A 57,671-nucleotide genomic window follows, 5' to 3' on the forward strand; every position below is an offset into this window, starting at 1 on the left:
CGTACCGGTACGCAGCGCAGCGCCACGGGCAGTGCCATCGGGCACATAGTCGGCATCGATGCCAGCGAGTTCGGCGCGCTCTCCCCAGTAGCCGTCGTAACGCTCGAGGGTGGCACCCTGAATGCCGTTGATCTCGGTGAGTACGAAGGGCCCGGTGCCCGCACGGGTGGGATCGACGTGGCCCGCCTGGGCGTAGGCTCTCGCCGCCATGATCGCCAGCTGCGGGCTGGATAACCGGTTGGGCACCAGCGGGTCGGCATCCGCCGTACGCACGATGACGGCGTTCTCGCCGTCGGCCTCGATGTGCATCTCGACACCGTCGAGAATGCGCGGCTTGGGTACGGCCTGGGTAGCGGCGGTGAGCGAGGCCACTACCTGCCCGGCGGTCAGCGCGGTGCCGTCATGGAAGGTCACGTCCGGGCGGATAGTGAAGCGCCAGGTCTGGGGGTCGAGCTGCTGCCACTCGGTGGCCAGAAACGGCTGGGGGTCGCCATCGGCATCGAGTCGAATCAGCGTCTCGGCGGTGCTCCAGCGCGACAGCTTGAAGGCGTCGTCGGTGAGCGGATTGAGCCCGGAGCGCGGCGGCTGCAGCATGGCGACGCGGAGGCGCTGATCCTGCATCTGCGTCTTCTCGGAAGCCTCGTCGCGCGCCGCCGAGGTCTCCTCGTCCTGCCCGCAGCCGGCGAGAAGAGAGAACGACAGCACCATCAGCGGCAGCGTCAGGGCACGCCGCAGCAGGCTGACCGGGTGGCGTGTGGCCGAGGCGCGCCGGGGCGTCGCCAGCATCGAGGAAGCGCGCAGCGTCGCAGCGGTGCCGAAAGTCGCAGTGGCAGGGAAGGTCACGAGGGGATCTCCTGGGTCGTGGGGCGGCGCCCGGCAGCCTCCGAGGGCGGTACGGGCGTGGACAAGGCGGTAGAAAAAGTCGTGGCAGCGCGCAGCAGCGCTGCGGTATGCGCCTGGGCGGGCTGGCGGAACAGTGCCGCCGTGGGGCGATCTTCGATGATCGCACCGGCATCGAGGATCAGCGTGCGCTGGCACAGCCGACACACCACCGAAAGATCGTGGGAGATCAGCAGCAGGGCGATGCCAGCGTCATGATTGAGCGACTTGAGCACCTGGGTGACCTTGGCCTGGACCGGCAGGTCGAGCCCGCTCAGCGGCTCATCCGCCAACAGCAGCCGGGGCCGCACCGCGATCGCCCGGGCGATCGCCACGCGCTGCGCCTGCCCGCCCGAGAGCGACTCGGGGCGCCGCTCGAGAAAGCTGCCATCCAGCCCCACCTGCGCCAGCGCCTCGCTCACCCGCCGCTGGTGATCGCCATCGATACCCAGATGCACCAGCGGCTCGCGCACCAGTTCGCGGACCCGCATACGCGGATCGAGGGAGGCAGCAGGGTCCTGCGGGATGTACTGCACCACCCGGCGGTACCAACGCAGCGCGCGCACCGAGCCGGGCCGAATGCGCCGACCCTGGCACCAGATCTCGCCGCTGTCGGCACGTGCCAGCCCCAGCATCAGATTGAGCAGCGTCGACTTGCCCGCCCCGGAGACCCCGGCGAGACCGATCAGCTCCCCCGGGCGGATGGCTAAATCCACCGCCTTGAGGATCGGCTGCCGCTCGCGCCGCCAACCCCAGCGCCGTGGCCCGGCCAGCCAGCGGCTCAGCCCGCTGACGCGCAGAAGAGAGCCATCAGCGTTTAGAGAAGCGCCATCAGCGTTTAAACAAGAGCCATCAGCGCTAAGGAGAGAGCCGTCGGCGTTTGGAGAAAAGCCATCGGCGTCCGGGCGAACGCCCTCGCCGCGTCTCGCCGGGAGGCAATCGTCGAGGAGACTCATCGCGCCCCCACCACAGCATCGGCGGGGCAGACGTCCGCTGCCGCCAGCATCTCGGGCGATATTTCGGCACTGCGCATCGCAGCCACCAGCTCGCGGGTGAAGCGCTGCTGAGGTGACGCGACCAGATCCGCCAGCGGGCCACTCTCGATCATCCGCCCCTGCTCCAGGATCACCGCGCGCTGACACAGCCGGCTGGCCGCCCCCATGTCGTGGGAGATGAACAGCAGCGCGGGCTTCCCGGCGCCACCGGTGGTCTCGTGCAGCAGCGTCAGCACCTCCGCCTGGGTCAGCGCATCGAGCGCCGTGGTCGGCTCATCGGCCACGATCAGTGACGGCTTGCAGGCCAATGCCAGCGCCACACAGACCCGCTGGCGCTGGCCACCGGAGAGTTCAGCGGGCGAGCGCGTCAACAGCTCGGTGGCCGCCGTAAGGCGCATGCGCGTCAGCAGCTCAGCGGCAGCGGCCCGTGCCGCCCGGCGCGAAAGCCCGTGGAAGCGCACGAACGGCTCGCTCAACTGGGCGCCCACGCTCACCAGCGGGTTCAAGGCCGCCTGGGTGTTCTGGAACACCATGCCGATGCGCAGCGCTCGCGGGCGCCGGGTCGCCGCCACACCAGCGACCTCATGTGCGCCGAGGCGAATGCTGCCGCCGACGCTTGCCGTGGAGGGGGTGATACCGAGGATCGCCGCCGCGGTGAGCGACTTGCCCGAACCCGAGGGGCCGATCAGACAGACGCGCTCACCGGCACCGACGGTGAAGTCGAGACCATCCACCACGCGCTGCGCGCCGAGGCGCACCGACAGATTGTCCACCCGCAACACGGGCTCATTGGGCTCGGGCACCACGCCACGCTCCTGCAGGAAAGGCCTAGAAGCGCGAAGTTATAACATAACGATTTAGAGATGCGCTATGGCTGCGTAGGGCGATGGCAGCTGGCACGGATTCAGCGTTGAAACGGGGGAGGGAGCCGACGCCTTCTCACCTTGGTATCGGGCCTGGCGAAATGCGTACCGAACATTATCCGGGCCGCCGAGATGATTTTCGTGGCCAAGGCAAAGGGCATCGTTCAACGGCCCCCTGGGGACCAACTTATGTGGTGGCGACGGAAGTGGGATCGGTGGTATCACCCATGACTCCCTGGGTGACGGCGGCGACGGCCGCACCGCGCAGACTGTCTGCTTGACAAGATATCGCTAAAGGTATCACCCAAGTTGCTCAGACATAGGCCTATGAAACCTAGGATATCTGTGATGTAACGGTATCCACCTTCGCCAAAACCTTACCATCTCCATACAAAACGATATCGTTAAGAGCCCCATTCCACAGAGCATAGAAAGAACTTTGACTACAGTAATATCAAGATCATTACCTGCCCAACATCTCTAACGCTTTGTCTATCCATTCAGAAACAGACATACCTTCCGACTCTGGTTTAAAATTACCTCCCAGCTTATTTATTGTATCCTGTGGCAAGTCACCTCTATCTTGAAGCCCTTTGAGAGCCTCAACCAACTCAACTACAGACTCATCCGGCTCGGCATTTGCAAAATCTACAACAGCATCAAGGGATGTTTCATAATCATCACGCCAATCCTGATGAAAATAAGCCTCAAAGAAGTATTCAAATATTTCGCTCACTTAATTTCTCCTAATCATTGGGTTTCGGGAAAGACGTATGAACCCGGTAACCATTTGGAGCCAAGGAATCCTTTACCAAAAGCACAAATGATTTATTGGATGGTTGCGAGACTGTGGATCCTTGGGGAATAACGCGACCAATCTCGTAACCAAGAACTTCATTAAGCGGAAGCCTAGACCCTGGGCTATTTGTTAGCCAATTCTGTATACGGTCACTATTCCTCGACAATACATCTCCAACCGCTCTCTGAGCTGTCTCTAAGTTTGGATATGTTGATGAACCTAAAATATCCGACTCAGTCTCAAACCGTTGCAGCAACTGCTCATCAGTTTTACCAACATGCCGCCTAATAGTATGCCCATCCAAGTTTTCATGGAAAACAAGTGTTCCGCCAGTTGCATCTTTAATTAAAGAGCTAGTGTCTGAAACAACATCACCATCCTGCACCACCCCCCGAGAAAAGTCTCCTACTCCCGCTAAGCCTGATCGGCTTGTAACAACACTCTTTGCCATCCTCGGCAGGCTTGCCACCAGCCCACCTGCGCCCATCAGCATCGACTCGTTTTCTAGCGCGACGCGGACTCTCAGCTTGTCGGCTTCGTCCTGCTTACCGGCCTGCTCCAGCGCATCGGCTTGGGCCAGCTGCTCACGGTTTTTCTCGGTAATGTAGTTCACCGGGTTGGCAGCAAAGGCTTTTACGTCCTGGCCCATCGCTTGCAGTAGCGCTTGAGATTCTTCGTCACCCAGCAGCGCTTGCCCGACGATCTGGCCCATTATGATCGGCGCGCTAGCGGAATCCACCACCATCTCTGAAAGGGCTTCAGCACCAATGCGCTCCATGCGCTGCTGTTGGTGCTCACCATACTGCGTTGCCGTATGGGTGTACTCAGCAAGGACCGTATCGCGGTCATCTCGACCTAACTTAACGTCTTGCCAGCTATCCATGGCCACCTGCAACTGTGCCCGTTCGTAGCGGCAGGCTTGTGCCGAGCCGCCTTGGCCACAGGCTTGCTCCAACGCCAGGTCACGCGACTGGCTGAGGGTATGAATCGCAAGACGTTCTTCCTCCAGAGATTGACGCTGTGTTTCTGAGAGAGAGTCGTCATCTTCCAGTAGGCGATTGATTTCTTGCAGCCGCTTGGCTTCTGGGTGGGCCAGGTAGTTGTACGTTGTCGCGTTACCCGCAATCTCGGCACCCTGCTGTACGTCTCCGTCGGCCAGGCCGGCTGCGACGATGCCAGTGATCTGCGATGCCGCCGTCAGCAACTGCGGGTCGTTATCGACTAGTGTGGCCAACTGTTCGATCAGCGCTTCGTTGGCACCGGCCGCCAGGGCGCCGCTCTTGAAGTCGCCGCCGCTGGCCGCCGCGGCAAGCCCACCGGCTAGGGCGTGCAGGGCGACCTTTTCGCTGCCACCATCCGCTAGATCGTTGGCAAGCCCCAGGTTTCCGACCTGGTTGAACAGGGTGGCTTGCAGCACAGTGCTCGTGGCGTTTTGCAGGCGGGTGCGGAAATGATCGCCGAAGCTGCCGCCCTGCACGGCGGTATCGACACCGGCGTCTGCCAGTGCCTGCGAGGCACGTTGACCCGCGAAGCGGCCCCAGCCGGAGGCGCTGTCGAGATTCACGCCGACTGTCCGGCCGGTTACCGGATCAGTGCTGCCACCCCAAACGCTATCCAGGCCTTTGGCGACACCTGCGGATGCGGCAGCCGTGACCGCGCTCTTGAGACTATCGCTTGATAAGGTATCGCTGACAGTGGCACCGAGATTGCCACGATGATTGATGACGCCGACGGCGGCCGTACCGGCTAGCGAACCAGCAGCACCAGCGGCCATGGCAGCTGCCAGACCACCGCCACCGATGGCTGTCACGGCACCCGCAGCGGCCGGGCCCGCGATGGCGGCGGCCGCAATGCTGATGGCGAGTGCCGCTCCCTGACCCAGCCCCGATTGGCTGTAGTCCCAGCTATCGTGGATCTCTTTGACCGTGCGCCAGTCGATGTCACCGCGCGCCTCGGCCTGCTCGAGCCACGCGAGATCCGGATTAGCAGTGACCATGGCGTCGATGGCTTGACTGACCGTTTGCTGGTCGACTTGGCTGATATCGATGTTCAGGCCGTCGGCCGCCTGGATCAGCGTCTGCCCCTGGGCGATCAACTCACTCTGGCGCAGCGTCTGGTCGGTCTGACCCTTGCCCTTGGCCGATTGCCATGCCCAATTGCTCTTGCTCTTTTCATGGGATTCGGTGTGAGTATCCAGCGCCCCGGCAAAGGTGATACCGCCGCCAATGGTGAGGCTGAGATCCCCACCGCTATCCAGCCTGGCGGCCTCGTAGGTCTGGTCTCCGCCGCTGGCGATGGTGAGGTCACCGCCAGTCTCGACGGTCGTTCCGACGGCACGGGTATCGGTGACTTCGTCGCGCTTCATCGACTTACGACTGATCAACCCGCCACTCTTTTTCTTCTTGTAGTAGTAGTGGTAATCCTCATCGTTGGCAGCCACGAGCGATACGTCGTTACCACCGACCAGGTAGGCTTGATCACCTGCCTTCAGGCGGCTGGCCTGGGCCGTCAGATCGCTGCCCGCCATCAGGGAGAGATCGCCACCAGCGCTGAGTTCGCTACCCTGCTGGCGCGTATGGGTATCAATGACATCCTTGCGGGTTCCCGGAGATCGATAGTGGCGCTCATTGTGCTGTACGCTATCCACCGAGCGCACACGAAGATCGCGTCCCGCCAGTGCCGAAAGATCGTTTCGAGCATCGACACGGCTGGCAACGATATCAATGTCGCGTCCTGCCGCTAGATTGATATCACCTGACGATATCAAATGGCTAGCTTGAGCTCTGTTCTCTGAGCTCGACGAGCGCAGATAACTCCGCGTGAAGTTTTCCCCACGAGCGTCCTGCACGGCGGCCAGATTCAGATCACGCCCAGCGAATAGGCCAATGTCGCCGCCGCTAACGATATCTGCACGGTTGATTAGATCTCTTCCCGCCGATGCACTTAAACCATCAATGGCCGAGATCAAGCCGCCTTGATCCAAAATGGTTTCGTAACTTGATTGCGTACCAAATTTTACAGCCAGCCTATCGTTAACAATACTGCCCTTGAGCGCTTTGAGGTTGACGTTTCCACCTCGAATCTCGCCTGCGATATTGTTGTAGATATCGTCTTTAGCGGTCAGCGAGAGGTTATTACCCGCCGCCATTAGCCCCGCCTGCAGGATGCTGCCGCCGCTACTGGCATTAAGATCACGCGAAGCGCGAATCGTGCCGACGTTAGCGAGATCATCACCCGCGATCAGGTCGATATCACGGCCCTGAATCAAGCTGTTACCGCGTACGTTACGCTCTGCCACTTTGGCCAGATAGAGCACCGGCGCCAATACGGTTTCACCCGCTACCTGCTGGGGCTCCATCCACACGATATCGTGTGTTAGTGCAGCCGTCTGCGAGGGTGTGAGTGCGACCCCCGGCGTCAGATTCAATGAATCGCTCGCGGCGATAGCATTGTCCATCAGATAGCGGTACTGATCCGCATCATTGGTCAAGCGCGTATCAAGGAATCGGCTGCCTGTCTGCGTCTGAACGGCATCACGAATCAGCCGTGATTCATAACGTCCGTCACCGAGCAGTCGGTAGGCGCTGTCGTCGGTATACCCCAGCTTATCGAGTAGATAGTCCGACCCCTTGACTCGATCGACCGAGGTAAATTCGGGATTGGTCTCTATCAAGTAGTGGCTCTTGGGCGACGGATTCTGGATAAAAAGCCCGTAGTCGCCCTGAGGGAGTCTAAAAGTGGGGAGTTTGGCTGGGGTGACGCGCTCGAAATCCGCGTTGCTATAGTCGACTGGGGAGAAAGATGCCTCTACCGGGGTGTTGCGTCTTACAGTGATCGCCTCACTGCCGTTATCAACTCGCGGCAGGAGAGCCATACCCTGCTTGGTAGCACCTTTACTACCCTCTGAGCCCGCTTCGGAGGGAAGAGAGGTCTCTATGGGTATGTTGCGTTGTACAGTAATCGTCTCACTGCCGTTATCACCTCTTGGCAAGAGAGCCATATCCTGCTTGGCAACATCTTTGCCATCATATGAGCCCGTCATGGGCGATAGAGAGGTCTCTAGAGGTATGTTGCGCTGCACAGTGATCGTCTCACTGCCGTCACCACCGCGTGACAAGAGAACCGGATTGCGCTTGGCAATAGCTTTGCCATTACCCGATGCCGCTGCAGATGAGTGGTTCCTTTCGATGCTTGTGAGCACGTCATCGGCATCCGACCAAGAGTCGACACTCGATTCGATGGCCTTGACGTCGCGCGCTTGCACGGAGCGTGCCGTGTTTTGGCTATCCGCCTTGCGATATGCCTGGGTGACAATGTCGTTCGATATGCCAGCCATATCCGTCTTGGCATAAGTCCCCTGATGGCGTAGAGACGGCTGGTCAGTGACGCTCGTGCCGTCTACGCCACTCCTCGCGGCCGCAGCGCCAGAGCTGCTCTCGACAACTCGATAAACAATATTGTCGGAAGATCCCAAAGGCTTCTTACGTTGTGCCTTTTCCTTATCGATCATTGTTATTTCCGCGGCAGCTTCAGAGCGCCTTGCTATATCATAGCTAAATTTACGAACGGGAATAACTTCACTATCCCTGCCCAGACTTCCATTAATCTGCGCACGTTTTTGTGTTGAAATTTCGCCATTGTCGATACGTTCAGCTGCTTCAATGAAAACTTTGCCTCCCGCATACACAGTAGCTTTCAAAGAACTATCGAATTCCTCCTTGGTAGTAAACTCAGTTTCAATATCCCCGGAGGTCACCACATCAGGCAGCGGGGGTTTTTCTTCATCGTTATTGTTATTCCAGCTATCGACCGATTTCTTAATATTATAATCTATTTGTGGTGGCCGGCTTCCTGACTCGAACCTCTTTTTTAGTTTATATACGGTGTTTTTTGTCTCTATAAAGCCTCCAACACCTTGATTTACAAATCTCTTAGAAGACAGTTCAAGATCATTATTGGCAGACATATTGCTACCAACATTTAAAACATCGCCCCCTTGTATCTTTAAGTCAAATCCCGACGAAATAGACGCACGAGGGGCTAAACTAGAAACGTCATGCACAGCTTCTTTTTTTACAGTAAAGGTATAGTATTGATACCCTTTTCTTTTATATATCCTACTCTGACCACCGTGACTATAATAACTCCTATATACAGACGTAGCCATCCAATCATAATCTAGATCGATTCGACTCCCCGCATCCTTTTCCAGAAAACTGTAATCTTCTATTTTATTAACAAAATAAAAAGACTTAAAATATATGCTTTTATTGGCTTCAATGGTCCCAGAAAGATTCTCCATAGAATCTGCGTATTCACCATTGTCGTCACGCGCAAAATCGAGATTACCGGCACTGTAGATATCAGCATATCGGTTGAAGAGGGCGTTGCCTCGCAGCATCATATCCCCGCCGGAAAACAGCAGCGTGTCGGCCTGATTGTCGATGCTTCCCCGACTGACCAATCTCAGGTTCTGCTGGCTACCGAGTGTGCCGCGGTTGTCGATGTCTGCCGCTTCGATGTCAACACCGCCGGACCCGATAAGCCGCCCCCGATTGTCCAGTGTTCCCGTCAGGCGATAGGTGGCATTGCCACCGCTGGCGAGACGCCCACCCTGCTGAGAGAGGTCATCGCCGGCGATCCGCATGTCCCGCCGGGAAGAGACGAGACCCGAGTTGGTAATATCGCCATGGCTCGTCAACCTGAGATCGCCATTGGCGAGCAGCTCACCGGCGTTATCGAGACTGGCAGCTTCGAGGGTCAAATCGTTCGCGCTGGCGAGACGGTCATCGGCAGCCAGCGTCATGGCATCTTGGGTGACGAGTTCCAGCGGGCCGTTGGCTTGCCACTTGCCTATTCCCGCGATGTCGTCGACCCGCGCCTTCATGGCACCCGTTCCCTCGAGTTCTCCATTCGAGTTGTCGAGAGCGGCCAACGTCAGCTCGAACACGCCGCTACCCGCGTGAATCGCACTGCCGGCCGTATTGAGCAGTCTGGCCGCCTTCAGCGCCATGTCCCGGCTGGCGAGTTCGATTGTCCCCTGGCGATTGTCCAGCGCACCGCTGACGCTCACGACGCTCTGCGTCCCGCCCAGCGCCCGCAAGCTTCCCGACCGATTGTTCAACGTGCCGGCATCCAACGTCAGGCCCCGTTGGGCCTCGACGACCCCATTGCTGTTGTCGAGATCACCGGCCTCGAGGCGCACCAGATCGCCTGCCATCTGGCCGTTGTGGTTGTCGACCTTAGGCGGGTCGATATCCAGTGTCCCCTTGGCGATCATGCGCCCGCCATCATTGCCCAGGTAGCGCTGTAGTACGACCTTTAGCCGTCCCGCGAGGCTTGCCACCAGGCCGTCCTCGCCGTTGTCGAACGTCTCCCCGCTGAGGTCGACCTGGCTGCCCTGCATCACACCGCTGCGGTTATCGCCTTGCGCTGCCTTCACGACGAGGTCACCGCCACGCGACAATATCTGCCCATCACGGTTGTCCAGCGTGCGCGTCGCTACCGCAACCCCCTCGGAGTCGCCGACGAGCTGCCCCTGCTCGCGGTTATCGACTGAGGCCGTCGTGATTGTCAGCCGATTTCCTCGGATCGAGCCTGCGCGGTTATCGAGCTTGCCGGACCGCCCTTCGATCGCCACTTCACCGCCCTCGGCTTCGATCAGGCCGTTGCGGTTAGCGATGTCGCCGAGCAGGTCGAGTACGATACCGCCCTTGCCACTCAGCAGTGCGCCGCTGTCATTGCGCAGTACCCCTTGTTGCATCTGAATGGCATCCGCCACCACCGCGCCATGACGATTGTCGACATGGTCGATGGCTAGATCGATGACGCCTTCGGCTTGCACCTGGCCATTGCCATTGACCAGCGTATCGCCTCGAATCAGCGCTCCTGCCTTGCCTGCCGCGACCAGACCGCCCTCGCGGTTGTCCAATGTTTCGGCCTGGAGGTCGAGACGATCCGCCAGGATTTGTCCGGAGCGGTTGTCCAGTGACGTGGTGTCGGCCTTCAGATGGCTCGCCAACAGCGTGCCGCCTCGATTGGAAAGCGGGATGCCACCGGGGAGGGAGAGCTGTCCGTGACGTGCTTCTATACGTCCCGCATCGTTATCGAGCCCCCGCGATAGCTTCAGCGTAGCGTTTCCTCTGGCAGCGCTGATGACACCCTGGTCACCATTGTTCAGCGTGTCGGCCGACATCTGAACGTCGCGGCCTAGCAGGTGCCCGCCCTGATTGTCGACCTCGGCCGCTTCGAGCGTGAGCCCCTGTTTGGCTTGGATCTGACCGCCAGCATTAGCAAGCGCGTGGCGGACCTGCAGTTTTGCGGCAGCGGCCAGGGCCGCGATCAGCCCACCCCCATTGTCGATAGCGTTGACACTGACATCGAGCGCACGGCCGGCCAGTGTGCCGCGGGTGTTATCCAGCGCACCCTGGCCTCGTAGCCGTAGATTGCCTTGACCGGTAACGATCTTGCCGGCCTGGTTGGTCGTATTCCCTTGAACGTCGAGATCGATAGCACGCGCGGTGATCACGCCGTTGGTATTGGTCAGGGCTACAGAGTCCAGGCTGGCACTGCCCTGCAAAGCTTGCAGGTGACCTTGACCGTTATCGAGCACCTGCGAGATATCGATGTTCAGATCGCCCTGCTCGGCACTGACGATCCCCTGTCGATTGTTCAACGTGGTGGCACTGACCCCAACCCGGTCGGCCACCAGCGTGCCGCCCGTATTGTCGAAACCACCCTGGCTCTCAGCATGCAGCGAGTCCAGCGCCTGCAACTTACCGCCGGCGTTACTGAGGGACTCGGTCCCGACGAGTTTCAGATTGCCTGCGTCGGCGGAGACGAGCCCTCCTTTGGCGTTGAGGAAGTTGCCTGTCTTCAGGGTCACGCTGGCCGCACGCAGCGTGGCGGCCGTGTTATCCAGCAACTTGCCCAGAGTCACGTTCAGTGCACCAGCGGCGACTGCACTGCCAGCGCGGTTGTCCAGCGAGTTGTCGAGGGCCAGATCGACCCGTTGCCCCGCCAGAGTGCCGTGACCGTTGTGCATGTCGACGGCGGTGACATCTAGGCCGCCTTTCGCTGCACGCAGCATCCCTTCTGTGTTGTCGAGAACGCCCTGCGTGCGCAGATCGAGCGTGCCGCGCTCGGCGCTGATGATGCCGTCAGTGTTGCTCAAGCTCCTGTTGCTCAGCGCCACGTCATCGGCGACGACGACGCCTTTGTCGTTGCTGAGACTCCGCGAATCGACCTCGAGCGTCTTGCCTGCCTGGAGCCGGCCCTGGGTATTGTCGAGCGCACCGGTGACAGTAAGATCGGCCGAGGCGCCGGTGGCAGAGATCAGCCCCTCGCGATTGGACAGCGATGCCGCGTTCAGCGTTAGCCGATCGGCCAGGATGCTGCCGCGACGGCTGCTCAGATCAACGCCTCGATAACTCAGCGCACCCGTGGCCTGAAGGGCGCCATCGTCGTTGTTCAGGCGTTGCGACACGACGAGTTCAGCGTCTCCGCGCTCGGCGCTGACGATGCCGCCCGCTGCATTGTCCATCGCCCGGGCGTCGAGTGTGAGCGTATCGGCGATGAAGCGCCCCTGACGATTGGTCACATCGTCGGCTGTCACGGAGAGGTTCTTGGCGGCCTGGATCTGCCCGCCGGCGTTGTCGAAAGCGCTATCGGCGTGAAGATTCATATCACCGGTCAGCGCGGCGATCAGTCCGTTCACGTTCCCACCCAGCGCCCCGGTCAGAAGTGAGACGGCGTGACCCGACAGCGTGCCAGCGCTGTTATCGAGTTCATCGGACACATTCAGGATCAGATCGCCATTCTCCGCCACGACCAAACCACCAGCGTTGGTCATATCACCTGCCGCTTGGAGCGCGATCTCATTGGCTGCAATGACGCCTTCGCGATTGTCAGCGGAACCCAGCGAGATATCCGCGCGTCCCTCCCGCGCCTGAAGATGTCCGCTTTGGTTGTTCAGCAGGCCGGTGAGATTGAGAGCGATATCCCCCTGCTCGGCGCTGACGACACCCGCGTGGTTGTTCAAAGAATCGCTCTGGATATCGAGACGGTCGGCAATGACGGTGCCGGACTGGTTGTCGATAGCGTCCTTGGCGGCGAGCGTCAGCTGATGCAGCGCCTGCAGTTGGCCACCCGTGTTGTTCATGCCGCCGTGGGAGATAACTCGCAGATCACCGTCATCGGCCGATACCAACCCCTCGGCATTGGCCTCGAGCGATCCGATATCGAGCTGAACCGCATCTCCGCGCAGTACGCCACGCGTATTGTCCAGCGCCCCACCGGCGGTGATGGCCAGCCCCGCGCCTTCAGCAACGAGGCGGCCGTTGCCATTGTCGAGCGTGTGGGTTATGTCGGCCCGGACCTGCTGCCCGATCAGATTGCCGCTGTGGTTGGTAAAGCTATCGGCAACGAGCGAGACGGCGCCATTGATTGCTTGCAGAAGCCCGCCGCCGTTGTTGAACGCGCCGGAGACATCGATCTGGAGATCGTCCTGGTCGGCACTGATGGCGCCGCCCCGATTGACTATCTCTTCGGCGTCGAGTGCCACGCCATTGGCTACCAGCGTGCCATCCGTATTGTCCAGCGAGGCTGTATGAACACTCAGCAAATCCTGCGCCTGAATTTGCCCCTCGGTATTATCGAGGGCACCACTGACCTCGATGGCGGCAGCAGCGGCGTTGGCAGCGATCAGGCCGCCCGTATTGGCCAGCGAAGCTGAAGAGAACGCGAGCGCATCGGCGACAATGCGCCCTTGGCGATTGCTGAGTTCATCACCTTGGTACTGCAGTCGCCCGGATGCTTGGAGATGACCGCCGTCGTTATCGAGACGCTGGCTAAATGTCAGTGTCGCGTCTCCCTGATCGGCGCTGACGACTCCCCCGTCCCGGTTATCCAGCGCCGTGGCGGATAGCGTGATGTCGTGAGCGAGCAGACGGCCATCGCGATTTCTGATCTCACCCGCCTCGAGCGACAGCGATCGCGCGGCCTGAACGAGACCGCTGTCGTTGCCGAGCGCATGCTGTAAATGGGCTTCGAGGTCTCCGGCACGAGCACCGATCACTCCCTTCTGACCATTTGCCAGCGACGCCGCAACAAGATAGAGCGTATCGCCCAGCAACAAGCCGCCGCGGTTGAGCAGAGCGCCACGTGTCTTCAGTGCGAGATCTCCCGCCCCAGCGACGATACGGCCTTGGTCGTTGTCGATATCTTCCCGCGCATCGAGAGTGATGGCATCGGCAGACGCGACGCCATGGGTATTGGTGAAGGCACCGATATCGAAATTGGCGTCTCCGGCCAGTGCCTGCAGATGGCCGTCGCTATTGTCGAGCTTCCGGTCCAACTTGACCGACAGCTCACCCTGCTCAGCGCTGATCACGCCATGTCCGTTGTCGAGCGCCTCGCCGTGGATATCGATCTGATCCGCAACCATGCGTCCCGTCTGGTTGTCGATCGTACCGCCACTATTCAGCGCCAGCCGGTGCAGTGCCTGAAGCTGGCCACCGGCATTGTTCAGCACGCCCTTGGCGATGATGCCAAGCTCTCCCTTCTCGGCGGATATCAGTCCGGCTCGATTGCCGCTAAGCTCACCCACATCAAGATGAACGTTCTGGCCCAGTATCACACCCTGGATATTGTCGATTGCCCCAGGGGTCCCGATCCGTGCATCGCCCTGCTCGGACACGAGCCAGCCGCCCACATTATCGATGTCACCCGACGCCTGGAGACGCAGGTCCCCTTGGGTGGCCATCATCTGCCCTGCGGCATTACTGACGTCATCTTTGGCATCGATTGAGAGTGACGCCGCCGAGATATCGCCGCGCTCATTGGTGAGCGTGCCGGTCGCCAGTTGCATGGCACCCGACAGGGCCTGTATTCGCCCTTCGCTGTTGTCGAGCGCGTCATCGAGTTGGATGCCGAGCGCACCCTGATCGGCGCTGATACCACCCTTGCGGTTTTGAAGCGAGCGACCCTCGATAGCGATATCCTGAGCGATAAGAACACCCTCCCGGTTATCGATATCGCCGCCCGCCGTCAGCGCCAGATGACGTGCCGCCTGCAACTGGCCACCGCGGTTGTCGACCCCAGCCGCGACCTCGATGGCAAGAGCTTCCGCCTCGGCACTGAGGGTCCCGCCCTGGTTGCTCAAGCTATGACCTCGCACGTCGATGCGCTGCGCTATCAAGGTGGCAGCATCCGTGGAGATGTCGGACTCGCTGGTCAGCGTCAAGTCACCGGCTGCCTGCATCTGCCCACCCGCACCATCGAGGGTGCCCGGAGAGACGAGTTCGAGATCGCCCGTGTCTGCCGAGATCAGACCACCCCGATTACGCGCCAGTGAGCCGAACTCGAGATTGACCGCCCCCCCGCGCAATACGCCATCGGTGTTGTCGATCGCTCCCGCCGTGACCACATGAAGCGCTTCATCGCCGGCATCGATCGACCCGCCGACATTGCCGAGTAGACCCGCGCTATCGACGACAAGCTCGCCCTGCTCGGCGACGAGCCGGCCACTGCCGTTGTCGATGTTGCCCCGGGTAGAGATGTTCACCGACCGAGCGGAGACCACGCCGTGCTGATTGGAGAGTGACCCAAGAGCCAATTGGGCCTTGCCGGAAGCGGCTTGCAGATGGCCGTCGCTGTTGTCTAGCCGCTGCCCGAGCTTGACGTTCAGATCTCCTTTTTCGGCACTGATGACACCCTGCTGATTGCGCAGATCGATCCCGTCGATGTCGATCCGATCGGCAACAATATTGCCGCTGCTGTTATCGATACTGCGCCCGGCAACGAGTGTCAGATCCTGCTGCGCCTGTAACCGGCCAGCGGCACTGTTCAAATCCTCCCGGGTAGTCAGATCGAGGTCACCCACCTCCGCGGCGATCAGACCTTCTGCATTGGCACTCAGCTCACCCACGTCGAGATTGACGTTCTGACCCAGCATCACGCCGTGGGTATTGTCGATTGCCCCAGGGGTCCCGATCCGTGCGTCGCCCTGCTCGGACACGAGCCAGCCGCCCACACTATCGATGTCACCCGACGCCTGGAGACGCAGGTCCCCTTGGGTGGCCATCATCTGCCCTGCGGCATTACTGACGTCATCTTTGGCATCGATTGAGAGTGACGCCGCCGAGATATCGCCGCGCTCATTGGTGAGCGTGCCGGTCGCCAGTTGCATGGCACCCGACAGGGCCTGTATTCGCCCTTCGCTGTTGTCGAGCGCGTCATCGAGATGGATGCCGAGAGCGCCCTGTTCGGCACTGATAGCGCCCTTGCGGTTTTGCAGCGAGCGACCCTCGATAGCGATATCCTGGGCGATAAGAACACCCTCCCGGTTATCGATATCGCCGCCCGCCGTCAGCGCCAGGTGACGTGCTGCCTGCAACTGGCCACGGCGATTGTCGATCCCAGCGGCGACGTCGATGGCGAGAGCTTCCGCCTCGGCACTAAGAGTCCCGCCTTGGTTGCTCAAGCTATGACCACGCACGTCGATGCGTTGCGCTATCAAGGTGGCGGCATCCGTGGAGATGTCGGAACCACTGGTCAGCGTCAAGTCACCGGCTGCCTGAATCTGTCCGCCCGCGCTATCGAGGGTGCCCGGCGAGACGAGTTCGAGATCGCCCGTGTCTGCCGAGATCAGACCACCCCGATTACGCGCCAGTGAGCCGATATCGATATCGACCGCTCCTCCACGCACTACGCCATCGGTGTTATCGACCGTTCCCGCCGTGACCAAACGAAGTGCCTTTTCGCCGGCATCGATCGACCCGCCGACATTGCCAAGCGCACCCGCACTATCCAACACGAGCGCGCCCTGCTCAGCAGTGAGATGGCCGCTGCCGTTATCGATATCGCCACGGGTAGAGATAGTCACTGCACGGGCCGATACCACGCCGTGCTGGTTGAAGAGTGACCCAAGAGCCAGTTGGGCCTTGCCGGAAGCGGCCTGCAGATGGCCGTCGCTGTTGTCGAGCCGCTGCCCGAGCTTGACGCCCAGATCTCCTGTCTCGGCGCTGACGGCACCTTCCCGGTTGCTCAAGTTGCGACTGGAGACTTCGATGTCGTCGGCGATCATCGTGCCGGCGTCATTGACGATATCGCCATCGCTATTGAGCATTAGCCGGTGCAGCGCCTGAAGCTGGCCACCGGCATTGCTCAGCAAGCGCTTGGCGATGATACCAAGCTCTCCCTTCTCGGCGGATATCAGGCCTTCTGCATTGGCACTCAGCTCACCCACGTCGAGATTGACGTTCTGGCCCAGTATCACGCCCTGGGTATTGTCGATTCCCCCAAGGGCCCCGATCCGTGTGTCGCCCTGCTCAGCCACGAGCCGGCCACCCACGTTATCGATGTCATCCGACGCCTGAAGACGCAGGTCCCCTTGAGTTGCCGCCATCTGTCCAGCGGCGTTGGTGATGCCATCCTCGGCAACGATAGCGAGTGACGCAGCCGAGATATCGCCACGCTCATTGGTGAGCGTACCGGTCGCCAGTTGCATGGCACCCGACAGGGCCTGCATTCGTCCTTCGCTGTTGTCGAGCGCGTCATCGAGCTGGATGCCGAGTGCGCCCTGTTCGGCACTGATAGCGCCCTTGCGGTTATGTAACGAGCGACCCTCGATAGCCATACTTTGGGCGACGAGGACACCCTCTTGGTTATCGATAGTCTCACCCGCCGTCAGCTCCAGATGACGTGCCGCCTGCAACTGGCCACCGCGGTTGTCGACCCCAGCCGCGACCTCGATGGCGAGATCCTCCGCCTCGGCACTGAGGGTTCCTCCCTGGTTGCTCAGGCTATGACCGTGCAGGTCGACGCGCTGCGCCAGCAAGGTGGCAGCATCCGTGGAGATGTCGGACTCGCTGGTCAGCGTCAAATTACCGGCCGCCTGTATCTGCCCGCCCGCACTATCGAGCCTGCCCGGCGAGACGAGTTCGAGATCGCCAGTATCTGCCGAGATCAGACCACCCCGGTTACGCGCCAGTGAGCCGATATCGATATCGACCGCTCCTCCACGCACTACGCCATCGGTGTTATCGACAGTTCCCGCCGTGACCAAACGAAGTGCCTTTTCGCCGGCATCGATCGACCCGCCGACATTGCCAAGCGCACCCGCACTATCCAACACGAGCGCGCCCTGCTCAGCAGTGAGATGGCCGCTGCCGTTATCGATATCGCCACGGGTAGAGATAGTCACTGCACGGGCCGAGACCACGCCGTGCTGATTGGAGAGTGAGCCGAGATTTAGATGGGCATTGCCGGACACGGCTTGCAGATGACCACCGCTGTTGTCGAGACGCTGCCCGAGCTTGACGCCCAGGTCTCCTGTCTCGGCGCTGACGACGCCCCGCTGATTGCGCAGATCGATCCCGTCGATGTCGATCCGATCGGCAACAATATTGCCGCTGCTGTTATCGATACTGCGCCCGGCAACGAGTGTCAGATCCTGCTGCGCCTGTAGCCGGCCAGCAGCACTGTTCAAATCCCCCCGGGTAGTCAGATCGAGGTCACCAACCTCGGCGGCGATCAGACCTTCTGCATTGCCGGTCAGCGCACCGAGATCGAGACGGACACGCTGTCCGCGGAGCTCGCCGTGGGTGTTGTCGAGATCACCGGCGACATCGAGTGCCAAGGTGTCGGTCGTGGCCGCAAGACGCCCTGCGGTATTGTTCAGCGAGTGATTGATACTGACGTCGAGGCCTCTCCCCAGCAGATCACCGCCGCGGTTGATGAAGGTCCCGGCGACGATCTTCGCCGCACCCTGTGCCGCTTGCAGATGCCCTTGGCTATTGTCGAGCTTCCCCGGCGAGCGGATGCTCAGGTCACCTTGCTGCGCGCTGATGGTGCCCGCGCTATTGTTCAGCGTCTTTGCCGCAATCCCGACTCTGGCGCCGAGCAGGCGGCCAGCAGCGTTGTGCAAGCTGGCAGCGACCAGATCGAGTGCTCCTTGGGCTTCGATACTGCCCTGGGTATTGTCGATATCTTGTGTGACCGAGATAGCAGCATTGCCCGCCCGGCCCGAAATCAGGCCATGGGCATTGTCGAAGGTGACAGCGGAGGCCGAGACAGCATCGGCAAGAATCTCTCCATGGCGGTTGACCACATTCCCGCCATCGAGCTGGAGTGCCCTACGAGCCTGTATCCGGCCCGCCTCGTTGTCGATCCGGCCGGTGAAGTCGAGCCTGGCGTCGCCTTTCGAGGCGTCGAGCAAGCCCCCCTTCCGATTGGAGAGATCGTGGCCGCTCAACGACAGCCGATCGGCATGCACCACACCGGCATCGTTGATGAGGCTGCTGGCGTCCAGTGTCAGCGCTGCAGCGTCGAGCTGGAACTGACCACCGCCATTGTCGAGATGCTCGACCACCAACGAGACGTCTTGCCCACGGCCGAAACGCAGCAGACCGCGATTGACGATCCGGGGCGTGCGCAGATCGAGCGTCTCCTTGGCCGCAATCGTTGCCTCGTTGTGCAGAGACGCCGTTTCGAGCACGGTGCGCTGCCCGCGAATATCGCCGCGATTGTTCAGTGAGCGATCGGCGTGAACTGCAATCTCGCTGGCCAGCCATTGGCCCGTATTGCGCGCCGTGTTTGCTTCGATATCCAGCCGCTGGGTAGCATCCAAACGGCCCCGGTTTTCGAGAGCGCCAGCCGTGAGCGTGATGTGTCGCCCCGCAACACGCTTGTCTGCGGAAACGCCGGCAACCACCTGACCTTGCTGCGTCAATTTTCCACCGGCGGTCAGAGTGATATCACCGGCACTGGAGACGGCGTCGTGGATGACCATGTCACCACGGGTGTTGATCGCCGTGCCCAGCTCACCGCGCAGACGCCCCGAGGTCTCGGCCGAGGCCGCCTTGATAGCCACGCGGCGCGATGCCTGGGTATCGGACAGGGTCAGATGTCCGGCAGCGTCGATGGCAATATCGCCAGCACTCGCCGCCATGTCTCCCGCCACGCGTACGCCGACACCCGCTTCGGTGCCCACCAGAGAGATACGGTCGGCATACATACCACCCAGAGCGGAGGAGTCGATGGCTAGCTCGGGGCGCGCTTGGGCACCTTTTCGCGCCGTCGCTTGCAACGTGTCGGCATCGACGTCGTTGGCGCCGGTGACGATATCCAGCCGATGCGCGTGAATATCCGCGTTGATCCGAGCTGCGCGGGTGATGATGTCGAACTGATCGACCTGAGTGGCATCCAGCCCCAGGCCCTCGACGGAGACGCTGCCACGGTCGACGGCATAATGATCCAGCTCACCGTTGTCGAAGACCGGCTTGCCGGTCGATAACGTGACCCGCGGACTGTTGATGAAACCGCAACCGTCACAGCTGATGCCGTAGGGGTTGGCGACGACAACGTTGGCCTTGGCACCGGCGACTTCGGTGTAGCCCGCCAGGCGCGAGGGATTACCGCCGTTGACCTCGTTGACGATCAGTTTGGCGGCGCGGTCGCGGAGATTGGGGTTGCCGACGATCTGTCCAGCGAGCTGTGTTTCCTGCCACTTGCCGGTGGCATTATTGAGAACGACACCCTGTTTATCGACGTTGTAGTCGCTGAAGGTATTGTGCGATAGGCCGCGGCCGTTGGGTGTCGCGATGTCGATGATGGGAACACCGTTACCGGCGCGATCCAGCCGCGTGTTACCCACTCCGGGAGAGACGACGATCCCTTCGGCCAGAACCAGCACCGGGTGCCAGAAGAGCGCATTGATCAGCACGATGGCCAGGTAACGGAAACCGCTGGATCGGACGTTCATCGCGATCTGTCCCTCTTCTCATTTTTTTGTCTATCTTTCGCTGCAAGTCGAACTGGACTGTCACGACGACTTGCCTCTTTCCGTCCGGACGTCGTTCAGAGACTCAACCGGACATCGACATAGATCGGAGTCTCGCGGCGGGCGATGACATCGGGTCTCTCGAGCGAGTGTGCCCAACCGATATTCGCCGAGAGATGATTGCCCTTCAGACCCAGCGCCAGTGCATAGCCAGTCATTCGCCCGTGGAGTTCCGGGTTGTACTGGCCATGGCGAATGACGCCCACGTCATAGGCCAGCGACAGGTTCCAGGTATCGAACAGCGGTCTGGCGATATCGAATGGATGACGCCACGTAACTTCGTTGCGCCAGTAGCCGCCGCTATCTCCGCTCAGGGATTGCTCCTTGAAACCGCGGACGGTGCTCTCTCCACCAATGGTCAGCCTCTGCGGGCTGTAGAGCACATCGTGACTCCACTGGCCGTGGGCGAAGCTTTCGAAGCTCAGGGTCTGCCCGAGTAACGAGAACGGTTGCCAGTAACTCAGGGTGAGGGTGTTCTTTTGATACTGCGCGGTGGGTTGGCCATCTACGGCGCCGTGATCTTGCTGTGCCCCGAAACGGGTCAACCCGTGCTGCCAGCCGATATCGGCATTGATCAGCGCACTGCCAAGACGGCGCCCGTGGTTGACACCCAATGACAGCTCGCTGAGCCGCTGGCTGCTGACCTCGATGCGTGTGCCATCGATGTTATTACGCGTGGACAGTTTGCTGAGGCCAACGCTGACGCCGGTCTTGCTGGTGCGGTCGCGGAGGAGCACGCGCTCTAGGCCTATCGCATGCTTCTCGCTGGTCCCATCCAACGCGAATATGAAACCGTTGCCCTCGGCCTGGGTGCGATACTGGCTGCGGCTGTAGGTGTAATCGAACGTCCAGTAGCCATAGGGCACCTCGTACTGGAAATAGCGGCTGCCGGAGTCGGCATCATGACGCCGAGTGACAGCTCGTCCCCACTGCAACGTCAGCTGGTCGGCGAGACCGAACGGGTTGTCCCAGCTCATTCCGGCTTGCCACTGCTGTTCGCCGGTCCCCTGACTGCCACTGTTATTGCGGCCGAGCGAGAAGCGCACGGGCCTGGAGGGCGTGTCTTCGACGCCCACGATGCTGCCACCGACCTCTTCTCCGGGTTGTAGCGCCAATTTCGCGCGATGCGAGGGAAGCCGGTTGAGTTGATCGATCAGTTGCTCCAGATCGCGAATATTCAGCCGCGCACCCGCCGAGACCGGAGACGCCATGTTCAACTCCCGATCGGAAATCGCGTCGTTCTGAGAAGCGAAAGCTTCGATACGCCCCTCGACCACGATCACCCGCAATGTGCCCGTGGAGAGGTCCTGTTGGGGCAGATAGGCACGGGAGGTGACATAGCCTCGGTCGAGATACGTCTGGGTAATCGCTTTCAGCAGCTCGTTCAGATCTTCCGCGGTCGCACAGTGGCCCACGATGTCATCCGACAGCGATTGCCGGAGGCGAGTATTGAGCAGCGTCACGCCTTCCAGATCGAGCGCACGAATGGGGAGACATCTTCCCGCTTTCTTGGTCAACGGCAGCGCCGAAGGCGTCTCCTCGGCGGCGGGCAAGCGCTCGAGCGCCTCTAGACGCTGGCGTTGCTGCTCCAGACGCCGCTGGGGTTCGTCGAGTTCGAAATTCCCACTCTCGGAGACTCGTGCACCACTCTCCATCGCCCACATCGACGGCTGTGGTATCCAGAGAATGGTGAGGAGCACGACTCTCGTCATGATACGTGGAGACACCAGCACGCCCTTCTGATTTACATAACGTAGAAATCAGTAACGGCCATTCGCCGGGAGACTTTAATATAAAATTAAAAGTAGCCGATGTCTTACAGAAGCTGGCGCAAGATACCTACAAAATTAGATTTTTAAAAACAAGTAAAATAAAATATAACCATCTGAACCCAAACTATAATTAACTCTTACCAGGGCTCATTACTTTTCGCCCGCTTCCCTTGACATTAGCTTTAACCAATGCCTCTTCGTTGCCTCGGTAGAGTCTATCCAAAGATATTGATCATCCATGTGAACAGATGATTCATCCCAAAAACCTTCATCAGCAACAATATTCGCCCCTGCGTGATAGCCGGAAAATACCGGGCGCAGGGGCGAACGATAAAACGATGGATGCCTCGCGTGTAGCCGGCCTCAGCCGGCGTGCTTTATTCCACCGTCACGCTCTTGGCCAGGTTGCGCGGCTGATCCACGTCGGTGCCCTTGAGCACAGCGACATGGTAGGAGAGCAGCTGCAGCGGCAGGGTGTAGAGAATCGGCGCGAGAACTTCGTCGATCTGCGGCACGTGGAGCACGCGCAGATCGTCAGCGGCGGTCAGCCCGACCTGGGCATCGGCGAAGACGAAGAGTTCGCCGCCACGGGCGCGGACCTCCTGCAGGTTCGACTTGAGCTTCTCCAGCAACTCGTCGTTGGGTGCCACCGCGATCACCGGCATGTCGGCGTCGACCAGCGCCAGCGGGCCATGCTTGAGCTCCCCCGCCGGATAGGCCTCGGCGTGGATGTAGGAGATCTCCTTGAGCTTGAGCGCACCCTCCAGGGCGATCGGGAACTGGGTGCCACGCCCCAGGAACAGCGCATGGTGCTTCTCGGCGAAGGCCTCCGAAAGCTCGGCGATGGGGCCATCCATCTCCAGCGCCTGTTCGAGCAGCGCCGGCAGCCCGCGCAGGGCCTGGACCAGCGCCGTCTCGCGGGCATCGCCGCGCTCGCGGCGCAGCGCCAGGGTGAGCAGCAACAGCGCCACCAGCTGGGTGGTGAACGCCTTGGTCGAGGCGACCCCGATCTCCGGGCCGGCCTGGGTCATCAGCGCCAGATCCGATTCGCGGGTCAGCGAACTCCCCGGCACGTTGCAGATCGCCAAGGCGCCGAGATAGCCGGCCGCACGCCCCTTGGCGTAACGTAGCGCCGCCAGGGTGTCGGCGGTCTCCCCGGACTGGGAGAGGGTGACGAAGAGCGTATTCTCCGGCACCACCACTTCGCGGTAGCGATACTCCGAAGCGACTTCGACCGTGGTCGGAATACCGGCGAGCTTCTCCAGCCAGTAGCGCGCCACCAGGCCAGCATGGTAGCTGGTGCCGCAGGCGACGATATGGATCTGCCTGACGCGCGCGAACAGCGCCTTGGCCCCGACGCCGAAGCTGCTCTCCAGCACGTGGGAGCCGCTCAGTCGGCCCTCCAGGGTGGCGGCGATCACGGCGGGCTGCTCATGGATCTCCTTGAGCATGAAGTGGCGATACTCGCCGCGGCTGGCGGCGCCATCGCCATGCTCAAAGGTGTGCACGTCACGCTCGGCCGGCTCGCCGTCGGCGAAGATCTCGATGCCGTGGGCGTCCGACAGGCGCACCACGTCGCCCTCCTGCAGGTAGACGAAGCGGTCGGTGACCTGCAAAAGCGCCAGGGTGTCGGAGGCGAGGAAGTTCTCGTCGATCCCCACACCGACCACCAGCGGGCTACCCTTGCGCGCGCCGACGATCTCGCGCGGCGCTTCCACGTGCATCACGGCCAGCGCGTAGGCGCCGTCGATCCGGGCCAGGGTCGCCTGCACCGCGGCGAGCAGATCGCCGTGGGCATCGAAGGCGCGTTCGAGCAGATGCGCCACCACCTCGGTGTCGGTCTCGGAGTCGAACACCACGCCCTCGGCCTCGAGATCGCGCTTGAGCGGTTCGTAGTTCTCGATGATGCCGTTGTGCACCAGTGCCAGGCGGCGCCCGGCGACGTGCGGGTGGGCGTTGGCCTCGGAAGGCTTGCCGTGGGTCGCCCAGCGGGTGTGGGCGATACCGATATGCCCCTTGAGGGCATCCTCGGTGAGTTTCTCCTCCAGCGCCGCAACCTTGCCCAGCGCACGCCGACGCGCCAGCGCACCAGCCCTATCCAGCACTGCCATGCCGGCGCTGTCATAACCGCGGTACTCGAGACGCTTGAGCCCTTCCAGCAGGATGCCCTGCACATTGCGCGCTGCCAGCGCGGCGACGATTCCACACATGTCCGATATCCTCGGTGTTATTGGGGCGCGTCGGCGACCACCAGCGTCACGCCCTGGCCCTCGATGGCGGCGGCATCCGCCGCCTCGAGACGCCAGTCGGTCACCAGGGTGTCGATACGAGCCCAGGGAAGTTCCAGATTGGGGATGCGACGGCCGAGCTTGTCGGCCTCTACCATCACCACCACCTCGCGGGCGACCTCCGCCATTACGCGGGTGAGGCCGAAGAGCTCGTTGTAGGTGGTGGTACCGCGGTCGATGTCGATGCCATCGGCACCGACGAAGAGCTGATCGAAGTCATAGGCGCGCAGCACCTGTTCGGCGACCTGCCCCTGAAAGGATTCGGAGTGCGGGTCCCAGGTGCCACCGGTCATCAGCAGCGCCGGCTCGGGTTCGAGCTCGCGCAGGGCACCGGCCACGGCGAGCGAATTGGTCATCACCACCAGCCCACGCAGGCCGCCGAGCTCACCGATCAGCGCCGCCGTGGTGGTACCGCTGTCGACGATGATGCGGTTGTGCTCGCGAATGCGGGCGCGGGCGGCCCGCGCAATGGCGCGCTTGTGGGGCGAGAGCACCTGTGCCGGTTCGGCGAGCATCTCCTGGGGCAGCGGCGCCGCCCCGCCGTAGCGGCGCAGCAGCAGGCCGCTGCTCTCCAGGGTAGAGAGATCCTTGCGCACCGTGACCTCGGAGATGGCGAAGCGCGACGCCAGCACCTCGACCGGTGTCTCGCCATGGGCATTGACGTAGGCGAGGATGGCGTGACGTCTCTGGGCAGTATCGCGTTTCGGCATTCTTTCACTTCGAAAGATAATTGAGAGCGAATCGAAACTTAAAGCGCGCCCTGTGTCAAGCGAGAGGGCTACGATCCGCCATCTTCCGCGCACGGGCAGCCCAGTCGTCAGCCGATCTGCGATAATGCACGCCGTTTACCGCTCCTCATCTCAGGTCACCCCGCGATGCCTCATCTTTCCTCGCCCACTGCCCTCGGTCGCCGCCACCTCGGCTGGCTCGTCACCGTCGTCACCCTGCTCGGCGTGCTGCTGGGGGGCTGCTCGCGCCCCCCGGCGCTTCACAAGCTCGAAGGGGCGGCCGAGGGCACGACCTACCATATCAGCTGGTGGTCAGAGCCCGAGGTCGCCCCCGAAACGCTAGAAAAGAGGATCGATCAGGCCCTGCAACAGATCGATCTGTGGATCTCCAACTACCGCGACGACTCGCTGATCGAACGCTTCAACCGCGGCTCCTCCACCCAGTGGCAGACGCTCCCTGCGGATGTCGTGCAGCTGCTGTCGATCGCACGCACGGTGCACCGGGAGTCGCGGGGCTGCTACGACCCCACCATTGCGCCGCTGTTCGACCTGTGGGGCTTTCGCGCGGACCACTTCCAGCCGCCGAGCCAGTCAAGCATCGAAGCGACCCTGGCCAAGGTCGGCTTCGACCATCTGCAGCTCGACCCGACACAGGACCGGGTACGCAAGACACTACCCGAACTCTCGGTGGACATGTCCTCGATGGGCGAAGGCTACACCCTGTGGCGCCTGCGCCAGGTGCTGGAGGACGCCGGCATCCACGCCTACCTGATCGAGTTCGGTGGCGACATGCTGGCGCGCGGGCGCAAGCCGGACGGCAGCACCTGGAAGGTGGCGATCGAGCGCCCCTCGCCGGCGCGCATGGCGGTCGAGCGGGTGTTCGAGATCAGCGCCGAATCCGGGGTGTCGATCAATACCTCAGGCACCTATCACCACTTCTTCGATGAGGCGGGCCATCGCTACTCGCACATCCTCGATGCGCGTACCGGCACGCCGGTGACCCATGATCTGGTCTCCGCCAGTGTGATCGGCAGCGACCCGCGCCTGGGCGACGCCTGGGCCACGGCGATGCTCTGCCTGGGCCAGCAGGCGGGCATGGCGGTGGCGCGGGCCCAGCATCTGGCGGTGCTGTTCATCCAGCAGGATGGCGATGGCAAGCTGCACGAGAGCCAGAGCCCGGCGCTGGCCAACTCCAACCTGGTGAAGGCGCTGCCCTGAGCGGCGTGGCGAGCGGCTCGACTCAGGGCATCGCCACCAGGCGGTAGCCGACCCCCGGTTCGGTCTGGATCAACCGTGGGGCATCGGGGTCGTCGCCCAGCTTGTGGCGCAGGCGGCTGACGACGATGCGCAGATAGTGGGTGTCGTGGACATGCACCGGCCCCCAGATCTCGGCGAGCAGCTGGTGCTGGGTGACGACCCGATCGGGCTGGCGCGCCAGCATCGCCAGCACGCTGAACTCGCGCGGGGTCAGGTGCAGCGCCTCGCCGTGGCGGGTGACACGGTGCCCGGCGATATCCAGCGTCAACTCGCCGAGCTGGAGCAGCGCCGGGACAGCGCTGGGCGCGGGTGCGCGCAGCGCCACGCGCACCCGCGCCAGCAACTCCTGGATGCCGAACGGCTTGGTCACGTAGTCGTTGGCGCCGGCATCCAGGGCGGCGACCTTTTCGCGCTCGCTGCCGCGGGCCGAGACCACCAGCACCGGCACCTCGCTCTGGGCGCGCAGGGCGTCGAGCACCTCCATGCCATCGACGTCGGGCAGGCCGAGATCGAGCAGTACCAGCGCCGGCGGCTGGCGGTTGAACGCCGCCACCCCGGCAGCACCGGTCTCGCACGCTTCCACCTGGAACCCCTGGGAGCAGAGGCTGATGCGTAAAAAGCGTCGAATCTGGCGATCATCCTCGATCACCAGCAGACGCGGCCCAGGCCCCGGGGAAACCTCACTCATGACGACTCTCTCTCTGCCGTTGTCTCGGTCTCGGGCAGTGCCCACAGCGGCAGACGGATCACGATTTCGCTACCGCTGCCCCAATCCGCTGCCCGTGCCACGATCTCGCCGCCATGGGCGCCGACCATGCCGCGACAGATGGCCAATCCCAGCCCGCTGCCCTGGGGGCCACGGTCACCATCACCACCGCTGAAGAACATGTCGAAGATACGCTCGCGCAGCGCCTCCGGGATGCCCGGCCCCTGATCGGCGACACGAATCACGATCCACTCCCCCACCTGCTCGCCCACCAGCCGCAGCCGCCCACCCGGCGGCGAGAAGCGTGCGGCATTCTCGATCACGTTGATCAGCGCCTGCTCGATCAGCGCCGGATGCACATAGAGCAGCGGCAGTTGGGGGTCGAGGTGACGCTCGATACGCAGCGGCTCGACCACCGTGCCCAGACGCTTGAGCGCCGAGTTGAGGATATCGGCGAGGGCGACCCAGTCGCGCTCGAGCTTGAGCCCGCCGTGCCCGAGCCGGGTCATGTCGAGCAGATTCTGGATATAGCGATTGAGGCGTTCACTCTCGCCGAGCACGCCATCGAGCAGCTCGCGGCGATCGGCTTCCGCCAGTTCGGACCACAGATCACGCAGCGCACTGGCGGAGCCGATGATCGCCGCCAGCGGCGTGCGCAGATCGTGGGAGACCGATGAGAGCAGCGCCGAGCGCAGGCGTTCGTTCTCTTCCGCCAGCCTGGCGGCGCCGAGCTCCTCGACCAGCCGGGTGCGCGCCAGGGCGGCGCCCAGCTGGTTGACCAGATTGACCACCAGCGCCTCCTCGGCCTCGTCGAGTCCCGCCCCACGGTCGCCCAGAGCCAGCCCCAGCACCGCCGGCACAACCCCCTCGCCCGCGCCCTGTTCGACGATCGGCACGAAGCGCCAGCGCTGCGCGGCCAGGGTCTGGGTGCCATGGCCGCTGGGACGGGCGTGGCGCTGACTCCAGTGCGCCGCCTGCAGGGTCGGGGCGTCGAGCACGATGGCCCCGGGGTACGAGGCGCTGACCCGCGGCGGCGCCTCGGCCTCGGGGCTGTCGACGAACACGCACGGCAGCTCGAGCTGGTCCGCCAGCACCTTGACCGCGATGGTGCGTACCCGATCGCGATCCGCCGCCGCGGCCAGGGCGCGCGAGATCGACAGCATCTCCTGTATCTGATGGCGGCTCTGGCGCAGCAGCAGCAGCTGGCGCCGTACCTTGCCGGCGAGCTGCCCGGCCACCGCAGCGACCAGGCAGAAGACGAGCAGCGTGAGCACCTGGTCCTGATGGATCATGACCAGGCTGAAGCGGGGCTCGGTGAACAGGAAGTTGTAGACCAGCGCGCTCAGTGCCACCGCCAGCATCGCCGCGCGGGTCCCCGCCTTGAGCGCGCTGACCAGTACCGCGGCGAGGAACACCAGCGACAGGTTGGCCAGGTCGAGCAGACTCGACAGCGCCGCCGCGACAACCGCCGCCAGGGCCACGCTGACCAGCGGCCACACCCCCTCGCGCCACCGCGGCCAGCGCCACTCTCGCTTACGCCGAGGCGGTGCAGCGGGCGCCTCGGCGAGCAGGATCAGATCGAACGGCGGCCGGCGGGCCAGCAGGCGGCCGACCAGAGGCGCCTGCCACCAGTGCCACTTGCGTGGCGTACGCCCGAGCATCAGCGTAGTGACGTTGTGGCGCGCAGCGTATTCGAGCAGCTCGGCCAGGGGGTCGTCGCCACGCAGGGTCTCCCAGCGGCCACCGAGCTGTTCGCTCTGCTGGCGCAGCGTGCCCGCTTCACCGGCCGCCGCGGCGTCGAGTTCGCGCAGCGGTGTCACCAGCACCACCGCCCACGGTGCCTGGTGGCGCTGCGCCCAGCGGCTGGCGGCGCGCAGCAGCGCCTGGTCGCCACGCCGCCCCTCCACCGCCACCAGCAGCCGCGCGCGCACCGGCCAGGGCCCGGCGACGCCGCCGGCGTCCATCACCCGGCGCACGTCGCTGTCGAGCCGCTCCGCCATCACCTGCAGCGCCAACTCGCGCAGCGCAGTCAGGTTAACCGGCGAGAAGTAGCGCGCCAGCGCCGCACGGGCCTGCTCCGGTACATAGACCTTGTCCTGCTTGAGCCGCTCGATCAGCTCCTGCGGGGTGAGGTCGATCAGCGACAGATCGCGGGCCCGGGCGATCAGCGCATCGGGCACGGTCTCGCGCATGCGCACGCCGGTGATCCGCGCGACATCGTCATTGAGCCGCTCGACGTGCTGGACGTTGAGCGTGGTCCACACCTCGATGCCCGCATCGAGCAGCTCCTCGATATCCTGCCAGCGCCGCGCGTGGCGCCCCCCGGGGATGTTGCGATGGGCCAGCTCGTCGACCAGCAGGATCGCCGGGCGCCGGGCCAGCGCCGCATCGAGGTCGAACTCGGGATAGCCGCGCCCGCGGTAGTCCCGCGTTATCGGCGCCAGGCGCTCGAGCCCGGCGCACAGCTGCTCGGTCTCGGCGCGCCCATGCGCCTCGATGACACCGAGCACCACCTCCTCGCCACGGTCGTGACGCTCGCGGGCGGTACGCAGCATGGCGCTGGTCTTGCCCACCCCCGGCGCCGCGCCCAAAAAGATGCGCAGCGCACCGCCGCTACGGGTGGTGGCCAGCAGCGCATCCGGGTCCGGACGCGGGGGATCTTGGGTGTGATTCACGCAGGGCTCCGACAGGGGCGGCACGCGGCATACGGGCAGACGCCCGATCGGCGCCGGGTGCTCACGGCAGCGGCCGGACGGCGATGCCATCGAGGGCCAGATTGAGCGGAAGAATCGCCACCCGCGGCTGGCCGAGCCCGCCGCTCTCACTATAGCGCGCCACCAGCCCACGGACATCCGCCTCGCGCAGGCCGCGGGCATGCGCCACCCGGGCGACCTGAATCGCCGCCGCCTGGGGGCTGATGTGCGGGTCGATCCCGGAGCCCGAGGCGGTCAGCAGATCCACCGGTATCCGCCCCGGCGCCACGCCGTCACGGGCGGTGATTCGCCGGGCATCGGCTTCGGCACGTTGCCGCAGCGCCGGGTTGCTCGGCGCCAGGTTGGAGCCGCCGAGCGTGTCGGCGGCATAATCCACCGCCGAAGGCCGGCCCTGGAAGTAGCGGTCACTGGTGAATGCCTGTCCCACCAGGGACGAGCCGATGATCCGCCCCTGGGCATCGGCAAGCAGGCTGCCGTTGGCCTGGTGAGAAAACCCCAGCTGGCCCACGCCGACCACCACCAGCGGATAGAGCAGCCCCAGCAGCACCGCCATGAGCAGGCTGAAGCGGGCTGCCGTCAGCCAGCTGCCGGGGCCAGCGTACCGCAAGAGAGGGTGAGAGGCCTCCGCGGGAGAGGCATGCGCACCATGCACGGCAGCGTCGTGGCGAGGCGCATCATGACCGGAATCAGTGGCTGACATGGCAAGTCTCCAGAGTGCTCAGAACAGCGGACCGATGAGCAGGTCGATCAATTTGATGGCGGGGAACGGCAGCAGCAGGCCACCGAGACCGTAGATCAGCAGGTTGCGTCGTAGCATGGCGCTGGCGGAGGCTGCGTGGACGCGCACGCCGCGCAGGGCGAACGGGATCAGCGCGGGTATCACCAGCGCATTGAAGATGACCGCCGACAGCACCGCGGACTGCGGCGAGTGCAGGGCGAGCAGATCGAGCCCGCCCAGCGCCGGTACGCTTGCGGCGAAGATCGCCGGCAGAATGGCGAAGTACTTGGCCACATCGTTGGCCAGCGAGAAGGTGGTCAGCGCGCCGCGGGTGATCAGCAACTGCTTGCCGATCTCCACCGCACTGAGCAGCTTGCCGGGGTCGGAGTCGAGATCGACCATGTTGGCCGCCTCCCGCGCGGCCTGGGTGCCCGAGTTCATCGCCAGCCCGAGATCCGCCTGGGCCAGCGCCGGGGCGTCGTTGGTGCCGTCACCCATCATCGCCACCAGCCGCCCGGCGGCCTGCTCCGCGCGAATCAGCTCGAGCTTCTGCTCGGGCGTCGCTTCGGCAACGTAGTCGTCGACCCCCGCCTCGGCGGCGATCGCCGCGGCGGTGATCGGGTTGTCGCCGGTGATCATCAACGTCTTCACGCCCATCTGACGCAGCTGCGCGAAGCGCTCGGCGATGCCCGGCTTGATCACGTCGGCGAGTGCGATCACCCCCAGCAGACGCGCCCCTTCGGCCACCGCCAGCGGCGTGGCACCGTGGCGCGAGATCCGCTCGACCAGCGCCTCGTAATCCGCCGGTAGCCGCCCGCCGGCTTCCTGCACCCGCCGGGCGATGGCGTTGGGGGCGCCCTTGCGCCAACAGCGGCCATCGGCGAAATCGAGCCCGGAGACCCGGCTGGCGGCGCTGAACGGCACCACGCTGGCCTCCACGGCCACCAGCTCGTCGCCCTGGGCCCGGGCCAGGGCGACGATCGAGCGCCCTTCGGGCGTGGGGTCCTCGAGGGAGCAGAGCGCAGCGACCTGGCGCAGCCGCGCCGGGTCGACCCCGTGGCAGGCGGCGAACTCGGTGGCGCGGCGGTCACCCAGGGTGATGGTGCCGGTCTTGTCCAGCAGCAGGGTGTCGATGCTGCCGGCGATCTCCACCGCCTTGCCCGATTTGGCGACGAGATTGGCACGCATGGCGCGCTCCATCCCGGCGATACCGATGGCCGGCAAGAGCCCACCGATGGTGGTCGGGATCAGACACACCAGCAGCGCCACCAGCATCACCGGCGAGGTCGAGATACCCACGAACTGGGCCAGCGGCACCAGGGTGACGACGACGATCAGAAAGATCAGGGTGAGCGTGGAGAGCAGCACGGAGAGTGCCAGCTCGCTGGGGGTCTTCTGACGGCTGGCGCCCTCCACCAGAGCGATCATGCGGTCGAGCAGCGAATCCCCCGGATCGACGCTGACCTCGACGAGCAGTTCGTCGGAGAGCAGCTTGGTCCCGGCGCTGACCCCGCTGTTGTCGGTGCCCGCCTCGCGCAGTACCGGTGCGGACTCACCGGTGACCGCGGATTCATTGATCGAGCCGGCGCCCTCGAGGATCTCGCCGTCGGCCGGAATCAGCTCACCGGCGACCACCCGCACGCGGTCGCCCCGACGCAACCGATCGGCAGCGACCCGCTCTTCGCCGCTCCGGGTCAGCCGGCGTGCCTGCAACTCACCGCGGGTGGCACGCAGGCTACCGGCGTGCGCCTTGCCCCGCGCTTCGGCCATCGCTTCCGCCGCGTTGGCGAACAGTACCGTCGCCAGCAGGATCAAGGTCACGATCAGCGCGAAGATTCCCTGGCCGCTCGCCTCGGCAAACGCCATGCCGGTATACATCGCGCACACCAGGGTGCCGATGGCGACCACCGCCATCACCGGATTGCGCGCCAGACTGCGCGGGTTCAGCCGGCGCAGGGATTCTGCCAGCAGGGTCAGTGGCCGAATGCGCAGGCCCTGGGAGGCGTCGTGTGCTTGCATCATTGCCATCTCTCTTTCCTCGATCCCGTTTTCACCCATCCCGTTTCCGTCGACGCGCGGCATCAGGGCAGAGTCAACTGTTCAGCGATCGGTCCCAGCACCAGCGCGGGCAGGAAACCGAGCAGATTGACGATGACGATGACCCCGGCGGTGAGCCCGACGAAGGCGCCGCTCTCCATGGCCAGGCTGCCGCGCCCTTGCGGCGCCGTGCGCTTGCCCGCCAACCACCCGGCCACCGCCAGCGGCACCAACATCGGCAGGAAGCGGCCGACCGCCAGCGCCACCACGCAGGTCAGGTTCCACCAGGGCGTCGCATCGCCGAGTCCTTCGAAGCCGGAGCCGTTGTTGGCGAAGGCCGAGGTGTATTCGTAGAGCACCTGGGAAAGGCCGTGGAAGCCGGGATTGGAATTGCCGGCCAGGGTGGGAAACGCCACGGTGATGGCGGTCGATCCGAGGATGATCAAAGGCTGTGCCAGAATCGCCAGGGAGATCCAGCGCATCTCGCGGGTCTCCAGCGGCTTGCCGAAAAGCTCCGGGGCGCGGCCGATCATCAGCGAACCGATGAACGCCGCCAGCATCAGGTAGAGCAGATAGCCGATCAGACCCACGCCGATACCGCCGAAAGTGACGTTGACGAACATGTCCATCAGCAGCCCCAGGCCGCCCAGCGGGTTGAAGCTGTCGTGCATGGCGTTGACGGAGCCGTTGGAGGTCTGGGTCGTCCAGCTGCCCCAGAGCGCGGAGAGATCGCTGCCGAAGCGCAGCTCCTTGCCCTCGAGGTTGGGGCTGTCGGCAACGGCGAGCCCGACCAGGGCAGCGTTGGGCAGGCGCTCCGACACCACGATCATGGTGGTGGTGAGCAGCGAGAAGGCGATCATGACCACGCCGATCCCCATCATCAGCCGGCGCCGGCCGCTGATGACACCCACCGCGATCAGCGACGCTACCGGTATCAGCAGCAGCGCGATCGTCTCGATCAGGTTCGACAGCCCGGTCGGGTTCTCCAGCGGCACGGTCGAATTGGGGCCGTACCAGCCGCCGCCGTTGGTGCCCAGCTGCTTGATCGCCACCATCGGCGCCACCGGGCCACGGGGGATCACCTGCAGCGCGCCCCCATCGAGCATCGTCACCCGCTGGGCGCCCTGATAGGTCGCCGGTACGCCCTGCCATACCAGAATCAGGGCCACGATCAGCGACAGTGGCAGCAGCACCCGCACCACGATCCGCGTGAGATCGACGTAGTAGTTCCCCACCCCGCCCCCGGCGTTCGTGGCGACCGGGCGCCGTAGCAGCGTCCGGGTGATGGCGAGCAACACCGCCAGCCCCGTCGCCGGGGTCAGGAACTGCAGCGTGACGATGGCCAGGGTCTGGCTCAGGTAGGAGAGTTGCGTCTGGCCCGAATAGTGCTGCTGGTTGGTATTGGTGGCGAACGAGACGGCGGTGTGCAGCGCCGTATCCCAGCGCATGCCCGGAATGCCATCGGGGTTGAGTGGCAGCACGCCCTGGTCCATGAAGACGAGCCAGGCAAGCCCGATCAGCAGCAGGTGAAGTCTCAACACGGCCAGCAGATAGGCCGACCAGGTCATCGACAGCCGTCGGTCGACACCGGCCAGGCGCATCAGGAACGACTCCAGCGGCCCGAAGAGACGATCCATCACGCTGGGGCGATGCGTATCCAGCGCGCGGCCCATGTAGAGCCCCAGGGGCAGCGCCAGACCGATGAGCAGCGCATAGTAGAGTGGCAACACACTCATCTCAGAACCGCTCCGGCCGCCACAGGGCGACTCCCAGATACAGCGCGGTGGCGGCGGCGATCGCCAGCATCAGATAGGACATGCCGAGCACTCCAGGTCAGGGGAGGCTCAGTCTCGGCGGCAGAGGCGTAAAAATTCGAGATCGAAAAGCCTCGCGCGGCGTAAAGAGGGCGTAAAAATGTCCCACGTCATGGTCAAGCCGTCGCGTGCTGGGCATCATCACCCCTTATCGCCCATGGAGACCCGCGTGCCGACTTCCCTGCTATCGCCCTTCGCCCTCGCCCTGCCTGCCGGGCGTCCTCGTCCTGAGGCTCGTTACCGCGACCGCGTGAGGCGCGCGTCCCGCCGCTGGCTGAGAGTGGCGCTGCTGGCCCTGCTGGCCGGGTGCAGCTCGCAGGCGCCGCAGCCTGGCTTCGAGCAGCCCCCGGCGAGCGTCAAGCAGCAGTTGGTCACGCTGATGCCTGCCGGCACCCAGGATCGCGACGGCTGGGCCACGGACATCACCGCGGCGTTCGCGGCCCAGAACCTGCCCGCCACCCGCGAGAACCTGTGCGCCACGCTGGCGGTGATCGGCCAGGAGTCGACCTTCGACGCCGACCCGCAGGTGCCCCACCTGGCGCGGATCGCCCGCGAGGAGATCGAACGCCGCGCCGAGGCGCTGCATGTACCCGGCTTTCTGCTCGCGGCGGGGCTGAAGCTGACCTCGCCCACCGGCGAGACCTACGCCGAACGCCTCGACCGGGTGCGCAGCGAACGCCAACTGAGCGAGCTGTACGAGGATTTCATCAGCATGGCGCCGCTGGGCCAAGAGCTGTTCGGCGGCCTCAATCCGGTGCATACCGGCGGCCCGATGCAGGTGAGCGTGGCCTTTGCCGAAGCGCATGCAGCAGGCTACCCCTACCCGATCGACGACTCGATCCGCCATGAGGTGTTCACCCGGCGCGGCGGCGTCTATTTCGGTATCGCCCACCTGCTCGGCTACCCGGCCCACTACACCGACCTGCGCTACCGCTTCGCCGACTACAACGCCGGCTGGTACGCCAGTCGCAACGCGGCCTTCCAGGCTGCGGTGAGCCAGCTCTCCGGCATTCCGCTCGCCCTCGACGGCGACCTGATCATTCCCGGCTCACGCCAGGCCGGACAGACCGAGCTGGCGGTACGCACGCTGAAAGGCCGGCTGGGCATGGATGATGGCGAGATTCGCGATGCGCTGGAGAAAGAGGATTCCCTGGATTTCGAACGGACCGCGCTCTACGAGAAAGTCCGTTCACTGGCGGAACAGCAGGAAGGTCAGCCTACCCCCTACGCGCGCCTGCCGGGGATCAAGCTCGAAAGCCCCAAGATCACCCGCAACCTGACCACGGCATGGTTCGCCAAGCGGGTCGAGGCGCGCTGGCAGCAGTGCATGAGGCGGTGATGTCCAATATTTGAAATCTGAACGGCAAGTTTCTCCAGTCGCCGGAAAGAAACCACCCAATAGCGCCTTCCAGGCTCAACCCGAGCGATATTCGGCGAGCCGGGTCTAGCGACATGGGTAAGGCGAACCAGACATCTGAGTGATGTCTGGTTCGCCGAACGAGCTGGCCTTGGATGGCCAGCTCCGGCCTGCAAGCGGGACAGGATGTTTTAGCGAAGCAGGTCGCTAGAGGCGCGCCGGGACAGGAACGTCCTTGCGCGCCGACCCGAAGCGCTGACGAAGATCGCACGGGGTTTCTTGAGCCTGTGGCGCGAAAAGGGGAGCGCGAGGGGCTTGCCCCTCGCAGTCACGACGATGACAGTCGTAAAGCTCTCGTCAGTCGTAATCTCGTTTGAAGTGAATAAGCCCCGAGCGAGGGCCCGAAGCTATCAAGACTTCGGCGTCTTCACCGGGCGCTGCCAGCCGGGCTTGGCCACCTGACGGCTGCGGGCCAGCGCCAGCTCGCCCTGCGCCACCTCGCGGGTGATGGTGGAGCCGGCGGCGATGGTGGCATCGTCAGCGATCGCCAGCGGCGCGACCAGGGCAGTGTTGGAGCCGACGAAGACGCGCTCGCCGATCCGCGTGAGGTGCTTGTTGGCACCGTCGTAGTTGCAGGTGATGGTGCCGGCGCCGACATTGGTGTCGCGACCGATCTCGGCATCCCCCAGATAGCTGAGATGACCCGCCTTGACGCCCTCGCCGAGCGTCGCGTTCTTGGTCTCGACGAAGTTGCCGACATGGGCACGGGCGCCGAGACGCGTCCCCGGGCGCAGACGCGCGAAGGGCCCGCAGTCGCTCTCCTCACCCATCTCGGCGCCATCGAGATGGCTGTGCGCCTTGATCACCGCACCGCGGCGGATGACGCTGTCCTTGATCACGCAGTGGGGGCCGATCACCACATCATCCTCGAGGATGACATGACCTTCGAGAATCACCCCGACATCGATGTCGATGTCCCGCCCCACGGTGACGTCACCGCGCAGATCGAAGCGCGCCGGATCGGCCAGGGTCACCCCGGCGGCCATCAACCGTTCGGCCTGGCGGCGCTGGTAGGCCCGCTCCAGCGTAGCGAGCTGGCGGCGCTCGTTGACCCCCTCGACTTCGATCGGCGAGGCCGGCTGGGCGGCCTTGATCTCGACCCCATCGCCGGCGGCCATGGCGATGACATCGGTCAGGTAGTACTCGCCCTGGGCATTCTCGGCGGAGAGCTGCGGCAGCCAGCGCTTGAGCTGGGCTGCGGTCATCGCCATGATCCCGGTGTTGCACTCACGGATGGCGCGCTGGGCGCTGGTGGCGTCCTTGTGCTCGACGATCGCGACCACCGCCTGCTTGTCGTTACGCACGATGCGCCCGTAGCCGCTGGGGTCGTCGAGGGTCACTGTCAGAAGCCCCATGTGCTGCTCGTCGACCCCCTCCAGAAGCGCCTTGAGGGTCTTGGCCTGGATCAGCGGCACGTCGCCATAGAGCACCAGCACCTTACCGTCACCAAGGCCGTCGAGGGCCTGGGCCACGGCGTGACCGGTACCCTTCTGCTCGGCCTGCTCGCAGAAGCTCAGCCCGCGTCCGTCGAGGGCCTCGCGCACCGCCTCGCCGCCGTGACCGACGACCACGTGCAGGCGCGCCTCTTCGAGCCCCGCCGCGGTATCCACGACATGCTGCACCAGCGGCCTGCCCGCCAGGCGATGCAGCACCTTGGGGGTCTTGGAGCGCATGCGGGTTCCCTGGCCCGCGGCCAGAATCACGACGTCGAGTGACATGGGATCATCCTTTCCTGTTCGGTATCGGGTCGGCACCATTATCGACGTAACGGCACCGCATGAAAAAGGCGACTCTGGAGAGTCGCCTTTTTCGGGTCCTGCTAGCGGGGTCGGCGCAGCGCGAAATCAGCCGCGCCCACCCTTGCGCCGCAGCTGCTGCAGCGTGCGCAGCTGAGCGGTGGCCTCGGCCAGCTCGGCGGCGGCACGCGTGTAGTCGAGCTCCGACTGCTGGTCGTTGAGCGACTGCAGCGCGTGCTGGCGCGCCTGCTCGGCTTCGGCTTCGTCCAGGTCGCCGGCGCGAATGGCGGTGTCCGCCAGTACCGAGACCACGTCCGGCTGGACTTCGAGGAAGCCACCGGTGACGTAGTAGAGCTCTTCTTCGCCGCTCTCCTGAATGACCCGCACCGGACCGGGCTTGAGCTCGGTCAACAGCGGTGCGTGACCGCGCAGGATACCCAGATCGCCAGCCACGCCGGCAGCGATGAGCTGCTCGACGCTGCCCGAGAAGATCTCCTTCTCGGCGCTGACGATGTCGCACTGAAATGTGGCCATAGCGCTATCCTCTTGTGCCTGAGGCCCCGGGGTACGATACCCCGGAGCAAGGCTGGCTTACTTCATGCTCTTGGCTTTCTCGACCGCTTCGTCGATGGTGCCGACCATGTAGAAAGCCTGCTCGGGCATATCGTCGTAGTCGCCGTTGAGGATGCCCTGGAAGCCACGAATGGTCTCCTTGAGCGAGACGTACTTGCCGGGCGCGCCGGTGAACACTTCGGCGACGAAGAACGGCTGCGACAGGAAGCGCTGGATCTTACGCGCCCGCGATACCGCCAGCTTGTCCTCATCGGAGAGCTCGTCCATCCCCAGGATGGCGATGATGTCCTTGAGCTCCTTGTAGCGCTGGAGCACGTTCTGGACGCCGCGTGCGGTGTCGTAGTGCTCTTCGCCGACCACCAGCGGGTCGAGCTGACGCGAGGTGGAGTCGAGCGGGTCGACGGCCGGGTAGATACCCAGCTCGGCGATCGAGCGCGACAGCGTCACGGTGGAGTCGAGGTGGGCGAAGGTGGTCGCCGGCGACGGGTCGGTCAGGTCGTCCGCGGGCACGTAGACGGCCTGCACGGAGGTGATCGAGCCGGTCTTGGTCGAGGTGATACGCTCCTGCAGGGCGCCCATCTCTTCGGCCAGGGTCGGCTGATAGCCCACCGCCGACGGCATACGACCCAGCAGCGCCGACACTTCGGTACCGGCCAGGGTGTAGCGGTAGATGTTGTCGACGAACAGCAGTACGTCGCGACCTTCGTCACGGAACTTCTCGGCGATGGTCAGGCCGGTCAGGGCCACGCGCAGACGGTTGCCCGGCGGCTCGTTCATCTGGCCGTAGACCAGGGCGACCTTGTCGAGAACGTTCGACTCCTGCATCTCGTGGTAGAAGTCGTTACCTTCACGCGTACGCTCACCGACACCGGCGAACACCGAGTAGCCGCTGTGCTCGGTGGCGATGTTGCGGATCAGCTCCATCATGTTGACGGTCTTGCCCACGCCGGCGCCGCCGAACAGGCCGACCTTGCCGCCCTTGGCGAACGGGCAGACCAGATCGATGACCTTGATGCCGGTTTCCAGCAGCTCGCTCGACGCGGCCTGCTCGGCGTAGGTCGGTGCCTGACGGTGGATCGGCATGCGCTCGACGTCGGCGGCAGCGTCACCGCCGATGTCACCGGCTTCGTCGATCGGCTGACCGAGCACGTTCATGATGCGGCCCAGCGTCTCCTTGCCCACCGGCACGGAGATCGGGGCACCGGTGTTGACCACGTCGATGCCGCGCTGCAGACCTTCACTGGAGCCCATGACGATGGCGCGCACCACGCCGTCGCCGAGCTGCTGTTGCACTTCGAGAATGGCCTCTTTGCCCGAGACCGTCAGCGCGTCGTAGACCTTGGGGACATTGTCCCGCGGAAACTCTACGTCAACCACCGCGCCGATGATTTGTACGATACGTCCGCTCATAGTGGTTCCTCGTAAACCTGCAAATGAAACCTGTAGGCCAAGCCGTACTCGCGAGCGTCGCCCCGCGGGGCGACGTCGTCATACCGCCGCGGCACCACCGACGATTTCCGAAATTTCCTGGGTAATGGCCGCCTGACGCGCCTTGTTGTACACCAGTTGCAGATCGTCAATCAGATTGCCAGCGTTGTCGGTCGCGTTCTTCATCGCGATCATGCGCGCAGCCTGCTCACAGGCCGCGTTCTCGACCACGGCCTGATACACCTGGGATTCGACGTAGCGAACCAGCAGGTGATCGAGCAGGGTCTTGGCATCCGGCTCATACAGGTAGTCCCAATTACCCTGATTCGTACCGGGACTGGGTTGTTCATCGCCCTGGGTGTCGTCCTCGACCGCCTCGAGCGGCAGGAGCTGACGCACCACGGGTTTCTGGCTCATGGTGTTGACGAACTCGTTGTACACCACGTAGAGCCGATCCAGACTGCCTTCGTCGAAGGCATCGAGCATCACCTTGATGCTGCCGACCAGATCCTGGACTTCCGGCGCATCGCCGAGCCCCTTCTTGGCCGCCAGCAGATTGCCGCCACGCTTGCGGAAGAAACCGCCGGCCTTGCTGCCGATGGCCGCGAAGTCGGCACCGACACCCTTGTCGTGCCAGTCGCGGGCGTGGTTGACCACCGCCTTGAACAGATTGACGTTCAAGCCGCCGGCCAGGCCCCGATCACTGGAGACCACGATATAGCCCACGCGCTTGACCTCGCGCTCGAGGGTGTACTCGTGGCGGTACTCCGGATTGGCCTTGGCGACGTGGCCGACCACCCGGCGGATCAGGTTGGCATAGGGCTGGCTGGCCGCCATGCGGTCCTGGGCCCGACGCATCTTCGACGCAGCGACCATTTCCATGGCGCTGGTGATTTTCTGCGTGTTCTTGATGCTCCCGATCTGGGATTTGATCTCTTTTGCAGCTGCCATCGCGGATCACCTGATTCCTGCCGCTCAGCTGGGCGAGGCGGCCCGCTCCCGGAGGAGACGGGCCGCACCGCTTACCAGGTCTGAGTGGACTTGAACGACTCGAGACCCGACTTGAGACCCTTCTGGATCTCGTCGTCGTAGCCGCCGCTTGAGTTGATCTTGTCGAGCAGGTCGGCGTGCTCGGACTTCATGTAGTCCTGCAGGGCACGCTCGAAATCGAGGACCTTGTCGACCGCGACATCGTCCAGATAGCCTTCGTTGGCGGCGTACAGCGTCAGCGCCATCTGAGCCACGGACATCGGCGAGTACTGCTTCTGCTTCATCAGCTCGGTGACACGCTGGCCGTGCTCGAGCTGCTTGCGGGTCGCCTCGTCGAGGTCGGAAGCGAACTGCGAGAACGCCGCCAGCTCACGGTACTGGGCCAGCGCCAGACGCACACCGCCGCCGAGCTTCTTGATGATCTTGGTCTGGGCCGAACCACCCACACGGGAGACCGAGAGACCGGCGTTGATGGCCGGACGGATACCCGAGTTGAACAGGCCGGTCTCGAGGAAGATCTGGCCGTCGGTGATCGAGATCACGTTGGTGGGAACGAACGCCGAGACGTCGCCACCCTGGGTCTCGATGATCGGCAGCGCGGTCAGCGAGCCGGTCTTGCCCTTCACTTCACCGTTGGTGAACTTCTCGACGTACTCGGCGTTGACGCGCGCGGCGCGCTCGAGCAGACGCGAGTGGAGGTAGAAGACGTCACCCGGATAGGCTTCACGGCCCGGCGGACGGCGCAGCAGCAGCGAGATCTGACGGTAGGCGACGGCCTGCTTGGAGAGGTCGTCGTAGACGATCAGCGCATCTTCGCCACGATCGCGGAAGTACTCGCCCATGGTGCAGCCGGCGTAGGGCGCCAGGTACTGCATGGCGGCCGGATCGGCGGCACCGGCGGCGACCACGATGGTGTGGTCCATGGCGCCGTGCTCTTCGAGCTTGCGCACCACGTTGGCGATGGTCGACTGCTTCTGACCGATCGCGACGTAGATACAGGTGACCCCAGTGCCCTTCTGGTTGATGATCGTGTCGATCGCCACCGCGGACTTACCGATCTGACGGTCACCGATGATCAGCTCACGCTGGCCGCGACCGATCGGCACCATGGCGTCGATCGACTTGAGGCCGGTCTGCACCGGCTGGTCGACCGACTGACGGGTGATGACGCCCGGAGCGACCTTCTCGATCGCGTCGGTCAGGCTCGTCTCGATATCGCCCTTGCCGTCGATCGGGTTGCCCAGCGCATCGACCACGCGGCCGACCAGCTCCGGACCCACCGGCACTTCGAGGATACGACCGGTGCACTGCGCGGTCATGCCCTCTTCGAGCTCGAGGTAGTCACCCAGGACCACGGCGCCGACGCTGTCGCGCTCGAGGTTGAGCGCCATGCCGTAGACGCCACCGGGGAATTCGATCATCTCGCCGAGCATCGCATCGGCCAGGCCGTGGATGCGGACGATGCCGTCAGCGACGCTGACGACGGTGCCCTGATTACGGGCTTCGGAGGCGACATCCAGCTTGTCGATACGCTGTTTGATGATGTCGCTGATCTCGGAAGGATTCAGTTGCTGCATGCCATGTCCCTCGAACTCAAGCGGTGAGCGCTTCGCGCAGGCGCTGCAATCGACCGCGTACCGACCCGTCGATGACGGTGTCGCCGGTACGCAGGATCACGCCGCCCAACAGCTCGCGGTCCACCTGAGTGGTAATGGAGATTTCACGATTCAGACGCTTCTTCAGAGCCTCGGCGAGAACGTTCTGCTGCGCTTCGTCCAGGTCGAAGGCGGAGACGATGGTGACGTCGACCCGCTTTTCTTCCTGGGCGCGCAGCGCCTCGAACTCCTCGAAGATGTCGGGCAGCGCGGCCAGACGACCCTTCTCGCCGACGAGGTGCAGAAAGTTCTGCACGCTCGCGTCGTTCAGGTCGTCGCCGCACACTTCCAGCAGCAGCCGGGTCTTGTCCGCGGCGGTCAGCCGCGGATTGCCCAGCACACGCTCACCGACATCCGCGTTCCCGGCCACCTGCGCGGCCAGGGCAAGACTCTGAGACCACGCTTGAAGCGCCTGCTTGTCGCGCGCGAACTCGAACGCCGCCTTGGCGTAGGGTCGTGCAACGGTTTCGCTAGACGTTTGAGCCATGGTGCGCCTCCTTAGAGCTCGGCAGCGAGCTTGTCGACGAGCTCACGATGCTTCGACTCGTCGATGGAGGATTCCAGGATGCGCTCGGCGCCGGCCACAGCCAGCAGCGCCACCTGGGCACGCAGCTCTTCCTTCGCGCGATTGATCTCCTGATCGATTTCGCTGCGAGCGCCTGCAATGATGCGCTCGCCTTCCGCCCGCGCATTGTCACGGGCCTCTTCGACGATCTGATTGGCCCGCTTGTTGGCCTGTTCGAGGATCTGCTGCGCCTGCTCCTTGCTCTCCTTCAGCGTCTCTTCGGCTTTTTCCTGAGCCACTTCGAGATCGCGGGTAGCACGGCTGGCCGCATCCAGACCGTCGGCGATCTTCTTCTGTCGTTCCTGCAGCGCCTGCATGACCGGCGGCCATACATACTTCATGCAGAACCAGACGAAGACCGCAAAGGCAATGGCCTGACCAATCAGTGTAAGGTTCAGATTCACGCCAGCACCTCTCGCGTCACAAGTTTGGGGTTAAGGTCACCGCGGCCACACGGGCCGTAGACGGCGACGTTAACCGACAAACGGATTGGCGAAGGTGAAGAACAGTGCGATACCCACGCCGATCATGGTCACGGCGTCGAGCAGACCGGCGACGATGAACATCTTGACCTGCAGCTGCGGGATCATCTCCGGCTGGCGCGCGGCGCCTTCCAGGAACTTGCCACCCAGAATACCGAAACCGATGGCGGTACCCAGTGCGCCGAGGCCGATCAGCAGAGAAACGGCAATCGCGGTCATGCCCAGAACTTGTGCTTCCATGGTTGTCTCCAGTTTTCAGTCAGTCTTGCAGTCGAGTTTACGGGTTAGGGGTTGAAGGAAACGCGTCTCAATGCTGCTCTTCGGTCGCCATGCTGAGATAGACGATGGTGAGCATCATGAAGATGAATGCCTGCAGCGTGATGATCAGGATGTGGAACACCGCCCACGGGAAGTGCAGCGGCAGCTGCCACAGTCCGATCATCGCGATCAGGATGAAGATCAACTCACCGGCGTAGAGGTTACCGAAGAGTCGCAACGCCAGAGAGACCGGTTTGGCCAGAAGGGTGACGAGCTCAAGCAGAAGATTGACCGGAATCAACAGGATCTGGGCGAATTTGTTGGGCGTGTTGAACGGATGCAGGGTCAGCTCGGCGATGAAGCCGGAGAGGCCCTTGGTACGAATCGAATAGAAAATGATCAGCGCAAAGACCGACAGCGACATGCCGAAGGTGGCGTTGACGTCGGTGGTCGGCACGACCTTGAAGTAGACGTGCGCCGGATCGGCGCCGAACCAGGCACCGACCTTCTGGGCCAGCATCGGCAGGAAGTCCACCGGCACCAGGTCCATCAGGTTCATCAGGAAGATCCAGCAGAAGATGGTCAGCGCCAACGGGGCGACCAGCTTGCTCTTGCCGTGGAAGGTCTCGCGCACCGAACCGTCGACGAACTCGACCATCATCTCGACGAAGTTCTGCAGCCCGGTGGGCACGCCGGTGCTCGCACGCTTGGCGACCAGGCGGAACAGATAGAGGAACAGCACCCCCAACCCGATGGACCACCCCATGGTGTCGACATGGATCGCCCAGAAGCCCATTTCACGGGCTTCTGCGGCAGAGTGCGCCAGCGACCAGCCATGCTCCGGATGCAGACCGAAGGTCATGTTCTGCAGGTGGTGCTGAATGTACTCCGTACTCGTCGGGTTGTTGCCAGCCATGGTTCAGCCTCGAGATTGAATGTGTGACGGACGGCGCAGTAGCCAGGGCCCCAGCCACTGCAGCAGCAGCGTCAGCACATAAGCGCCAAAGAAGAAAGCGGGGTTTGAGGGGGGCACGGCCACGAACACCAGCGTAAACAGTGCCGCCGTCAAACCGAACTTGCCGGCCTCGGCGTGGTAGAAGCTTTTGACGATGTATCGCGCCTGCCCCGCTCCCTGGTAGCGGAAGGCGCGCCAAGCGAAGAAGGCACTGGGCACGGCCGCGACGAGCCCACCGCACAAGAGCGATAGCGCCACGCCCTGCCCCAGGACGCCCCAGGCGATCAGGGCCATGCCCATCACGCCGCCGAACTGCACGAGAATCATCGCCGCGATGCGCGGTCTGGGAAGCCTGGCCGGTGCCGTTGGTTGCATGGCGTCGGTCTCGCCGTTGATTCTGAATGCGTATTTTGTCGTCGCTGCGTTCGGCGTGCGCCTGGCAAACCTCGGCGGATTATAGAGAAGCGGCCATGCCGCATCAACCGAACCTGCACCGATCTGAGGCGTCTTGCGCGAAAAACGATCACGAAAAGTGCGCAAATTCCATTATCGCGCTAAACGTTTTCGCCCCGAAGCGCTCCGCCACCGGGTTGGGCTCAGCGAATGTGCCCGAGAATACCGTCGAGCTCGTCGAGACTGGTGTAGCGAATGGTGACCCGCCCCTTGCCGGAGGCGTTGTGATGAATCTTGACCGGGGCGCCGAGCAGGTCGGCGAGACGATTCTCGAGCCGCCCCACATCCGCCGGCGGGCGTTTGTCGTCGGGCTTCTTGCGTCCCTCGGCGATCTGTTTGACCAGCGCCTCGGTCTGACGCACGGTGAGCTCCCGCGACACCACCTCGTGGGCCGCCTGGCGCTGCTTGGCCGCGGAGAGGCTGAGCAGGGCGCGGGCGTGGCCCATGTCGAGATCGCCACGCTCGAGCAGCGTCTGCACGTGGGGGTCCAGCGCCAGCAGGCGCAGCAGGTTGGCGACCTGGGCACGCGAGCGGCCGACCGCATCGGCGACCTGCTGCTGGGTCAGCTCGAACTCCTCGAGCAGACGCTTGAGCGCCATCGCCTCCTCGACCGGGTTGAGGTTCTCGCGCTGAATGTTCTCGATCAGCGCCAGCGCCAGCGCGACCTCGTCGCTGACCTCGCGAATCACCGCCGGAATGGTCTCCAGCTCGGCCAGCTGGGAGGCGCGCCAGCGCCGCTCGCCGGCGATGATCTCGTAGCGCTCGGCGCCGATCTGGCGCACCACGATCGGCTGCATCACGCCCTGGGCGCGAATCGAGTCGGCCAGCTCTTCGAGCGCTTCCGGCTGGATATCGCGGCGCGGCTGGTACTTGCCTCGGGTGAGCTGACGCAGCGGCAGGCGTTCGAGCCGCTCACCGCCGCCCTCGCCCCCCGGCAGCGCCTGGGCCGGCGCAGCGTCGTCGGCAGCGACAGCGCTCTCCGTCGCGCCACCGTCGCGGCGCCGGGCGCTGGAACCGATCAGGGCATCTAGCCCGCGTCCCAGCGGGCGTTTGCGCGTCGTCATGGCGTGTTCCTCACAGAGATCATCATTACAGCGCCAGGCGGCGAATCAGTTCCTTGGCCAGCACGCGATGCGCCTGGCTGCCCCGCGACAGGCGGGCGTACTTGGTGACCGGCAGGCCGTGGCTGGGCGCTTCGGCGACGCGCACGTTGCGCGGAATGGTGGCCTTGAGCAGCGAGTCGCCGAAATATTGACCGAGCTGCTTGCTGACGTCCCGCGTCAGGCTGTTGCGCGGGTCGAACATGGTGCGCACGATGCCGAAGATCTCGAGATTGGGGTTCACGCTCTCCTGGATCTGTTCGACGGTATCGAGCAGCGCCGAGAGCCCTTCGAGAGCGTAGAACTCGCACTGCACCGGGATCAGCACGCCGTTGGCCGCGGTCAGGGCATTGACGGTGAGCATGTTGAGCGAGGGCGGGCAGTCGATGATCACCACGTCGTAGTCCGAGGCCACGCTGTCGATCGCCTGGGTCAGCACCCGCTCACGACCGTCGCGGTCGAGCAGGTCGACCTCGGCGGCGGTGAGATCGCCATTGCCCGGCAGCAGCGCATAGCCCGCCACGGCGCAGTCGACGATCACCTCGGCGGCGCTCTTGTCGCCCAGCAGGACGTCGAGCACGCTGCCGTCGAGATCGTGCTTGTCGACACCGCTGCCCATGGTGGCGTGGCCCTGAGGGTCGAGATCGATCAGCAGCACCCGGCGATCGAGCGCCGCCAGGCAGGCCGCCAGGTTGACCGCGGTGGTGGTCTTGCCGACGCCGCCCTTCTGATTGGTCAAGGCGATGATTCTGGTCACTGGCGACTCCCTTCGTCGAAACTGCAGCGCGGCGGCGGTGACGCCGTCGCTATCGATCGCCGTGTGCGGCGCGGCGCAGCCGCAGCAGCTGGCGTTCGGCCCCATCGAGCCCCGGCACCTCGAGCGCCTGGCGGCTCTCGATGATCACCTCGGCGGGCAACGCCTCGCGCTCGTCCGCCTCGAGGCCACCCTTCATCGCCAGCCACTCGCCGTCGGCGGCCAGCAGCGGCTCGGTCAAGCCGACAAAATCGCCCAAGGCGGCAAAGGCGCGCGAGATGATCTGGTCGTACTCGCCGCTGAAGGCCTCCACCCGGTGCTGCGCGCAGGTGACGTTGTCGAGTCCCAGCTCCATCACCGCCTGGCGCTGGAAGCGGACCTTCTTGCCGTTGCTGTCGAGCAGTGTGACCGCCAGCTGCGGATCGAGGATCGCCAGTACCAGACCCGGGAAACCGGGGCCGGCGCCGACGTCCAGCAGCCGCGGCCCGCGCACCGCGAAGGCCACGCTGGCGCTGTCGAGCAGATGCCGCGAGACCATGGCCTCGGGCTCGCGCACTGCGGTGAGGTTATAGGCGCGGTTCCACTTGTGCAACAGCCCCAGCAGAGCCAACAGCCGCTGCCGCTGGGCGGCGTCGACGGCCACCTCGAGCGCCGCCAGGCCCTGGTCGAGAGTGCGTTCGCAGGCTGGGGTCATGCACGCAGCGCCTGGCTGTCGTCGATCAGGCGACGTTTCTTGAGATGGATCAGCAGAATCGATACCGCCGCCGGGGTGACCCCGGAGATGCGCCCGGCCTGGCCCAGGGTCTGCGGCCGTGCCTGTTCGAGCTTCTGGCGAATCTCATGCGAGAGCCCCTCGACCTTGGCGTAATCCAGCGCCTCCGGAAGCGGCGTCGCCTCGTGGCGCTTGAGCCGGTCGATCTCTTCCTGCTGACGCGCGATGTAGCCTTCGTACTTGGCTTCGATCTGCACCTGCTCGGCGACCGTCTCGTCGCTCTCCGCCTCGCCCTTGAGCGGGGCCACGTCAGCGTAGGTGAGCTCCGGACGCTTGAGCAGATCCATCAGGTTGTACTCCCGCGCCAGCGGCTGCTCGAGCTTGGTCGCAAGGGCATCGGCGGCGGGCGTGCCGGGCTGGATCCAGGTCGAGCGCAGCCGCTCGCTCTCGCGAGCGATGCGTTCACGCTTGGTCTCGAACGCTGCCCAGCGCGGGTCGTCGACCAGGCCGAGTTCGCGCCCGGCTGCGGTCAGGCGCAGGTCGGCGTTGTCCTCGCGCAGCAGCAGCCGATACTCGGCACGCGAGGTGAACATGCGGTAGGGCTCCTGGGTGCCCATGCTGATCAGGTCATCCACCAGCACGCCGAGATAGGCCTCATCGCGGCGCGGCCACCAGGCGGATTCGCCGCGTGACCGGCGCGCGGCGTTGATGCCCGCCAGCAGCCCCTGGGCGCCGGCCTCCTCGTAACCTGTGGTGCCATTGATCTGGCCGGCGAAAAACAGGTTGTGGATAAATTTCGTTTCCAGGGAGTGCTTGAGATCCCGCGGATCGAAGAAGTCGTACTCGATGGCATAGCCGGGGCGCGTGATGTGCGCGTTCTCCAGCCCCTCGATCGAGCGCACCACCTGCAGTTGGACGTCGAATGGCAGCGAGGTCGAGATGCCATTGGGGTAGAGCTCGTGGGTGTCCAGCCCCTCGGGCTCGATGAACACCTGGTGGCTCGACTTGTCGGCGAAGCGGTGGACCTTGTCCTCGATCGACGGGCAGTAGCGCGGCCCAACGCCGCCGATCACGCCGGAGTACATTGGCGAGCGGTCGAGATTGGCGAAGATGATCTCGTGGGTCCGGGTGTTGGTGTGCGCGATATGGCAATCGACCTGGCGCGGATGCTGCTCGCGGCTGCCCAGGTAGGACATCACCGGCAGCGGCGTATCGCCGGGCTGGCGCTCGAGCCTGGAGAAATCGACGCTCTTGGCATCGATTCGCGGCGGCGTGCCGGTTTTCAGCCGATCGACCCGGAACGGCAGGGCGCGAAGACGCTGGGCCAGGGCATTGGCCGGCGGATCGCCGGCGCGGCCGCCGGCGTGATGATCGAGACCGATATGGATCACACCGCCGAGGAAGGTGCCGGTGCACAGCACCACGGCGTCCGCCATGAAGCGGATGCCGGTCTGGGTGACCACGCCGGTGACCCGATCGTTATCCACAACCAGATCGTCGACCCCCTGCTGGAACAGCGTCAGGTTGGGCTGGTTTTCCAGCAGCGAGCGAATGGCAGCCTTGTAGCGCACACGGTCGGCCTGGGCACGAGTTGCCCGCACCGCCGGCCCCTTGCGTGAGTTGAGCACGCGAAACTGGATGCCGGCGAGATCGGTCGCGGTGGCCATGGCACCGCCGAGCGCATCGATCTCCTTGACCAGATGACTCTTGCCGATGCCACCGATGGCCGGGTTGCACGACATCTGCCCCAGCGTCTCGATGTTGTGTGTCAGCAGCAGGGTGCGTGCACCGCTGCGGGCCGCTGCCAGCGCGGCTTCGGTGCCGGCGTGGCCGCCACCGATGACGATGACCTGAAATCGGTCGGGGTACTCCACAGTCCACCTCGTTGAGTGCTCGAACCGGCACCCGACAGTGAATGAATCTTGAAAACGGCTGCCCGGCGAGATTGTTGACTCAAAGTCAAAGATCCCGCCGACAGCGGCGACCGGAGTCGCGAAAGCCGCCCAGTATAAACGTCCTGTGGGTAACCGTCAGGGGTTTTCCACACCTCTCGACCTGCGCCAGCCAGGTCACAAGGTCATTACTAAAAAATAAAGAAATATAGAAAAGAAGTTCTGTAGTGATGGTTACTACTGGTGTGTACATATTTTGTGGAAAAGGGACTTTTCCCTATAGAAAACATTCACTTGGATTGTTATTGGATGTATTGAAAAGGGCTTAGGAGGCTGCTGACAGACAGCGCTGAAGCTGTGGACGAAAAGCGTCGTTATACACAGCGCCAGCTACCCAGCGCTTGTCCACCGCTGCATACGCCTGCTGTCACCGTGACGGTCCCCAACGCGGGCATCGCGCTGGAGGACACGGCAGAGGCGGGCTGCGTCGAGATAGGCTGAAAAACTATCCACAGGCGAAAAAAACCGCTTGGGATAACCTTTCTGGCGCTATCGCGGGCAGATCTAGAGACGATTCGAAGGTGATTCGGGGGTGATGCCGGGAGGAATCCGGTGCTCAGGGCGGGGAAAAGGGGGGCATGACGCGAAGACAGAGCGGCGATAGGAACCGCAGCCAGCCAGGCGCGCGTGAGAGACGCTCGAAGCTAGCGCGAACGGGCCACCGTCGAGGTGGCCGCGTTTGCGCCGAGTGGGGGCGGGCTCAGTGCTTGAGCACGCGGGAAAGGAAGGCGCGGGTACGCTCGTTTTGGGGATCATCGAAGACGGCCTCCGGCGTTCCCTGCTCGACGATCTCGCCGCCATGGACGAATACCACACGGTCGGCGACCTCGCGTGCGAAGCCCATTTCGTGGGTCACGATCATCATGGTCATGCCGTCCTTGGCCAGCTCGCGCATGGCATCCAGCACTTCGCCGATCATCTCCGGATCCAGCGCTGAGGTCGGCTCGTCGAACAGCATCAGCCGTGGTTCCATGGCCAGTGCCCGGGCCAGCGCCACGCGCTGCTGCTGACCGCCGGAGAGCTGGCTGGGGTACTTGTCAGCCTGGTCGGAGATTCCCACGCGCTCGAGCAGACGCTCGGCGGTGGTGTTGGCCTGCCGGCGCGACCAGCCACGCACCTTGCGCGGGGCCAGGGTCACGTTGTCGCGAATCGACAGATGAGGGAACAGGTTGAACTGCTGGAACACCATGCCCACTTCGGTGCGTACCGCCTGCAGCGACTTGCCGCTGGCGCCGTGGGGGGCCAGGGTCTTGCCATCGACCTCGATGCGTCCGGACTGGAACGGCTCCAGCCCGTTGACGCAGCGAATCAGGGTCGACTTGCCCGAGCCGCTGGCACCGATGATCACCACCACTTCGCCCGGGGCCACGCTCAGGTCGATGTCGCGCATCACGTGCAGCTCGCCGAAGTGCTTGTTGACCTTGTCGAGGCGCACGATCGGCGGCGCATCCCGCTGGATCTGCTTGTCGTCGTTCATCCCACCAGCCCCTTGCGTTCGAGCAGACTCAGAGCCATCGACAGGCTCAGGGTGATCGCCAGGTAGAGCAGCGCGATCATGAAATAGACCTCCAGCGCGGTGAAGGTCTGGGCGATGTAGACCTGGCCCTGGCGCACCAGCTCACCGACCCCGATCACCGAGAACAGCGAGGTGTCCTTGATGCTGACGATGCCCTGATTGCCGAGGGCGGGGATCATGCGCCGCAGCGCCTGGGGCCAGATGATGTACTGAAAGGTCTGGGTCGCGGAGAGGCCCAGCGACAGCCCCGCCTCGCGCTGGCCGCGTTCGATCGACTGCACGCCGCCGCGCACGATCTCCGAGATATAGGCCCCGGCATTGAGCGCGATGGCGGCGATCCCCGCAGTGATCGCGGGGATCGGCCCGCCCAGCAGGGTCGGCAGCCCGTAGAAGATGAACAGCACCTGGACCAGCACCGGGGTGCCGCGGAACACTTCGATATAGAAGACGGCGGGGTAGCGCAGCCAGCGGCTGGGGGCGATGCGCATCAGACCGAAGAGCATGCCGATGACGAAACCGATGGCCAGGCCACCGAAGGAGATCAGCAGGGTGTAGGGCACACCCTTGAGCAGATAGGGCAGGGAGGCGATCGCCGCCTGCCAGTCGAACTGAAAATGCAGGTCCACGAAAGAGGTCTCCGTCGAGCGGACGCCAGCGACGGCCGACGCCGTTGCCACGCCGCGATATCAGGGCCCGAAGGCAGCGGGCCGGAACGGTGTCCGGCCCGCTCGGGCTGCAGCGTTACTTGGCGTCCGGCGCCTTGCCGAACCACTTCTCGTAGATCTCGTCGTAGCTGCCGTCCTGATGCATGGCGGCGAGCGCCTTGTTGACCGGCTCGACCCAGTCGCTGTCCTTGGCCAGGGCGATGCCGTACTGCTGACCTTCGTAGAGCGGACCGACCGTCTCGACCCGGCCCTTGCCCTTGGTCTGGGCGAAGTAGCCGACGTTGGGGGCGTCGTAGAAGACGGCGTCGACATTGCCGCCCATCAGTGCCATGTACATGTCGGCGCTGCCCGGGTAGGGCGTGATCTCGGCCTTGTCGCCGAGCTGCTGCTTGAGGAAGTCGTAGCTGGTGGAGCCGATCTTGGTCCCGATGCGCTTGCCGGCGAGATCATCGAGTGTCTTCACCTCGCTACCGTCCTTGACCAGGATGCGCAGCCCCGAGTCGTAGTAGGGATCGCTGAAGTCGACGATCTTCTGGCGCTCGTCGGTGATGGTGATGCCGGCGATGGCCAGATCGACGTTACCGGTCTGCACTGCGGGGATGATGCCGTTGAAATCCATGGTCTTGAGATCGACGTCGAAGCCAGCGCGATCGGCCACTTCTTGCAGGATATCCATGTCGAACCCGACCATCTTGCCGGTGTCCTGATCCATCATCTCGAACGGCACGAAGCTGGGATCGGTGACGGCCTTGAGCGTGGTCTGCTGGGCGTTGGCGATACCGCAGACGCCGAATGAGAGCGCCAGGGCGGAGAGGGCCAGCGTCTTGCGGAGGCGAGCGTTGTTTTTCATGTTGACCTCAAGTGGTTGATTGAAAAAAACAATCACTCACTACCTTGAGGAGGTATGGGGCTAGCGTCAAGTGAGACGATGGGCGCGCGGCGGCGGGTGCCGCCGCGTCGGTTCACACCGAGAAGGAGGCGCCGCAGCCGCAGGTGGATTGGGCGTTGGGGTTCTTGACCAGGAAACGCGCCCCGGCCAGGCCTTCTTCATAGTCGACGGTGGAGCCGACCAGATACTGATAGGAGAGCGCATCCACCACCAGGCTGACACCGTCGTTGTCGATCACGGTGTCATCCTCGGCGAGCTGATCGGCGAGATCGAAACCGTACTGGAAGCCGGAACAGCCGCCGCCGGTGACATAGACCCGCAGCTTGAGGTCGGGGTTGTTCTCCGCCGCGATCAGCGCCTTGACCCGCCGGGCGGCGGCGTCGGTGAAGAACATCGGGGTGGGAGCGAAGGACTCCACTGTACTCATCGTCACGTTCCCTGAGTGTCGGGGGTGCCGACCTCGTCGGTGGAAGGGTTGCGCAGGCCATATGGCCCGTCTATAGGGCCATTATCGTTAATACCCAGTAAAAGGGTCAACTTTGGCGCTGCCGGCCGCGTCGGGTATGCGCCCATCGCCGAACAGGCGCTAGCGTGTATGATGTTCTGACCGCCTAACGCTCGCACGGTGGCACCGATAACAGAGCGGGCACAGGTCTGGAGTTTCAAGGAGAGCGGTTTGCGCATGCCGAGGTTCGCTCTGCGACGTCTGAGTCTCGATCGTTTCCGCAGCCAGTTGGCGAGCGTCGATGCCATGCCTCAGCTGTGCCTGCTGGGTATCTTCGCCGGCATTCTCACCGGCAGTGTGATGGTGCTGTTTCGCCTGCTGCTCAAGCTCGGCGCCTTTTTCTTCATGCCTGGTGGTAACCCGGAGGCGTTCGAAGCGCTGCCGCCGCCGATCCGTGCACTGCTTCCGCTGATCGCGGTGTGCCTGATCGGCGTCTGGCTGTGGCCGCAGCCCAGCCGTGCGCTGAAGATGGGGATCGGTCACGTGATCGAACGCCTCGCCTATCAGCAGGGCAAGATGCCGCTGCGCAACTGGATCAACCAGTGGTGGGTCGGGGTGATCTCGGTCATCGGCGGGCTCTCCGCCGGCCGTGAGGGGCCGGCGATCCATCTCGGCTCGGCCGCCTCGAGCTGGATCGGCTCACGTCTGCGCCTGCCCCACAACAGCCTGCGCGTGCTGGTGGGCTGCGGTACCGCGGCTGGTATCTCGGCATCCTTCAATACGCCCATCGCCGGTGTCATCTTCGCCATGGAAGTGGTGATGATGGAGTACACCATCGCCGGCTTCATGCCGGTGATTCTCGCCTCGACCATGGGCGCGCTGGTGTCGTGGGGGATCTACGGCGCTGAGCCTGCATTCAGCGTGCCGCCCTTGCAGCTCTCTTCGCTGATGGATCTGCCCGGCATCGTGCTCACCGCGCTGGTGGTGGGGCTGCTGGCGGGGGGCTTCGTGCGTCTCGCCCAGGGCCACCCCGCGGTGACCCGGTTGCCGTTCGCCCTGCGTCTGGCGCTGATCGGCGGGCTGACGGCGCTTGCGGCCTGGTGGTATCCCCAGGTCCAGGGGATCGGCTACGACAGCATCGACCGCATGCTCAACGCCAGCGTGACCCTCGATGTCCTGCTGGCCCTCGCCGTGGTCAAGTTGGCGCTGACCGCCATCTGCATGGCCGGCGGCGTGTCGGTGGGCATCATCGGCCCGCTGCTGGTCTCGGGGGCGGCGACCGGTGCGCTGATGGGGGCGCTGGGTGCCATGCTGTGGCCAAGCGTGGTCGATACCCCGGCGCTCTACGCGGTGCTGGGCATGGCAGCAATGATGGCGGCGGCGCTGCAGGCGCCCCTGGCGGCGCTGCTGGCGCTGCTCGAACTGACCCGCAATACCGAGATCATGCTCCCCGGCATGCTGGCGGTGGTGGTGGCGGTAATGACCGCGCGCCAGCTCTGCGGCTGTCAGGGTTTCTTCATGTCGCATCTGGCCCAGCAGGGGCTGCACCCGCTGCAGCAGCCGCTGATGCAGGCGCTGTCGCGGGTCGCGGTGCCGGCCGTGATGGAGCGCAATCTGGCGCGCACGCCGCGGGTGATCGACCACGACCGCGCCAAGTCGCTGCTCGATGCCAAGCCGACCTGGTTGATCATCATCCAGGACGACAAGGCGAAGCCGCCGCTGGCGCTGAAGGCGGCCAACCTGGCGCGGGTGCTGCACGACGACGCCTGGCTGGCCGAGCATCCGCAGATCGATCTGGAGGAGGTGCCGGGGCAGCGCCTGGAGCTGGCCCCGGTGCACCTGGAGGCGACGCTGTCGGAAGCCTACGATACCCTTAATGAATCCGGGGTGGAGGCGCTCTATGTCGAGCACACCACGGCGCCGATGATCCGCAAGATTTCCGGTATCATCACCCGCGAAGCGATCGAGAATTATTATCGGCGCAAGCGCTGAGCGCAGCAGTTTCCAGACACAGCGCAGGCGGATAGTGAGTGAAGAGGAGAGCACGCATGCGACGATCGATTGGCTACCTCGACACTACCGCGAAGGCCCCCATGAGCGGGTGCGGGAGGGGCAGATGATCCGTTACGACGACAAGCCCGTGGTGCTGGTGCTGGCGGGGCACGATCCCAGCGGCGGCGCCGGACTGGTGGCGGATGCCGAGGCGGTGCGCGGCTGCGGCGGCTGGCCGGTCACCATCCCCACCGCGATGACCGTGCAGTCGACCCGCGACGTGCTCGCGGTCGAGCCGTGCAGTGGCGACTTCATCCGTCGCGCTGCGCGGGCACTGTTCGAAGATTTCCGCATTGCTGCGATCAAGGTGGGGCTGATCCCCGACGCCGAGGTGCTGGCGGCGGTGATCGATGTGGCGCGCATGCGCCCGGGCATTCCGCTGATCGTCGATCCGGTGATCGCCAGCGGTGGCGGCACTGAGTTATCCACACCCGGTCTGGCCGCCGACGTCCGCAGCCGCCTGCTACCCCTTGTGGATATCCTGACTCCCAATCGGCGCGAGCTCTCGCTGCTGGCCACGCAGCCGGCGGCGGACGAGGTCGCCCAGGTGGTCGAGGTAATGTCGCTCGGCTGTGCCGCGGTGCTGGTCACCGGCACCGACCCGCTGGAGGGCGAGCCGGCGGCGGGGCACGTGGTGCACACCCTGCACACCCCGGAGCTCAACCGCCAGTGGCAGTGGCCGCGGCTGCCCGCCGACTACCACGGTTCCGGCTGCACCCTGGCCTCGGCACTTGCCACCCGGCTCGCCGCCGGCGAAGGGCTGGCTGGCGCCTGCGCTCAGGCGCAGCGCTTCACTTGGGATACCCTCGATCATGGCCTGGCGCTGGGCCGGGGGCAGTTTCTGCCCGACCGGGTCTGGCGGGCGCCCGACTTCGATGCCACGCTGGAGTGACGATGTCGACACCGCGCAGCGGCATGTCAGGGGGGCTGCCCCAAGGACTCTATGCGATCACCGACAGCCAGCTGCTGCCGGACGATCACTCGCTGCTGGCGGCCTGCGAACAGGCGCTGGCGGCGGGCGTGGTGCTGCTGCAGTACCGCGACAAGTCGGCCGATGCCGCGCGTCGCTGGCGCCAGGCCACGGCGCTGGCGGCGCTGTGCGAGCGCTTCGGGGTGACGCTGATCGTCAACGACGACCTGGCCCTGGCCGAGCGCCTGCAGCAACGCTGGGGCGGTCGGGTCGGGCTGCACCTGGGCCAGAAGGACACGCCGCTGGCGCTGGCCCGCCAGCGACTGGGCGATGCGGCGATCATCGGCGCCACCTGCCATGCCTCGTTGACGCTGGCTGCTCAGGCTGCCGATGCCGGCGCCAGCTACCTCGCCTTCGGCCGCTTCTTCGCCTCGCGCACCAAGCCCGAGGCGCCGCCGGCGCCGCTCGCCGTGCTCGGCGAGGCGGCTCGCTTTGGCCTGCCGCGGGTGGCGATCGGTGGCATCGAGGCCGCCACCATCGCAACCGCCCGGGACGCCGGCGCCGAGTTGCTGGCGGTGGTCAATGCCATCTTCGCCAGCCCCGACATTGCCGCCGCGGTGCGCGCGCTCGACACCCGGCTGACTCCGATTTCCGAATTCCGTAACCGCTGATGGGTAGCAATGACGTCATGACGACATCCGCCGAACTCTTCGAACGTGCCTGCCGCCACATTCCGGGCGGCGTCAATTCTCCCGTGCGCGCCTTCAAGGGGATGTCGCGCTCGCCGATCTTCGTCGAGCGCGCCCAGGGGGCCTATCTGTTCGACGTCGAGGGCAAGCGCTACATCGACTATGTCGGCTCCTGGGGGCCGATGATCACCGGGCATGCCGACCCGGATGTGCTCGGTGCGGTGCGCGAGCGCCTCGACAGCGGGCTCTCCTTTGGCACGCCGACCGCGATCGAGACCACCATGGCCGATCTGATCTGCGAGATCATGCCGTCGATCGACATGGTGCGCATGGTCAACTCGGGCACCGAGGCGACCATGTCGGCGATCCGCCTGGCGCGTGGCTATACCGGGCGTGACAAGATCGTCAAGTTCGAGGGCAACTACCACGGCCACTCCGACTCGCTGCTGGTCAAGGCGGGCTCCGGTGCGCTGACCCATGGTGAGCCGAGCTCGCCCGGGGTACCGGCGTCGCTCGCCGAGCACACCCTGACGTTGCCCTACAACGATATCGAGGCGGTGCACGAGTGCTTCGAGTCGCTGGGCGATGAGATTGCCTGCATCATCGTCGAGCCGGTGGCCGGCAACATGAACCTGATCCCGCCGCGTCCCGGCTTCCTCGAGGCGCTGCGCGAGGTGTGCGACCGCTACGCCAGCGTGCTGATCTTCGACGAGGTGATGACCGGTTTCCGCGTTGCTCTCGGCGGGGCCCAGGCGCACTTCGGCGTGACTCCGGATCTCACCTGCCTGGGCAAGATCGTCGGCGGCGGCATGCCGGTGGGCGCGTTCGGCGGCAAGCGTGAGATCATGCAGCAGATCTCGCCGCTGGGGCCGGTCTACCAGGCGGGTACGCTGTCGGGCAATCCGCTGGCCATGGCGGCGGGCATCGCGTTGCTCGAGAAGGTGCGTCAGCCGGGCTTCCACGACGCGCTGGCGACCCGGGTCGAGACGCTCTGCGACGGGCTCGAGGCGCGCGCCAGAGAGGCCGGGGTGGGATTGATCACCCAGCGTGCCGGTGGCATGTTCG

38 protein-coding genes (2 of these 38 only partly in view) are annotated in these 57,671 nt (G+C 64.2%); 6 read left to right on the forward strand and 32 right to left on the reverse strand.

Going from position 1 to position 57,671, the window contains the following annotated elements; translation table 11 throughout:
* From DOM66_RS07895 to DOM66_RS07925, 8 genes are all read right to left on the reverse strand, one after another.
* Positions 1-843 carry the 5' portion of an ABC transporter substrate-binding protein gene (locus DOM66_RS07895; protein WP_245392390.1) on the reverse strand. Its footprint begins 798 nt before the window's first position, so 843 of the gene's 1,641 nt are visible here — the first part of the coding sequence; its start codon is at positions 841-843; its stop codon lies beyond the left edge, outside the window.
* Positions 840-1,595 carry an ABC transporter ATP-binding protein gene (locus DOM66_RS07900; protein ID WP_245392391.1) on the reverse strand — a complete coding sequence of 252 codons (756 nt, stop codon included), beginning with the start codon at positions 1,593-1,595 and terminating at the stop codon, positions 840-842. The genes DOM66_RS07895 and DOM66_RS07900 overlap by 4 nt, the downstream gene beginning before the upstream one ends.
* 236 nt (positions 1,596-1,831) lie before the next feature.
* Positions 1,832-2,677, reverse strand: coding sequence for an ATP-binding cassette domain-containing protein (locus tag DOM66_RS07905; RefSeq protein WP_245392392.1), 846 nt, complete (start codon positions 2,675-2,677; stop codon positions 1,832-1,834).
* A gap of 523 nt (positions 2,678-3,200) precedes the next feature.
* Positions 3,201-3,473, reverse strand: a complete 273-nt coding sequence (locus DOM66_RS19540; protein ID WP_157959019.1) for a contact-dependent growth inhibition system immunity protein — start codon at positions 3,471-3,473, stop codon at positions 3,201-3,203.
* 10 nt (positions 3,474-3,483) lie between these two features.
* The gene (locus DOM66_RS07910; RefSeq protein WP_110689799.1) at positions 3,484-20,298 is read right to left on the reverse strand and encodes a two-partner secretion domain-containing protein; all 16,815 of its coding nucleotides are present in this window, start codon (positions 20,296-20,298) and stop codon (positions 3,484-3,486) included.
* 95 nt (positions 20,299-20,393) lie between these two features.
* Positions 20,394-22,076, reverse strand: a complete 1,683-nt coding sequence (locus tag DOM66_RS07915; protein WP_245392393.1) for a ShlB/FhaC/HecB family hemolysin secretion/activation protein — start codon at positions 22,074-22,076, stop codon at positions 20,394-20,396.
* Positions 22,077-22,525: 449 nt separating this feature from the next.
* Positions 22,526-24,358: a glutamine--fructose-6-phosphate transaminase (isomerizing) gene (glmS, locus tag DOM66_RS07920; protein ID WP_110689801.1), complete on the reverse strand. Its 1,833-nt coding sequence runs from the start codon at positions 24,356-24,358 to the stop codon at positions 22,526-22,528.
* Positions 24,359-24,375: 17 nt separating this feature from the next.
* Complete coding sequence (locus DOM66_RS07925) at positions 24,376-25,146, reverse strand: DeoR/GlpR family DNA-binding transcription regulator (RefSeq protein ID WP_110673755.1); 771 nt, start codon at positions 25,144-25,146, stop codon at positions 24,376-24,378.
* Between the two features lie 165 nt (positions 25,147-25,311).
* Here DOM66_RS07925 and DOM66_RS07930 point away from each other — a divergent pair, with 165 nt between their 5' ends.
* Positions 25,312-26,382, forward strand: a complete 1,071-nt coding sequence (locus DOM66_RS07930; protein WP_110689802.1) for an FAD:protein FMN transferase — start codon at positions 25,312-25,314, stop codon at positions 26,380-26,382.
* 22 nt (positions 26,383-26,404) lie between these two features.
* Here DOM66_RS07930 and DOM66_RS07935 read toward each other — a convergent pair whose 3' ends face one another.
* The 6 genes from DOM66_RS07935 to DOM66_RS20085 all read right to left on the reverse strand — a co-directional run bounded on the left by DOM66_RS07935 (position 26,405) and on the right by DOM66_RS20085 (position 34,414).
* Positions 26,405-27,109, reverse strand: coding sequence for a response regulator (locus DOM66_RS07935; RefSeq protein ID WP_110673753.1), 705 nt, complete (start codon positions 27,107-27,109; stop codon positions 26,405-26,407).
* Positions 27,106-29,802 carry a sensor histidine kinase gene (locus DOM66_RS07940; RefSeq protein ID WP_245392394.1) on the reverse strand — a complete coding sequence of 899 codons (2,697 nt, stop codon included), beginning with the start codon at positions 29,800-29,802 and terminating at the stop codon, positions 27,106-27,108. The genes DOM66_RS07935 and DOM66_RS07940 overlap by 4 nt, the downstream gene beginning before the upstream one ends.
* Before the next feature lie 61 nt (positions 29,803-29,863).
* Positions 29,864-30,448: a potassium-transporting ATPase subunit KdpC gene (gene kdpC, locus DOM66_RS07945; protein ID WP_245392395.1), complete on the reverse strand. Its 585-nt coding sequence runs from the start codon at positions 30,446-30,448 to the stop codon at positions 29,864-29,866.
* Positions 30,449-30,559: 111 nt separating this feature from the next.
* On the reverse strand, positions 30,560-32,587 hold the full coding sequence (gene kdpB / locus DOM66_RS07950) for a potassium-transporting ATPase subunit KdpB (protein ID WP_280951257.1): 2,028 nt from the start codon (positions 32,585-32,587) through the stop codon (positions 30,560-30,562).
* 53 nt (positions 32,588-32,640) lie between these two features.
* Positions 32,641-34,332: a potassium-transporting ATPase subunit KdpA gene (kdpA, locus tag DOM66_RS07955; RefSeq protein ID WP_110689806.1), complete on the reverse strand. Its 1,692-nt coding sequence runs from the start codon at positions 34,330-34,332 to the stop codon at positions 32,641-32,643.
* A 1-nt stretch (position 34,333) separates the two neighbouring features.
* Positions 34,334-34,414 (reverse strand): potassium-transporting ATPase subunit F, encoded by an 81-nt coding sequence (locus DOM66_RS20085; RefSeq protein ID WP_081919048.1) that lies wholly within the window; start codon positions 34,412-34,414, stop codon positions 34,334-34,336.
* Between the two features lie 246 nt (positions 34,415-34,660).
* On the opposite strand from DOM66_RS20085, the gene DOM66_RS07965 reads away from it, so the two are divergent.
* Entirely contained in the window at positions 34,661-35,749 is a 1,089-nt protein-coding gene (locus DOM66_RS07965; protein ID WP_245392396.1) for a DUF1615 domain-containing protein, read from the forward strand.
* A 428-nt stretch (positions 35,750-36,177) separates the two neighbouring features.
* Here the strand turns inward: DOM66_RS07965 and glmU are convergent, their stop codons facing one another.
* From glmU to erpA, 18 genes are all read right to left on the reverse strand, one after another.
* Positions 36,178-37,545, reverse strand: coding sequence for a bifunctional UDP-N-acetylglucosamine diphosphorylase/glucosamine-1-phosphate N-acetyltransferase GlmU (gene glmU, locus DOM66_RS07970; RefSeq protein WP_110689807.1), 1,368 nt, complete (start codon positions 37,543-37,545; stop codon positions 36,178-36,180).
* Positions 37,546-37,671: 126 nt separating this feature from the next.
* The gene (locus tag DOM66_RS07975; RefSeq protein WP_110673748.1) at positions 37,672-38,097 is read right to left on the reverse strand and encodes a F0F1 ATP synthase subunit epsilon; all 426 of its coding nucleotides are present in this window, start codon (positions 38,095-38,097) and stop codon (positions 37,672-37,674) included.
* 57 nt (positions 38,098-38,154) lie between these two features.
* Positions 38,155-39,546, reverse strand: coding sequence for a F0F1 ATP synthase subunit beta (gene atpD, locus DOM66_RS07980; protein WP_110673747.1), 1,392 nt, complete (start codon positions 39,544-39,546; stop codon positions 38,155-38,157).
* Positions 39,547-39,624: 78 nt separating this feature from the next.
* Positions 39,625-40,515 (reverse strand): F0F1 ATP synthase subunit gamma, encoded by an 891-nt coding sequence (gene atpG, locus DOM66_RS07985; protein WP_106418975.1) that lies wholly within the window; start codon positions 40,513-40,515, stop codon positions 39,625-39,627.
* A gap of 71 nt (positions 40,516-40,586) precedes the next feature.
* Entirely contained in the window at positions 40,587-42,131 is a 1,545-nt protein-coding gene (gene atpA, locus DOM66_RS07990; RefSeq protein ID WP_106418974.1) for a F0F1 ATP synthase subunit alpha, read from the reverse strand.
* 16 nt (positions 42,132-42,147) lie between these two features.
* On the reverse strand, positions 42,148-42,696 hold the full coding sequence (locus DOM66_RS07995) for a F0F1 ATP synthase subunit delta (protein ID WP_110673745.1): 549 nt from the start codon (positions 42,694-42,696) through the stop codon (positions 42,148-42,150).
* An 11-nt stretch (positions 42,697-42,707) separates the two neighbouring features.
* Positions 42,708-43,178 (reverse strand): F0F1 ATP synthase subunit B, encoded by a 471-nt coding sequence (locus tag DOM66_RS08000; protein WP_110673744.1) that lies wholly within the window; start codon positions 43,176-43,178, stop codon positions 42,708-42,710.
* Between the two features lie 69 nt (positions 43,179-43,247).
* Entirely contained in the window at positions 43,248-43,496 is a 249-nt protein-coding gene (atpE, locus tag DOM66_RS08005; protein WP_011508579.1) for a F0F1 ATP synthase subunit C, read from the reverse strand.
* A gap of 67 nt (positions 43,497-43,563) precedes the next feature.
* Positions 43,564-44,430: a F0F1 ATP synthase subunit A gene (gene atpB, locus DOM66_RS08010; protein WP_110673743.1), complete on the reverse strand. Its 867-nt coding sequence runs from the start codon at positions 44,428-44,430 to the stop codon at positions 43,564-43,566.
* Between the two features lie 3 nt (positions 44,431-44,433).
* Positions 44,434-45,009, reverse strand: a complete 576-nt coding sequence (locus DOM66_RS08015; protein ID WP_232825084.1) for a F0F1 ATP synthase subunit I — start codon at positions 45,007-45,009, stop codon at positions 44,434-44,436.
* A gap of 56 nt (positions 45,010-45,065) precedes the next feature.
* Complete coding sequence (locus DOM66_RS08020; RefSeq protein ID WP_110689808.1) at positions 45,066-45,986, reverse strand: ParB/RepB/Spo0J family partition protein; 921 nt, start codon at positions 45,984-45,986, stop codon at positions 45,066-45,068.
* A gap of 25 nt (positions 45,987-46,011) precedes the next feature.
* The gene (locus tag DOM66_RS08025; RefSeq protein ID WP_106418971.1) at positions 46,012-46,779 is read right to left on the reverse strand and encodes a ParA family protein; all 768 of its coding nucleotides are present in this window, start codon (positions 46,777-46,779) and stop codon (positions 46,012-46,014) included.
* 49 nt (positions 46,780-46,828) lie between these two features.
* Complete coding sequence (gene rsmG / locus DOM66_RS08030; RefSeq protein ID WP_110673740.1) at positions 46,829-47,470, reverse strand: 16S rRNA (guanine(527)-N(7))-methyltransferase RsmG; 642 nt, start codon at positions 47,468-47,470, stop codon at positions 46,829-46,831.
* On the reverse strand, positions 47,467-49,362 hold the full coding sequence (gene mnmG, locus DOM66_RS08035) for a tRNA uridine-5-carboxymethylaminomethyl(34) synthesis enzyme MnmG (protein ID WP_110689809.1): 1,896 nt from the start codon (positions 49,360-49,362) through the stop codon (positions 47,467-47,469). Before mnmG ends, rsmG begins: the two co-directional genes overlap by 4 nt.
* Before the next feature lie 778 nt (positions 49,363-50,140).
* Positions 50,141-50,917: an amino acid ABC transporter ATP-binding protein gene (locus DOM66_RS08040; protein ID WP_110673738.1), complete on the reverse strand. Its 777-nt coding sequence runs from the start codon at positions 50,915-50,917 to the stop codon at positions 50,141-50,143.
* The gene (locus DOM66_RS08045) at positions 50,914-51,582 is read right to left on the reverse strand and encodes an amino acid ABC transporter permease (protein WP_110673737.1); all 669 of its coding nucleotides are present in this window, start codon (positions 51,580-51,582) and stop codon (positions 50,914-50,916) included. Before DOM66_RS08045 ends, DOM66_RS08040 begins: the two co-directional genes overlap by 4 nt.
* 115 nt (positions 51,583-51,697) lie before the next feature.
* Positions 51,698-52,471, reverse strand: a complete 774-nt coding sequence (locus DOM66_RS08050; protein ID WP_110673736.1) for a transporter substrate-binding domain-containing protein — start codon at positions 52,469-52,471, stop codon at positions 51,698-51,700.
* Between the two features lie 112 nt (positions 52,472-52,583).
* Positions 52,584-52,937 carry an iron-sulfur cluster insertion protein ErpA gene (gene erpA / locus DOM66_RS08055; RefSeq protein ID WP_035473526.1) on the reverse strand — a complete coding sequence of 118 codons (354 nt, stop codon included), beginning with the start codon at positions 52,935-52,937 and terminating at the stop codon, positions 52,584-52,586.
* 255 nt (positions 52,938-53,192) lie between these two features.
* Between erpA and DOM66_RS08060 the strand changes: the two genes are divergently transcribed.
* The 4 genes from DOM66_RS08060 to hemL all read left to right on the forward strand — a co-directional run.
* Positions 53,193-54,947, forward strand: coding sequence for a chloride channel protein (locus tag DOM66_RS08060; RefSeq protein WP_110689810.1), 1,755 nt, complete (start codon positions 53,193-53,195; stop codon positions 54,945-54,947).
* Between the two features lie 127 nt (positions 54,948-55,074).
* A complete protein-coding gene (thiD, locus tag DOM66_RS08065; RefSeq protein ID WP_407071981.1) occupies positions 55,075-55,899 on the forward strand; it encodes a bifunctional hydroxymethylpyrimidine kinase/phosphomethylpyrimidine kinase in 825 nt (274 codons plus the stop codon).
* A gap of 2 nt (positions 55,900-55,901) precedes the next feature.
* Positions 55,902-56,588, forward strand: a complete 687-nt coding sequence (thiE, locus tag DOM66_RS08070) for a thiamine phosphate synthase (protein ID WP_245392397.1) — start codon at positions 55,902-55,904, stop codon at positions 56,586-56,588.
* A 17-nt stretch (positions 56,589-56,605) separates the two neighbouring features.
* A protein-coding gene (gene hemL / locus DOM66_RS08075) for a glutamate-1-semialdehyde 2,1-aminomutase (protein WP_110689811.1) crosses the window boundary here: on the forward strand, positions 56,606-57,671 show its 5' portion. Its footprint extends 221 nt past the window's final position; 1,066 of the gene's 1,287 nt are visible here — the first part of the coding sequence; the start codon lies at positions 56,606-56,608; its stop codon lies off the right edge, out of view.

The sequence above is a fragment of the Salinicola endophyticus genome (assembly GCF_003206575.1).
Taxonomy (GTDB): Bacteria; Pseudomonadota; Gammaproteobacteria; order Pseudomonadales; family Halomonadaceae; genus Salinicola; species Salinicola endophyticus.

Excerpts from the sequence above, each read along its gene's own strand:
- DOM66_RS07975 (WP_110673748.1), bottom strand. The coding sequence starts at position 38,097 with ATGGCCACATTTCAGTGCGACATCGTCAGCGCCGAGAAGGAGATCTTC.
- DOM66_RS07935 (WP_110673753.1), bottom strand. The coding sequence starts at position 27,109 with ATGAGTGAGGTTTCCCCGGGGCCTGGGCCGCGTCTGCTGGTGATCGAG.
- kdpB (WP_280951257.1), bottom strand. The coding sequence starts at position 32,587 with ATGGCAATGATGCAAGCACACGACGCCTCCCAGGGCCTGCGCATTCGG.
- atpA (WP_106418974.1), bottom strand. The coding sequence starts at position 42,131 with ATGCAGCAACTGAATCCTTCCGAGATCAGCGACATCATCAAACAGCGT.
- DOM66_RS08050 (WP_110673736.1), bottom strand. The coding sequence starts at position 52,471 with ATGAAAAACAACGCTCGCCTCCGCAAGACGCTGGCCCTCTCCGCCCTG.
- DOM66_RS08040 (WP_110673738.1), bottom strand. The coding sequence starts at position 50,917 with ATGAACGACGACAAGCAGATCCAGCGGGATGCGCCGCCGATCGTGCGC.
- DOM66_RS08020 (WP_110689808.1), bottom strand. The coding sequence starts at position 45,986 with ATGACGACGCGCAAACGCCCGCTGGGACGCGGGCTAGATGCCCTGATC.
- DOM66_RS07930 (WP_110689802.1), top strand. The coding sequence starts at position 25,312 with ATGCCTCATCTTTCCTCGCCCACTGCCCTCGGTCGCCGCCACCTCGGC.
- atpD (WP_110673747.1), bottom strand. The coding sequence starts at position 39,546 with ATGAGCGGACGTATCGTACAAATCATCGGCGCGGTGGTTGACGTAGAG.
- DOM66_RS20085 (WP_081919048.1), bottom strand. The coding sequence starts at position 34,414 with ATGTCCTATCTGATGCTGGCGATCGCCGCCGCCACCGCGCTGTATCTG.
- kdpA (WP_110689806.1), bottom strand. The coding sequence starts at position 34,332 with ATGAGTGTGTTGCCACTCTACTATGCGCTGCTCATCGGTCTGGCGCTG.
- atpG (WP_106418975.1), bottom strand. The coding sequence starts at position 40,515 with ATGGCAGCTGCAAAAGAGATCAAATCCCAGATCGGGAGCATCAAGAAC.
- DOM66_RS07910 (WP_110689799.1), bottom strand. The coding sequence starts at position 20,298 with ATGAACGTCCGATCCAGCGGTTTCCGTTACCTGGCCATCGTGCTGATC.
- DOM66_RS07995 (WP_110673745.1), bottom strand. The coding sequence starts at position 42,696 with ATGGCTCAAACGTCTAGCGAAACCGTTGCACGACCCTACGCCAAGGCG.
- atpE (WP_011508579.1), bottom strand. The coding sequence starts at position 43,496 with ATGGAAGCACAAGTTCTGGGCATGACCGCGATTGCCGTTTCTCTGCTG.
- glmS (WP_110689801.1), bottom strand. The coding sequence starts at position 24,358 with ATGTGTGGAATCGTCGCCGCGCTGGCAGCGCGCAATGTGCAGGGCATC.
- rsmG (WP_110673740.1), bottom strand. The coding sequence starts at position 47,470 with ATGACCCCAGCCTGCGAACGCACTCTCGACCAGGGCCTGGCGGCGCTC.
- DOM66_RS08060 (WP_110689810.1), top strand. The coding sequence starts at position 53,193 with ATGCCGAGGTTCGCTCTGCGACGTCTGAGTCTCGATCGTTTCCGCAGC.
- glmU (WP_110689807.1), bottom strand. The coding sequence starts at position 37,545 with ATGTCACTCGACGTCGTGATTCTGGCCGCGGGCCAGGGAACCCGCATG.
- erpA (WP_035473526.1), bottom strand. The coding sequence starts at position 52,937 with ATGAGTACAGTGGAGTCCTTCGCTCCCACCCCGATGTTCTTCACCGAC.
- DOM66_RS07925 (WP_110673755.1), bottom strand. The coding sequence starts at position 25,146 with ATGCCGAAACGCGATACTGCCCAGAGACGTCACGCCATCCTCGCCTAC.
- thiE (WP_245392397.1), top strand. The coding sequence starts at position 55,902 with ATGTCGACACCGCGCAGCGGCATGTCAGGGGGGCTGCCCCAAGGACTC.
- atpB (WP_110673743.1), bottom strand. The coding sequence starts at position 44,430 with ATGGCTGGCAACAACCCGACGAGTACGGAGTACATTCAGCACCACCTG.